This window comes from Flavobacterium pasteuri (assembly GCF_048286615.1).
Lineage (GTDB): Bacteria > Bacteroidota > Bacteroidia > Flavobacteriales > Flavobacteriaceae > Flavobacterium.
Map to the genome: position 1 here is coordinate 288,358 of NZ_JBLVPN010000004.1, position 57,671 is coordinate 346,028.

Here is a 57,671-nt window from a genome sequence, read left to right on the forward strand (position 1 = left end):
GTGAATAATCTTGGTTTTTCATTGGTTCAAGAAGCCAACACTATTTTTGTTCCCATCACAAAACGCATTGAGAATTATGATTTTTTTGTTTCCACAGAGATCAAAGCCACTGAACGATTTTCGATACGAACAGGGATTCGATTTTCAGATCAATCCATGTTCAAAAATCAATATGCTTCTTCTTTGGGACTTCGTTATCTCTTTGATAAAGGTGTCGAATTCCGTGGTTCTTTAGGGAAATCTTTTAGAACGCCCACTTTTCAAGAGTTGTATTCTAAGTTGATTTTTGATGGACACTTTTTTGTAGGGAATCAAAACCTTATTCCAGAAACCAGTACTTCGTATGAAATGAGTATAAAAAAACAAACTCTTTGTGCTTCTGGGGTGCAATTTTCGAATATGTTAACGGGGAGTTTATTAGATGTAAATGATAGAATAGATATGGCGCTTATTGGTTTTAATAAAGATACCGGAAGTCCAGAATACCAATACATTAATATCAGTAAGTATAAGATGTGGAATGTTTCTTCGGTTAATCAATTCAAGAAAAATAATTTGACTGTCAATTTAGGAGCTTCAATAATAGGAGTTTCACAAAAAATTGAAAATCAGATTTTCACTTCGGATGATAAATTTCTGTATTCTTTTAATTTGAATAGTAGTGTTTCGTATGTTATTCCAAGATGGGAAACCATTTTTTCGGCTTATTACAAATACAATGGAAAATCACAACAATTTATAGAAACGACATCAGCGTATGTTATTTCAGAAGTTGATGCTAGCAATTGGTTAGATGTTTCTGTCAGGAAAAATTTCTTCAATGATAAACTCGAAGCCACAATTGGCGCAAGAAACTTATTTGATATAAAAAATGTCAATCAAACAAGAACTAATGAAGGCGCTAGTCACGCAAGCTCTACTGAAGTATTGCTGGCTTATGGGCGTTCTTATTTCGTAAAATTAACATATAACCTCAATCTTTAATTTAAAATCAATTACAATGAAAAAAGCATTTTTATTTTTGTCTTTTACACTTTTTACACTTGCATCATGTTCAAATGATGATAATAATACCCCTGTTGAGATTCCTTCTGTTGGGGCAGTTTTACAGCCATCAGTTGGTGGAGCAAACCAACCTAATCAAGTGTATCTAGATTTAAGCACAGGGAAATCAGAGTCGGTCAACAGAGCATCTTGGGATTTTGGATTTTCTACTGGTTCAGATTTTAGGGTAGTAATCAATGGGTCTCTAAAAATGGCAGTAAAGAAATTAGCAACTTCGGATATTACTTTGGTTCAAACGAGTGATGCTACCGTTGCAGTTGGTGGCGGGACAAATATAGCAAGCAACGGATATGTTGATAATCCAAAAGGAGTTCTAGCAGGTACTGGAGCAGGAATCGGAACTGCAATTGCCGAGGTTTCGGCTATAGATGCGGACAATAAAGTTTATTTAGTAAATCTTGGGTTTGCTGTTTCTACAACTACGCCAAATGTAGGCTCGGTTAGTGTTGATGGAGATGCTAGAGGTTGGAAAAAAGTAAGGATTTTAAGAAGCGGAAGCGGATACAAAATTCAATATGCAGATTTGGCATCTGCAACATTTACAGAAAGAACGATCACTAAAGATGCTGAATTCAATTTTTCGTTTTTTAGTTTAGCAACTGGGAACACCGTTTCAGTAGAGCCTCAAAAAGCAAAATGGGACCTGAATTTCACCGCTTTTACAAATTATTTAGCAACTGGGTCAGGTGAAGTAACTTATGGATTTTCCGATTTTATTATCTCTAATATGAAAGGTGGAACGCAAGTATATCAAGTTTTGGTTGCAGATGGAGGGTCTTATGCAGACTTCACAAAGGCAAAAGTTGTTGAGTCTAATTTTTTAGTTTCGGCTACGGATCAAAGAATTATTGGTGCTAGCTGGAGAGCTGGTGGCGGACCTGGTACTTTGCCAAGTATTAAAACAGATCGTTTTTATGTAGTGAAAGATGCTGCTGGAAATTATTATAAAATAAAATTCCTTGCCATGACAAATGATGCAGGTGTCAGAGGATATCCAACTCTTGAATATGCTATTGTAAAATAAGAAAGTAAGTTTTATAATTAGTTAGTTTTTTTTTGGCAAAAGGAGGTTAGAATCATCTAGCCTCTTTTGTTATTTTTAAATTTATTTTAAAACAATTGTTTTTTATTTTCTAATACTATTTCAACTTCAATATCAAATCATTAAATTTGCATCTCAAAATAAATCAATACTATGTTCGATAATTTAAGCGATAAACTAGATAAAGCCTTTCATATACTTAAAGGTCACGGAAAAATCACCGAAGTAAATGTAGCCGAAACGCTAAAAGAAGTACGTAGAGCCTTGCTTGACGCCGATGTCAATTTTAAAATTGCCAAAGATTTTACCACCAAAGTAAAAGAAAAAGCAATAGGTCAGGATGTATTGACTACCCTTCAACCAGGACAATTATTGGTGAAGTTAGTGAAAGATGAATTGACAGAATTAATGGGTGGTGATGTTGCCGGAATCAATCTTTCTGGAAATCCATCAATTATTTTAATGTCAGGTTTGCAGGGTTCAGGAAAAACTACTTTCTCAGGAAAACTGGCAAATTATCTTTTAACAAAAAAGAATAAAAAACCATTATTAGTAGCCTGTGATATTTACCGTCCAGCGGCGATTCAACAATTATATGTTGTTGGAGATTCGATAGGAGTTGAGGTTTATTCAGAGCCAGAAAATAAAAATCCGGTAGAAATTGCTCAAAATGCAATCAAACACGCTAAAGCAAATGGATTCAATGTAGTGATTGTTGATACGGCGGGTCGTTTAGCAGTAGATGAGGAAATGATGAACGAAATTGAACGCGTTCATAAAGCGATTCAACCTAATGAGACCTTGTTTGTTGTGGATGCAATGACAGGTCAAGATGCTGTAAATACGGCAAAAGCCTTCAATGAAAGATTAAATTTTGATGGTGTTATTTTAACCAAATTAGATGGAGATACTCGTGGTGGAGCTGCAATTTCGATAAAATCGGTTGTTAATAAACCAATCAAGTTCGTAGGTACAGGAGAAAAGATGGATGCCATTGATGTGTTCTATCCAATTCGTATGGCCGAAAGAATTTTAGGGATGGGAGATGTTGTTTCTTTGGTAGAAAGAGCTCAAGAGCAGTTTGACGAAGAAGAAGCACGAAAAATCCAAAAGAAAATTGCCAAAAACGAATTCGGTTTTGATGATTTCCTTTCTCAAATTCAGCAAGTAAAGAAGATGGGTAATATGAAAGATTTGGTTGGGATGATACCAGGTGCTTCAAAAGCCATGAAAGATGTTGAGATTGAAGACGATGCTTTCAAACATATCGAAGCAATTATTCACTCGATGACTCCAATTGAAAGAAGCAAGCCGGCTTTAATTGACGTAAAAAGAAAAGCTAGAATTGCTAAAGGTTCGGGAACCAAAATCGAGCAAGTCAATCAATTGATGAAGCAGTTTGACCAAATGAGCAAGATGATGAAAATGATGCAGGGTCCAGGAGGAAAAAACCTAATGAAAATGATGGGCGGAATGAAAGGCGGAATGCCAGGAATGAAATAAAATGAGTCAAAAGTCGAAAGTCTTAAAGTTGTAATGGCTTTAAGACTTTCTGCTTTAATACATTAAACTAAATAACAATGCAACTACTAGACGGAAAAAAAACAGCAGAAGATATTAAGAGTGAAATCGCTGCAGAAGTACAAAAAATGAAAGACAATGGGGATAAAGTACCTCATTTAGCAGCCGTTATTGTTGGTACTAATGGAGCCAGCTTAACTTATGTTGGGAGTAAAGTGCGGTCTTGTCAACAAATTGGTTTTGAATCTACTTTAGTGGCATTGCCAGAAACGATTACTGAAACAGAGTTGCTTTCAAAAATCAAAGAACTAAATGAAGATAGTGATTTAGATGGTTATATCGTTCAATTGCCGTTGCCTAAACACATTGACGAGCAGAAAATTCTTATGGCTATTGATCCTGATAAAGATGTGGATGGATTTCATCCTGCCAATTTCGGAAAAATGGCTTTGGAAATGGAAACCTTTTTGCCCGCAACTCCTTATGGAATAATGGAATTGTTAGAGCGTTACAAAGTAGAAACTGCTGGAAAACATACCGTAGTTATTGGACGAAGTCATATTGTGGGTCGTCCTATGAGTATTTTGATGAGTCGCAAAGGATATCCGGGTGATTCAACGGTAACACTTACGCATAGTAGAACCAAAAATATTGAAGAATACACTAAAAATGCTGATATTATTATCACCGCTCTTGGTGTTCCGAATTATTTGAAAGCCGATATGGTAAAAGAGGGAGTGGTAGTAATTGACGTTGGTATTACCAGAGTAGAAGATGCCTCACACCCAAAAGGATATGTAATCACCGGTGATGTTGATTTTGAGCAGGTGAGTAAAAAATCATCGTTTATTACTCCTGTTCCAGGTGGAGTAGGACCTATGACCATTGCGATGTTGTTGAAAAATACGCTTTTGGCAAGGGAAATGAAAAGAAATAAATAAAGAGAAAAATTGTTTTGATTTAAAGCCTTAAACATACATTTAAGGCTTTTTTTTATCTTAAAAAACGCATAAAATTCTGATAATTGATTCTAAAACGGAATTTAAAGAATACTTTTGCATCACTAAAAAAATGGTAATGGACGATTATTATTCGGAAATGTTGAACTAATGTAGCACTTGGACAATTTTCAAGAGGCTATACATAAACCTATAGAATTTTGAAATGAGAGCTTTTTACAAAAACAATAACGGATTAATTGCCACTACAGAATGGACTCCAAACTGCTGGATAAATATTGAATGTCCTACCGAAGCAGAAAAAAAATATTTACTCGAAGAATTACAAATTCCCGAAGCATTTTATAACGACATTGAAGATATTGACGAAAGACCAAGGATAGAAATTGAAAATGGTTGGACTTTGATAATCATGCGAATTCCTGTAAAGAGTAACGATGTGAAGTTGCCTTTTCATACGATTCCTGTCGGAGTTGTTTTTAAAGGAGAAGTTTGCATCACCATCAGTTTTCATAAAACGGAAATGCTTACGGATTTCGTTACATATACAAAACGCAAGAATATCAACATTAAAGACAACTTCGATTTAGTTTTGAAGTTATTGCTTTCTTCCAGTGTTTGGTTTTTGAAATACTTAAAACAAGTCAACCAAAAAATAAAATTAGCCGAGGACAATCTAGAAAAGTCAATTAAAAATGAAGAATTGCAGGCGTTGCTTCAAATAGAAAAATGTTTGGTATTCTTTATGACTTCCTTGAAGGGAAATGATATTTTGTTGCATCGCATCAAGAATATAAAATCCCAAAAAGAACATTTTGACATGGATTTGTTGGAAGATGTTGAAATTGAATTGCGTCAGGCGCAAGAAACCACTAATATTTACAGCGACATCTTGACCGGAACCATGGATGCGTATGCTTCTGTGATTTCTAATAACATGAATACGATTATGAAGCAGATGACTTCAATCTCTATAATTCTGATGATTCCAACATTGATAGCCAGTTTGTATGGAATGAATGTCCCTAATGATTTAGAAGATAACCGCTATGGAATATGGATTGTTATTTCCGTATCTGTTTTGTTATCCGCTTTTGGGGTGTTTTTATTCAAAAGAAAAAGATGGTTTTGATTTATTAACGTTTATAATCTTACTTTTTTTGGTTTTTGATTCAATTAATTTTTTATATTTTAACAAATAATTAAATACTATAAAAATGAAAATTTCAAACAGAGACGTACTAATGTTTTTCTTAGGATTTGCTACTCTTTTTATCATACTGACAATTTACGACTGGGATTTTACTATTGGTGAGATTCAAAGAGGTTGGGAAGCAGGCTCAAAATAGATTTTAAGAAAACTAAATCTTTACAATAACTTTTCCTTTAAATAGAGGGTATTTCCATTGTATAAACATACATTTTATAAAATTTATTAAAATTAAATCGATTTCTATTTTGAAATCTAAAAATAATAAATAGCTTTGTAATTCAAAGTACTTTATTTATGAGTCAAAAGCTTCAAGAAGATTTATCACATATTCGTTCCATGATGGAGCGCTCTTCAAGATTTATTTCGTTAAGTGGCCTTTCAGGAGTATTTGCCGGTTTATTTGCATTGGCGGGGTCAATTTATGCCTATCAACTTTTTAAGTATAATGGCATTGAATATTTTGATGGTAAGCAAAAAAGCTACAGTTATGATTTTATAATCGAACTGGCATTTATTGCTTTGGCAATTTTGGTTTTAGCATTAGGATCGGGTATATTTTTTACTTTGAGAAAAAGTAAAAAGTTTGATTTACCGGTTTGGACTAATACTACTAAAAAAATGTTACTGAATTTAGCGATTCCTTTATTGGTTGGAGGCGTATTTTGCATGGCACTTTTGTACCACCAGTTATTTGCTCTTATTGCTCCTGTCACTTTATTGTTTTATGGTTTAGCACTTATTAATGCGGGTAAATATACTTTTTCAGACATTAGATATTTAGGTGCATGTGAGATTATTTTAGGTTGTATTTCCCTTTTTTATCTTGGATTCGGACTTGTTTTTTGGGCAATTGGATTTGGAATTTTGCATATCCTTTACGGAATAATTGTGTTCAAAAAATACAAATAGAAATGAGTATCATTGATAAATTAAATAAAGATTTCGAAAGTCGAGTCAGATTAGGCATTATGTCTGTTTTGATGGTTAACGATTGGATTGATTTTACTGAAATGAAATCTTTATTGAACATTACTGATGGTAATTTAGCAAGTCATTCCTCTGCATTGGAAAAATCAGGATACATAGAAGTGAAAAAGGAGTTTGTTGGTAAAAAACCAAAAACTTCGTATCGTGTTACTAATATGGGGAGAGCAGCTTTTGTTTCCCACTTGAATAGTCTTGAAAAATTAATCAAATCTAAATAACGCTTTTTTTTAACTAAATACTTTGAAAAGCAAAGTACTTTTAAATTTTTTATTATGAAAAAAATACACTTTATTTTAGCCAGCAGTTTGGTTTTTACACTGCTTTTTTACAACGAAGATTTGGGTCTTAATTGGGCCATTTTCGGGATGATGCAAACCGCCTTAATATGTTATTTCTTCCAAGAGAAATTTACCAGTAGGTTGCATTTGGTTTTAGTGGTTACATCGGTTCTGTCTTGTTTTGCGTTTGCCTGGTACGGAGATTTTCCATCATTTTTTGCCATGGCTTTGTCGATTATATTTTTACAATTTAAAACCCAGGAACCAAAACTTAAATTGTTGCAGGCTCTTCCTTTGGTGTTTATCAACGGAATCGCTTCGTTAGGGCGCATATTTATGTTCAGTCAATATCTCCCTAAACGAAAAGTCAATAACGGTTTTGTTAAAAAACTGATTGCTTATTTTGTTATTCCATTCCTATTTCTTGGATTGTTTTTAATTGTATATTCTTTTGGAAGTGATTATTTTTCTTCTTTGTTTACCGGTTATTATTTAGATATTGATGCTTGGCAAGCATTTGTACTTACCGCTTTAGGATTTTTTATTTCGTTCACTTTCTGGAATTATTGGATTCCTGAGGTTTGCTATGAAAAGAATGATTTATTGGACAATGATTTTAAGGAAGAAGCCAAAACGCAAAATCAAAATTCATTTTCATTTCTGGATATTGATTTTGAAAGAAGAAGTGGCGAGATTACTTTGTTTCTTTTAAATGTGCTTCTTTTGGTTTTCATTGCTACTTATAATTATGAGCAATTTTTTGAAGTGGTCAAAAAATCTAACTTAAGTTCTGATACACACGAAAGAGTAACTGCCGTTATTTTTTCAATCATAATGGCAGTTGGTGTTATTTTATTCTATTTTAAAGGAGGGTTTAATTTTGATGAAAAAGCTAAAAATCTTAAAAAATTAGCTAAGATTTGGATTCATTTAAATGGAATTTTAATACTATCTGCGATCATCAAAAACTCAGAATATGTTTCGTTTTTCGGATTGACTTATAAAAGGTTAGGTGTTTATGCTTTCTTGATTCTTGCTCTAATTGGATTGGTTATTTCTTTTATAAAAATCACCAAGCAAAAAACAAATACTTTTCTTTTCAATCAAATGATTTGGTATTTCTACGGAACAATACTACTATGCAGTTTTGTGAATTGGGGAAATCTGATTACTAATTATAATATTTCTGTAAATAAAGGAGTTGAATCTACCTTTTTATCCGGATTAAATTTCAATGATGAAGTGCGTAGAGACTATTTTTCACAAAATAAATTAGAAGGACAGTACATTGAAATTTCAAGAGAGAAGGACATCAGTCGATTACAATCAAGGACCTTTTTATCAAAAGCTTTGTATTATGAATTTTTACCGAGTAAATAAAAGCAAAATCCCATTCATTTTGTAATGGGATTTTTGTATTTTTAATAATCCCCTCGTCCTTTAAATCTTGGATCATCTCTCTTTATGAATTCAGTTCTTCTTTTTGGTGCTTCTGTTTTAGGTAAACTCGCTTCTTCTGTTTTGCTTGAAGGTTCAATCAACTCGTTTAATTCTTTGATTTCAGCATCGGTCAAATCACGGTAACGTCCCACAGGAACATCAAGTGAAATATTGATAATTCGGATGCGTTTTAGAGCCGTAACATCATATCCTAAATATTCGGTCATTCTACGAATTTGACGGTTTAAACCTTGTGTTAAGATAATTTTGAAAGTGAATTTACTAATTTGTTCCACTTTACATTTTCTGGTAACGGTGTCCAAAATAGGAACTCCATTTCCCATTCTTTCGATAAAACGATCGGTGATGGGTTTGTTTACAGTTACCGTATATTCTTTTTCGTGATTGTTTCTCGCGCGTAATATTTTATTAACGATATCACCGTCATTAGTCATGAAAATTAAGCCTTCACTGGCTTTGTCCAATCGTCCTATAGGAAAAATACGTTTCGGATAATTGATGTAATCTACAATATTATTGCGAACATCAAGGTTTGTGGTGCACTCGATTCCTACAGGTTTATAGAAAGCAAGATAAACGGGTTTCTCATTTTTCTCACGGATTAGTTTACCGTCTATACGCACTTCGTCATTCGGTGAAACTTTTGTGCCTAATTCCGGAACGACTCCATTGATGGTTACTCGACCTTCTTCAATGATTTTATCAGCTTCGCGACGGGAGCAATACCCAGTTTCTCCTATGAATTTATTGAGGCGTTTTAAATTTTCTTCCATACTGCAAAAGTAGTACTAAATTGTTTAATCGTTTATGTGGTAAATTGTTTATTTAAAAAAACAGGAAATCTGTAAAAAATTTCGCAGATGTTTTATTTAGTTATCCGATTCAAATAAAAAATCAGATACTTTTTGATACAAATCGGCGTCATGCATGCTGTGCCCTAAACCTTTGGTTTCAATAAAAACTGCATTTTCCCATGCTTCGGCAATTTTTTTTCCTTCTTCGAATAAAACTACCGTGTCGTCAACATCATGTGCGATTAGTCCTTTAATGTTCAGTTTTGAGGCAAATAATTTCCCTGAAAATTGTTCTAATTTGAGTTTAAAATGATTTAAATAATGATCTTCTAAGGATTTTGAAATTTTAGCATTTAAACTCAACAAGGTAATGTAATTGTTCAATATAATATTAAAATCACTTGGAGATCCTAGAATCACCATTTTTTTTAGGGAGTCATTTTGATAAACAGATTGGTAATACAAACAGGTTTTTCCACCAATAGAATGCCCTATTAAGTATTTAGGCTTGAATTTTTCGACAGCGATATGAATAAATTCTGCATACTTAGGAATGCTAAATTCTTTCCCGCTAGACAATCCATGTGCAGGTCCGTCAATGGCAATAATAGTGCTTCCTGATTTTTTTAAATACGGGAGTATCTTTTCCCAGCGAGATGCGTTACTTTCCCAACCATGAACCAAAAGAATAATGGTGTCATTTCCTTTCCAGGTATAAGTGTGAAAGGAATGTTCTTCATTTTGAAACGTTTCAGATTGTGCTTCTTGAAGAATTCCAGGGAGACAGGTTTTGGATAATTTACCTTCTCGAGGTTCACTAAAAAAAGCATACGCCAGTTGTGAAGCTTTTTTTGGAAATATTAAACTCAAAAGGTTAATGTATAGTCCAATGGATTTAGTGAATATAAAAAATACTGTTTTTTTCATAAAAAAAAGTCCCGATGTTTATCGGGACTTGAATGTAATTAGAATTTAGAAAACAACTGTTCCATTTTCTCTTTTTCTTCGTCAGCTAATACACTGTCGACTAATATTCTTCCTGAATGTTCATCAGTGATAATTTTCTTTCTTGAAGCGATTTCCACTTGTGTTTGCGGTGGAATTGTAAAGAATGAACCTGCGGATGCACCTCTTTCAATAGAGACTACTGCTAAACCATTACGAACGCTACTTCTAATTCTTGTGTAAGCTTTCAATAATCTTTCTTCGATTAATCCTTGGTATTCAGCTGATTTCTCAGATAGGAATGCTTCTTCTTTAGCGGTTTCAGCCATGATAGCATCTAACTCAGATTTTTTATGCTTCAAGTGATTTGATTTTGCTTCTAATCTTTCTTTAGAGCTTGAAATTATTTCTTTCTTGTGTTCGATAGAAGCTTTCATTTCTTTAATTTGTTTTTCAGACAATTGAATTTCTAATTCTTGAAATTCTACCTCTTTTGTCAACGAATTAAATTCTCTGTTGTTACGAACCGTTTCTTGTTGCTTCGTATATTTTTTGATAGCCTCCTTGTGCTCCTCAATTGCATTCTTTTTTGATTTGATTAGATCCTCGACAACTTCAAGCTCCCCTTTCAATTTTTCTGAACGTGTGCTTAATCCAGCCACTTCATCTTCTAAATCCTCCACTTCTAAAGGAAGTTCTCCTCTTACGTTTCTGATTTCGTCAATTCTAGAGTCAATAAGTTGTAAATCGTAAATTGCTCTTAACTTGTCCTCAACACTTAATTCTTTCGTATTCGCCATATTCTATAAGTACTTAACTGGATTTGAATTTTCTTCTGATAAAATAACTGCAAAATTAAGGATTTTTTTCCGAAGATACTCAACAATATAATTTTTTGTATAGCGTTCGCTTTCAAAATGCCCAATATCGGCTAAAAGCAACTTATTTTCGGCTTCATAAAACTGATGATATTTTAAATCAGCGGTCAAATACGCATCAGCTCCAGCTTGAATGGCATTTTTTATTGCAAAACTTCCTGCTCCGCCAAGAACGGCTACTTTTTTTATTTCTTTTCCTGTGAAGTTAGAATGTCGAATCCCGCCACATTCCATTTTTTCTTTTGCAAAAAGCAGAAACTCTTTTTCACTCATGGAATTTTTCAATTCGCCAATCATTCCCAAACCAATATTTTGATGTTGATTTTGCAACTCATAAACCTCATACGCTACTTCTTCGTATATGTGGCTTTTGAATAATGCTTTCAGGATTTTGTTTTCCAAATGTTTTTCGAAAGTGACTTCGATTTTGATTTCGTCACACTGTACAAACTCAAATCGCTCACCAACTTGTGGATTGCTGTGTTCGTTTCCCAAGTAGGATCCAATTCCTTTCGAATTGAAACTGCAATTATCATAATTTCCAATCGTTCCTGCTCCGGCATCAAATAATGCATTTCGCACCTCTTCTGCATTTTCAGGAATTGTATATGTTACTAATTTTCGTATGAAATTTTCCTTCGGAATCAGAATTTTAGTATTTATCAGTCCTAATGCGTCACTGAATATTTTATTCACGCCTTCTTGATGATTGTCTAAAGCGGTGTGAACAGCATAAATGGCAATATCATTTTTTATGGCTTTAATTACAGCTCGCTCCACATAATTTTTTCCTGTTATTTTTTTTAAACCAGAAAACAATATGGGATGAAAACAAACAACCATATTGCATTTTTTTACAATCGCTTCTTCAATTATATTTTCTAAAGCATCATGGCAAACCAAAATTCCAGTTGCTTCTGATTCTTGGTCTCCAACCAATAATCCCACATTGTCAAAATCTTCAGCATAGGCGAGTGGTGCCATTTCTTCAAGTACGGAAATTATTTCTTTGATTTTACTCATCGTTTAGTTTTTTTGATATTCGTGACCCGAGCTTAAAAAGCGAACGGATGCAATAATCTTTGATTTCATAACATCAGATTCTTGATTGTTTAATTCTGGATTTTCGTATAAACAAATTAACGAATAAACAAATCAACTTTAAAATAAAATATTCTACTTTCGTATAATGAATTTACTGCGAAAATTACTGTTTCCGTTTGCCATCTTATATGGTCTGATAACGAGTATTCGGAATTTTCTTTTCGATAAAGGGATTTTAAAATCTTACTCTTTTGATTTACCCATTATTGCTGTTGGTAACCTTAGTGTTGGCGGAACTGGAAAGACTCCACAAATTGAATATTTGATTCGGTTGCTTTCGGATAAATATAAGGTTGCCACGTTAAGCCGCGGCTATAAAAGACAATCTACAGGTTTTATTTTGGCGCAAGCCAGTTCAAATGCAAAAATTATTGGGGACGAACCTTTTCAGTTTTTTCAAAAATTTCCAAATATTCAAGTTGCAGTTGATGCCGACAGGAAAAATGGAATAGAACAATTGCTTTCACAACATGAAAAACCAGAAGTGATTCTGCTTGATGATGCTTTTCAACATCGAAAAGTAAAAGCAGGTTTTTATATTCTACTCACTTCTTACGGTGATTTGTATTCGGATGATTTTATGTTGCCAACCGGAAATTTACGAGAAAGCCGAAGCGGAGCAAAAAGAGCGAACGTGATTATTGTAACCAAATGTCCTCTTAATCTATCGCCTGAAGAACAGAATATGATTAAAAAGAGGTTAAAAGTTACTGAAGAGCAGGAATTGTACTTTACTTTTATAGCATACGAAGAATTTATTTATGGGGAAAACCAAAAGATGAATGTAAATGAAATTAAATCGGCGGCTAAACTACTGATAGCAGGAATTGCAAAACCGGAACCATTTTTTACCTATTTGCAAGATACTAATGATGTCTGTTTGTCTTTTCCGGATCATCATAATTTTACTGATAAAGACATTTTAGAAATTAAAAATTTAGCTCAAAACAATATTATTATCACTACCGAAAAAGATTATGTACGATTAAAAGGAAGTTTGCCAAGCGAACAACTTTTTTATTTACCAATACAAAGTTCTTTCGTTTCGGGTCCCGATTCCGAAGTGTCGGAACGGGGAGAAAATTTTAATAAAACAATTATAGATTATGTGGGAACAAGTACAAGAAACGGTTAGTCAGATTAAAGGAAAAATCAATTTTGCACCAGAGTATGGCGTGATTTTAGGTTCAGGATTAGGGAGTTTTACAGATGAAATGAAAGTAGAGTATACGTTGCCGTACCATGAAATTCTAAACTTTCCTGTTTCGACAGTGCAAGGCCATAAAGGGGCATTGGTTTTTGGAACAATAGGAGATAAAAAAGTGGTTGCAATGCAAGGACGATTTCATTTCTACGAAGGATATTCAATGACTGAAGTTACTTTTCCAGTGCGAGTGATGAAGTTTTTAGGAGTGGAAAAATTAATAGTTTCAAATGCTTCCGGCGGTGTAAATCCAGGGTATAAAGTGGGCTCTATTGTTCTGATTACAGATCATATCAATATGACACCGGAACATCCTTTACGTGGAAAAAATGATGAACGTTTTGGACCTCGTTTTGTAAATATGAGCGAACCGTATTCGAGAAAAATGATTGCTAAAGCTACTGAACTGGCTAAAGATTTGAACATCGAGGTTCATGAAGGAATTTATCTGGGTTTACAAGGACCCACTTTTGAAACCTTAGCTGAATATAAAATGGTAAAAATTTTGGGTGCAGATTGTGTAGGAATGTCTACTGTTCCCGAAGTAATCGTGGCACGTCATATGGATTTGGAAACATTTGGTATTTCAGTAATTACCGATATGGGAAATGAGGAAAGCATAGGAACGATTTCACATGACGAAGTATTGGAAGCAGCAAAAAATGCAGAGCCAAAAGTAAGAAGTCTTATTAAAGAATTGATTTTAAACTATTAGAAATCTAAATATATTCAGCGATTACACTGTAAAATTCCTCTGGCACAAATGGTTTAGTGATTACTTCATTCATTCCGAACGATAAAAGCATTTCGCGGTTTTCGTGTAATGAGATTGCAGTAAGAGCAATGATAGGAGTAACCTTGTCAAATGTTCGTATTGTTTCCGTTGCAATTGTTCCGTTTATGCCAGGTAAGTGAACATCCATAAGGACTAAGTCGAATGTATTAGTTTTTAATAAATCGATGGCTTCCTCACGATTATCAATTATTTCGCAGATAATTCCTTTATTATCCAGCATTTTCTTGGTAATCATTTGTTGATTTTATTATCCTCAATCAATAGTACTTTCTTGTTTATTAATTTAGTATCATCGTATTTTATCAGTGGTTTTTTCTCCATTTGAGATTTTTGTAGCTGACTTATTTAGAATTCTAAATTAAATGAAAATCAAGAGCCTTTGCCTACCACACTTTTAAGCTTGATATGTCCGCCAAGGATTTTGATTAATTTTTTACGATAGTCAGTCCTAAACCGGTTCCTTCATATTAGCGATTTACCTCTGTGGAGCCATACGAAAAACTATCAAAAACGGTTACTAATTTGTCTTCTGGTATTCCTATTCCTGTATCTGTTATTTCAAAATACAAAGTGGCTTTTTTATCCTCCAATGTTTCTAGATTGGTGATAACGGTAACATTTCCATTTTTTGTAAACTTTAGGGCATTGTTGATCAAGTTCATTATTATCTGTGATAATTTTGTGGGATCACCAATTAAATAATCGGGAATAGCAGCATCAACCTCAAGATTAAAATTATTGTTATTCACCACAGCCAATTCTTTCAAAGAATGTTTGATGTCCTCTAATAATTTTTTCAGATTAAAACTTGTGTATTCGATTTCTGACTTGTTAGAATCAATTTTATTAATTTCTAAAATTTCATTGATGAATTTTGTTAAATAGTCCCCTGAAAATTTTAAGGAAGACAAATAGTCCATTTGATTTTTCTTTGGGTCTTCTTCCATAATAAATGATTGATTAAATGATTGATATCATTGATAGTATTCAATGGAGTTCTAAGTTTATGGATTACAGTTGATAGAAATTCAGATCTCGCTTTTGATGCTTTTTCTGCTTTGTCTTTAGCAATTTCTAATTCTTTATTTTTTTCTTGCAACACTAAATTAGACTGATTTCTAATGATATTGTTTTTGTATGAGGATAGACTTAATAACGATAAAATTGAAATTAAAACAATGGAGAATATACTGATAGTTTAGAAAATTTATTGGCTTTTTCTGGCTCCTTATTTTCTTAATTGGCCAGTGCAATTTCTTTTAATTTTTCAGTTTCTTTGAACTTTTGATAATCATCTATGCCAACTTTTACATTGTTCAAAATTGTAATATTTTCTTTTAGATTTAGATACTATTTTAAATAGAAATACACGTTATTTTTATCTAATGTTTTTTCATAAACATCACTTAAGGTAAGTAAAACATTTGATTTTTGTTCTAGATTTTCGGATTTACGGTTTAATTCTATTGCTTTATTTAGGTAGTTTAAAGCTAAATTATTTCTATTTTTGCTGGCTTCAATTTTTCCTATTTGATAAGTGGTTTCTGCTTTAGTGTTTGTCAAAGCAGCATTGTCAGGGTTTGTAATTATAATTTTACAGAAGATAATGCTAAATCTAATTTATTCTTTGATTTGTAAATGAGTCCTTTTTGAAGGCTAAGTAATTCAGCAGTATCGGGAAATCGTAATTTGTTATTAATAGATCTTGCTCTTTCAAAATATATTGAAACTCTGTCATAATTTTGCTTTTGCATGTAGGACAAACCAATATGATAGTAGGTTGCAGAACACTCTGAACTGGGTTCAAAATTCGAAAATAGTGTAGCACTTTTTAGCAACGTTTCTATCGCATCATCGTATTTTTTAATCAAAACAAATTTTTCCAAGATTAAAAGTTTACTGCGATTGGTCTTTAATTTTCTTGTTTTTTTGTAGCGTATTCTATTGCTTTTTAAATATACAATAATGCTTCTTTATAGTTATTTATCTTAATTTTAGAATTGCTCAAACTGTTGTAATATGCTGTGCTGTCTTTTTTCTTGGGCCTATTTTATTTTTTTGTAAAAAGAATTAAATCTATTATTCTCGACGAATAGCCTATTTCATTATCATACCATCCTACTACTTTGACCATTTTATCAATAACAGAAGTAAGTTGGGCATCAAATATGCATGAATTTTTATTGCCAATAACATCAACTGAAACAATTGGATCTTCAGTATAATCCAAAATACCTTTTAAATTTGTTTGTGCGGCAATTTTAAAAGCTGCGTTAATCTCATCTATAGTTACAGCGCGTTTTACATTGAAAGTAATATCAGTCAAAGAACCATCGGGAACGGGTACTCGTATACCACAACCACCAATTTTACCTTCAAACTCCGGAAATATTTTTGTCAATGCTTTTGCCGCTCCAGTTGTTGTGGGTACAATGGACTGACTCGCCCCGCGAGCGCGACGTAAATCTTTATGAGGTTGATCGTGTAAACTTTGGTCTGTAGTGTAGGAATGAATGGTAGTGATGTATGCTTGTTCTATACCGCAAAGCTCATTGATCACTTTAATCATCGGTGCTGCATTATTCGTGGTACAACTAGCATTCGAAATTATGGTTTCAGTACCGTCAAGAATAATATTATTTACACCCAAAACTACCGTTTTTATAGTGTCAACTTCCGAAGGTGCAGAAAGAATTACTTTTTTGGCACCAGCAATAATATGAGAATTCAATTCTTCAAAAGTCTTGTACTTACCCGTCGATTCGACTACGTAATCAATGTCTAAACTTTTCCAATCGAGATTTGAAATACTTTTTTCATGAAAAAATAAAAAATGATTTCCATCTACCAGAATTCCTTTTTCATCTGCGCTGACTGTTAATGGTAACACACCGTGAATACTATCGTATTTCACTAAATGTGCCATTGTTTTTTTGTCAGCAATATCGTTTATGGCAACAACTTCTATAGAGGGATGGTTCAAAAGTAATCGGAATAAATTCCTGCCAATTCTTCCAAAACCATTTATGGCAATTCTTATCATAAGTCTTAAATTCTTAAGTCTTAAATTCTTAAAGTCAGGTCTTTCGACTTTCTGACTTTACGATATTCGACTATAATATATGCTTTTGTGCTTTGTAAGAGGAACGAACTAACGGTCCGCTTTCTACATGACGGAAACCTAATTCTAAACCAAATTGCTCGTATTTTGCAAATTGTTCCGGCGTTATAAATTCCTTCACTGGCAAGTGTTTTTTACTCGGCTGTAAGTATTGACCTATCGTAACAATATCAACATTAGCTTCACGTAAATCTCGCATCGTTTGATAGACTTCCTCTTCTTGTTCGCCAAGACCCAACATAATTCCCGACTTTGTTCTGTTGATTCCTTTTTCTTTCAAGTAACGCAGCACTTCCAGACTTCGATCGTATTTGGCTTGAATGCGTACTTCACGAGTCAATCTGCGTACCGTTTCGACATTATGTGAAACCACTTCAGGATTCGCGTCCACGATTCTATCTATGTTTCTTTCGATACCTTGAAAATCTGGAATCAAAGTTTCCAGCGTTGTGTTTGGGTTCATTCTGCGAATGGCTTTTACGGTTTCTATCCAAATGATAGAACCGCCATCTTTCAAATCATCTCTGTCAACGCTTGTGATTACGGCATGTTTGATGTTCATGATTTTGATAGAACGCGCCACTTTTTCTGGTTCATCCCAGTCCACCGTTTCTGGTCTTCCGGTTTTTACACCGCAAAAACCACAAGAGCGCGTACATACATTTCCTAAAATCATAAATGTTGCCGTTCCTTCGCCCCAACATTCACCCATATTTGGACAACTTCCTGAGGTGCAAATGGTATTCAGACTATATTTATCAACTAAACCACGAAGTTCTGTGTATTTTTGGCCAATTGGGAGTTTCACCTTCAACCATTTCGGTTTTCCAATTGGTAAAGTATTTTCTAAGACAGTTTCCATATATCAATTTTCAAAGTGCAAAGATAAGGAATGTTGTTTATTTGTGGATTCGTTTATTTGTTTATTTGAAGAAAGAGAAACGGATGCTTTAGGAGCACACTATTTTCTTGTTTATTGAGAATAGTCGTCCTGCTTTCCATTATATTCATGCAAAAAAATGAATAGGATATCACTGCAAATGTAATTCACTGGACTACTAAATTAAAAAAAGGTTTTGTGCAGTAATCAGGGCCACATTAGGACTTTTTGTTGTTTTAGGAAAATGCAAAAAATATAAAGATATTTAAAAGAAAAGCTTCAAAATTATTTGAAGCTTTTCTTTTATACTTAATTCATCTGTACCGTAATGGGAAGGTTGTAGGCAGTTCGCACTGCTTTTCCATCAATCATTCCAGGAGACCATTTTGTTTTTAAGGATTTCAACACACGAACGGCTTCCTTTCCCAAGCCATAACCAGGATCTTTTTTTACCTGAATGTCTGTCATGCTTCCGTCTCTTTCAATTACAAAAGAAACATATACGCGAATCGAACCGTTGCCGTCTATTTCTTGTTTTTCAAAATTATTACCCACATAATTATAAAACTTATTAATTCCACCTGGGAACTCAGGAAGTTTATCCAGAGCAATGCTGTTTACAATAGTATTTCCCAGATCAACGGGCGTTACGGTTTCAGTTCCAGTTCCTGAAGAATAAGTTGGGTTTATACCAATAGTTCCTGTTCCTTCAGAGCTTGTATTTGTTACACTAGTATTATCAGTGTTTTTTGCAATGTCCTGATTTGCTTGTGAAGCTTGTACAACCTCAGGATTAACAAGTCTGTCGCTTGTAACTGGCACTTCAACAGCTTTTGTTCTTATCTCAGGAAGAGTCTTTTTTTCTTCAATCTGATTGGGATTTATGTCAATAAGTTGGACGACAGTATTTGTAAGTTCAGGAATACCTATCGTGATTCCTTTATTGGGATTCAAATAGGATGTAATTATCGGAATACTCAAAGCCCCCGATAATAATAATACACCCATAAAAAGTGCCATTAATGATGTTTTAGTACTTTCCTGACGCAATTGATACGCTCCATATTCTTTGTTTCGGTCTTGGAAAACAAGGTTAATCCAGCCGGTCTCGTAAATGCTTAGTTTTGACATAATTTATGGATTTAATGGTTAAGTAGTAATTAAATCATAAGCAGAGGTGTTTTTTATATTACAACGTGTAAAATAAGAATTTTAGTATATAAAGTATGGATTATTTCTTAGTTTAATTGTTTAACCGTTTACTCGATTAACCTAATAAACCCCAATAAAAAAAAGCTACCTTTTATTTTGAATGATTTCTGCCAGAAGTTTTTTGGCGCGAAGCAATTTAATTTTCACATTACTCAAAGGTTCATCAATTTTATTGGCAATTTCCTGGTAACTCATCTCCTGAAAATAGCGCAAATGAATCACTTCTTGATAATGTGGTTTCAATTCTTTGATGAATTGCAATAATTGAGAAAGATTTTGCTCGGTAATCAATTCATCTTCTGCAGATGGAGTAGTATCAGCAATATTGTAGGCTTGCTGGTCTTGTTCATCGGTAATTTCAACAAAAAGACTTGATTTCTTTTTTCGTAATAAATCGATGTGTACGTTTTTAGCAATAGCAATAAGCCAAGTATTAAATTGAAATTCCGAGTTGTAAGTGGCTATTTTGTCAAAAGCTTTCGAGAACGTTTCGATGGTAATATCTTCTGCATTGGTTTCGTTTTCGGTACGTTTCAGCATAAAACCATACACTTCATTCCAATAATAATCCAATAGAAAAGTAAAGGCAACTTGGTCACCTTGTTTTGCTTTTTCTATTTGTTTGTTTATTTCCAATGTACTGGTTTTGAGAATATATTAGTTATAAAGATATTGATTTGTGTTAAGATAAGTACTAGCTCAACGATAGGGAACCAGAATTTAATATCTTGTTCTTTAAGTTTACCTGCTGAAAATCCTACCACAATCCATGCCACAAGATAGCGCAATGCAATTAAACTTAAAACTAATATCCATTGAAACTGGAATGCTAATAATATAATGGGTAATAAAATAAATAGTAATTGCGAACAATAGAATGCTCCTAACTGCAATTTATCAAGAGATTTGTAATAATTTGCAGTTGCTATATGTCTTCTTTTTTGGGTCAACCAGTCTTTGTATGTGGTTTTTGGTTTAGAGAGCGTAAAACTTTCAGGTGTGTAGGCAATAGTTGTATTTTTAGCTTTTGCAGCTTGGTTTATAAATAAATCATCATCGCCAGAACGAATCTGCATGTGTTCGATGAATCCATTTACATTGAAAAACTCTTCTTTTTTATACGCTAAATTTCTACCGACGCCCATATATGGATACCCAATTTTGGCCCATGAAAAATATTGAATAGCTGTCAATAAAGTTTCAAAACGTATTATTTTATTCAGGAACGAATTAGGGATTTTTTCATATTTACCATAACCCAAAACAATTGTTTTTTGCATGGTAAATTGAGAACTCATAGCCGTAATCCATTCTTTTGAAGTTGGGTAGCAATCTGCATCAGTGAATAATAAATATTCTTTTTTAGCAGCTTTTATTCCTAAAGTCAGTGCGTATTTTTTGTTTCCCCAAAAGGCTTCGTTGTTCTCTACTTTTACCAGGCGAACATTAGGATATTGCTTTTCAAAACCTTCAAAAATATCCAAAGTAGCGTCACTTGATGCATCATCAATCAGAACTATTTCAAAATCTGGATAGTTTTGTTCCGCAAGCAGAGGAATAAAATTAGTAATATTTTCCTCTTCGTTTTTGGCACAAACAATCACTGAAATTGGGATTCTTTTTGGGGTTGTTTTCTGCGCTTTGGCGAAAGCAAACTTTCCAAAAATACCTAAATAATACGAAATTTGAACAACGACAATAAAAATAAAAAAGTAAAGAATTAGTATAAGCATCTGAGTTTAATGAGTTTTTAAATCGAGTGCAAAGGTATGAATAGAATTGGGAATTGTTAAATACAATCTGTGAATTTCAAAAGAATTTATATTGGGCATTTCTTCATCTCATTCGCAATAGCGACGGACTGATTTGTATTGGTTTTTTCTAACTCAGAAATGATGTTTTGATAATTTTTTTCGTCCCTGTTTTGAGATAGTTTTTTCGTAGCTTGGATCTCAGTGATTTCAATTTCAAATGCTACAATGCCACGAGTTTGCATCATGGTTTTCTTAGATAAATCTTCTACGCGAACCGGATTTTCAGAACTGTGTTCGTACTTATCGACTAGCTTTTTTAAGGATTGAATGACGGCTTCTCCTTCGATAATTTTGATTTTTCCATACACATGAACGGCAATGTAATTCCATGTTGGTACATTTTCATGATCGTACCAAGAGGAAGAAATATAACTGTGAGGTCCTGAAAATACTGCTAAAATTTGGTCATTGTCTATGAAACCATTCCATTGTGGGTTTTCTTTAGAAATGTGCCCGTATAAAATATCCTTGCCTTCTTTATTAGTGTCCAGTTCCAAAGGAATATGTGTGGCGCATAATTTCCCATTAGTTTGATTGATTAGAATACCAAAGCTGTTCTCTTGCAGAATTTTTTTGATTTCTTCTTGATTCTCGTTTTTGTAGATTTCTGGAGTGTACATTTTATGAATAGGTTTTAGGTGTTGGGTTTTGGAAAATTAGTGTTTAGGGAGTAGTAAAATGGGTTTTAGAATTTATTTGTCTAATGCCCAACACCTAATACCTAGAAACTAAATCACATTTACTTCGGCCTCAATATGAATGCCAAACATTTTAAAAATAGTCTCTTGAATATCTTTTGAAATATTCAAAATTTCCTGTCCTGTCGCATCACCATAATTCACTAAAACCAAAGCTTGGTTTTTATGGATTCCGGCATCACCAAAACGTTTTCCTTTAAAACCAGCCTGTTCAATTAACCAGCCAGCGGGAATTTTTACTTCGGTTTCAGAAATATCGAAATATTTCATATCAGGAAATTGCTGATGTATTTTTTCGAAATCTGATTTCAATAGAATTGGATTTTTAAAAAAACTACCACTGTTTCCTAATTCTTTTGGATCTGGTAATTTACTTTGTCGAATGGCAATTACAGCATTACTGACGTCCTTCAAAGTAGGATTTGTGATGTTGTTCTTTTCTAATTCAGACGAAATATCTCCGTAAGAAGTGTTGATTTTATGATTGGTTTTTGTCAATTTAAAAACAACCGATGTAATGATATATTGATTTTTAACTTCGTTTTTGAAAACACTTTCTCGGTATCCAAAATGACATTCATCCTTTGTGAACGTTTTCATTTTCTGACTTTCTATAGTTATTGCTTCACAGGAAACAAAAGTGTCTTTAATTTCCGTACCATACGCTCCAATGTTTTGGACTGGCGTAGTTCCAACGTTTCCAGGAATTAGTGACATGTTTTCCAAGCCACCAAAATTTTGATTGATGGTCCAAAGTACAAATTCATGCCAACTTTCACCAGCTTGGCTTTCAACCCAGACAAAATTATCATTTTCTTGAATGATTTTTTTGCCTTTCAAATCGATGTGAATGACAAGTGCATCAATATCTTTTGTCAAAAGCATATTGCTTCCGCCACCTAAAATAAATTTTTGCTGCGTTTTATTTTCTTGTAAAATAGTTTTCAAATCTTGTACAGAATGAACGGCAACGAACTGTTTTGCTTTGGCTTCAATGCCAAAAGTATTGTGTTTTTTTAAAGAGAAATTAGGTACTATTTCCATAAAAGAAAGTGCTTTTTGAATTGTTTTATCCCGCACCAAAAGTAAGGATTAAAATTTAGTTGCATACGTTTTCATCCAGATATGCATCATAAACAATGGCATTATATATGGAGTCATCGTAACGTCACCCTTTTGTAAATTTTGAACAAGTTTCTGGATGTTTATGTGTTCAAAATAAGGTATTTGAAATAAATCACTTTTTGTGAAAGATTCTAATTCGTCTTTAAAAGCGGGACTTTTTGTGATGTAATCGCCCCAAGGCGCACTCAAACCAACTTTTTTGAATTTTAGAATTTCATCTGGCAAACGCTCTTCCATTGCTTTTTTTAGAATGAATTTCCATTTTTTTCCTGTAAAAAGCCATTTGTCTTCTAATGATCCTAATCCAACAATTAATCTAGGGTCCAGAAATGGTTCTCTGCATTCAATAGATGCGCCCATGGTACAACGGTCATTCCTGTCCAGAAGCGAACATAAATAGGTATGTTGATCAAAATAAAGTGCTTGACGGCGCAGATTACCAGGATATAATGACTTAGCTTCTTTGTAAATTTTTTTTCTGTATTCGTTATTTGGAGATGAATTAATTCCAAAAGTCTCCGCAATATCATTAGGATAAATATTGGAACCGTTGAAGATAACTAAATCAGATTTTTTAATTATTTGGGCATAACGGGTTAGTTTCTCGTATCGTGGCTGTTTTGTAAAAACATCCAAATTTCCTATAGTGGCAATAGAATTCAATAGGGATGGATATTGTAGGGCTTTGTAGCGCACATAACCACCCATCAACTCATCGGCGCCTTCACCTGAAAGTAACACTTTTACTGATGGTTTAGCCATTTGTGAAACTGCAAGAAGATGTGGTTCGCTTAAATGCATAATCGGTTCGTCCTGAAAATAAGTAGAACTGATTAACTGATCGTAAAGATTTTTATCCTCTAATTGCATGGTTTGAAATCCATAATCGAACTTCTCTGCCATCATTTTAGCTAGATGTGCTTCGTTGTGTTCTTTCTCTTTAAAACCAATATTAAAAGTTTGTATGTCCCTGTATTTTTGATGATGCAGTGAAGCTAAAATAGAAGAGGAGTCCAGTCCGCCACTTAGCATGACTCCCACAGGAACGTCGCTTACCATTCGCATTTTTATAGAATCATCAAACGTTTCTTGAAACCATTCTACCGGATTCTTTATTTCAGGTTGGTTTTGAATTTCTTTTTTTAAATTCCACCACTTGTAATTAGTGGTTCTTCCACCTTCATGAATGGTCATAATATGTCCAGGCAGTACTTTTTTTATGTTTTGATATAGCGTGTTTTCACCGGCAACAAATCGGTTAAAAATATATTCTTCTAGTCCGTCCTGTGCCATTTTGAGTGGAACTCCAGCGGTGAAAAGTGCCTTTTGTTCAGAAGCAAAATATAAAGTTTCGTTATAAAAAGAATAATATAAAGGCTTAACACCCATTCTATCCCGAACAAGAGTTAGCTTTTTTTCTAATTTATCCCAAATAGCAAATGCAAACATACCGTTGAGGCGGTTGAGCATTTTTAAACCATGCAATTGAAATAATTTCATCAAGACCTCTGTATCCGAAGTGGTTTTGATATCAAACCCATTGCTTTTTAACTCTGGATAAAATTCTTTGAAATTGTAGATTTCGCCATTGTAAACGAGCACATATCTTCCGTCTTCTGATAGGTAAGGCTGATGTCCAGCTAGTGAAATATCTAGAATGGAAAGTCTTCTGTGTCCAAAACCTATATTGTTTTCTATAAACAATCCTTTATCATCAGGACCGCGATGTTCAAGCGAATCGCGCATTTTTGTAAGAATGCGTTCGTCAATTTTTTTTTGTGATTGTAGATGCAAGATTCCATTAATTCCACACATAGTTAATTGGGGCTATTTGTGTTAATTAATTCGTGGTATTTATTGGCAATGATTTTCATATTTATGTTGTAATCTGCATTTTTTTCTAAAAATATTCTATTTTTTAAAACGGCTTCGTTTCTGTATTTATTGTTTTTAAATGCCCAAGTTAATTCTTCGGCCAACATTTTGTAATCATCAACTGTAACTAATTGTCCGTTTTTGCGGTGTTTGATCCAACTCTGATTTCCTTCGATATCAGTTACTATTGGATAACAATTCGTAGCCATAGCTTCAAATAATGAGGCCGAAACACCTTCAGTTATTGGCATACTAATGTAAATATTAGATTGCTGTAATAATTTTGGTAAATCGGTATTTGGGATTCTTCCCGTAAAGTTGACTTTGTTTTCAATACCTAAATCTTTTGTTAAATCTTTTAATTTAGAAAGAAGTGTTCCGTCTCCTATAATGGTAAGTACGAAGTCTATTCCTTTTTGGTTTAAAATTGCAAACGATTTTAAAATAATATCATGACGATATTCAGGTAATAAAGAACGAGTCACTATGGCACAAATTTTTTCTGGATTGGCGTTGTTTTGATTTCTAAATTTAGTCAGATCAATTCCTTTTGGTAAAACCAAAACTTTATTCATATCTACATTGGCTTCCAGCATAGAAATAGTCATCACGGGTCCCCAAGCATGAATTAAATCTGCTTTTTTGAAAGCGTAATTCTGAATGAGTTTTTTTAACGGTAATGTTATCGATTTTTTAGGCCATAAATCGGTTCTGCCTTGTTGTGCAATTGCAACAGGTTTTACGCCGGATAATGCAGCAAGAAAACCATAACTTGTAGTTCTCTCTGCAATTACCATATCCGGTCTTTGTGCTTTTATTATTTTCCTGATTTTAAAAATGGCTAGTTCAAATTCGAATACCCTTAAAATTCGGTTATGAATGCCATTGTTGGGTGTTTTTAATTCCCAAGTAATAATTTCAAAATCACCAAATTCCTTTAAACCATTCATCCAGGTTATGGCATCGGCTCTGTAGGATTCTCCCAGAAAAAGTATTTTCTTTTTTTTCATCAGTGAAAATTATAATTACTCAGAAGTTAAAGCTCGATTTATAAAATCGTTCAATGGTTTAAGCGTAATCAGTTTTTTACTCATTGTAGCAACAAAATCTTTTTTTGACACTTCGGAGATATCAATTCTTTGAGAACATTCGAAACTTTTCAATTTTAAAAATTCAATAGCAGGATGTTCTTTTTCGTATCCTCGTGGCGGATTTTTCAGTGTATCTTTTTCATTTCGATCAAAATCTTTAAACTCTTTTTTGAAATCTTTTTCGTTGAGAATAGCTTCTAAATCATCATAAAAATAAGCAATTTCCTTACGCATTTTTTTCAAATCTACCGCTTCGGGACAATACAATCCACCGGCAATAAAACTGGCTCCTTTTTCTAAATGAATGTAATAACCTGAGCGATTCATACCTTTTGCTCCCGAAGAAAGCCAAACGCCTAAATGCGATTTGTAAGGAGTTTTGTCTTTAGAAAACCGAATATCACGATTGATTCTAAAAGTACAATTTTTCACTTCAAGCATTTCTAGCGATGGATCAAGCGGTTTCATGGTGTCAAGAAAATCACCAACTAATTGCTGGTATTCTTTTTTGACTGCTTCGTAGCGTTTTTTATTTTCCAAAAACCAGTCCCTATTGTTGTTGGCTTTTAAATCATCTAGAAATTGGAGTGTGTTTTTTGAAAGCATCTTGAAGCTATTGTAGTTGTTTTTTTAAATCATTTTCACTTATAAAACCAGAATGTTTCCATTTTACGGTTTCATTTTCATACAGTAAAAGTGTAGGAAGTTCGCTGATTTTCATTTCAGAAATTAAGGTTTTATTTTTATCGGCATCCAATCGAATGATAACTACTTTATCTGCTAAATCTTTTTGCATTTGCAAAACATAAGGAGCCATTTTTTTACAGGGCGCACACCATTCAGCGTAAAAATTAATCAATACTTTTTTATCTGAATTTAATAGTTTGTTGTATTCCGCAGCGGACAATCCTATGATTTTATCACTTGGTTTAGAGTATCCTGCAGCATCCCATTTTAATATTCCTCCGTCTAATTGATAAATAGTTTTAAAACCTAATTCATTTAGTTTTTCAGCCGCTTTCTGACTTCTTCCGCCACTTTTGCAATACACAAAAACGGGTTGAGATTTGTCTAGTTTTTCTACATCGGAAACAAAAGTAGTTCCAAGCCAATTTATATTTTTAGCATTATCTATATGATCAGATGTAAATTCTTCAGGAGTTCGTACATCCAGAATTTGTGGATTCGGAGTTGCGGTCATCTTTTCAGCAAAGGCTTTTGAATCAATAGTTTTGATTTCTTTAGAGTTTTGCCCGTTGCAAGACGCAAAAACTAAAACTAAAAGCAGGTACAAAAGAGATCTGTATTTCATGATAGGTATTTTTTGGATAGGCTAAAGTAAGCAATTAAATAGTGTTATGAATCATTATTTTAATATGTTGTGTGCTACGTTTTACAGGCGATTATAGAAATTATGATGAATTTTAATTCCAAATCTATTTGGGTCTTATTGTCTGCCAAAGTTTTTGTTTTATAAAAGTGAACTTTAGGATTTCTTATTGATTCAATACCGTGTAAATCTTAAAAAAAAGTTCTTCTTTGTTAATTGGTTTTATTAGGATTTCATCTATTTGTAATTCTTCTAGGTTAGCTGTATTCATATACGAATCTCCTGTTATTACAATAATTGGGATTTTTGCATTGTTGTTTTTAATTTCTTTGATATCCTCAATAAAATCAAAACCAGAATAATCACAAATTTGAAGATCGGTTATAATTAAATCCACTTCATTTGTACTGAGGTATTCTTTTGCAGCATCAACTTCTTGATAAGTTGTTACTTTAAAATTGATTTTGGACATTAATTTTTTTAGAAGTAATAATGTCATTGGATCATCATCTACAACCAAAAGCTCATTGTTAGTGTCCTTAAATTGATTGATTAATTTTGTTTGATTTGTTTCTTGTTCCGGCTTTAATGTCTCTAATATCAAGAAAAAGGAAATTTCAGTTCCTATATTTAGCTTGCTTTTTACTGTAATTTTACCGTTAAATAATTCAATTATATTTTTACATAAGTTCAGTCCTAATCCAGCCCCAAAACTGATTTGTTCATGATGTGTTTTACTTTGATAAAATTTATCAAAAATTTTATCAAGTTCTTCTGAAGGGATTCCAGCTCCTGTATCTGTTATTTTTACATCAAAACGGTGTTTTTCGCCTTCTGCGGTTAGATTTGTTTCAACAGTTATCGATCCTGTTTTTGTAAATTTTATGGCATTACCAATTATATTGTAAAACAGTTGGTGAATTTTAACATTATCAGCCCACACATCTTGATCAAGGTCGGGGGAGATGTTGTATTTAATTTGGAGTTGTTTTAATTCTGCTAATGCCTTTAAAGACTCTAATATAGAACCAACTTCTGTTTTTAGATTAATTTTTGTATTGTACAGCAGTAGTGTATTGTTTTCATTTTTGAAAAAATCGAGAATTTGGCTTACAGTGATTTGCAAGGAATTTGCAGTAAAGTACAACGAGTCTATATTTGAGTTTAATGCTGGATTTGTATTGAGGCCCTTTAATTTTTTTGAAAAATTGGAAATAATATTTAGGGGCGCTCTCATCTCATGGCTAATCATTCCTATAAGTTGATTCTTTTTATCTAGGCTTATTTCAGCATTAATTTTTGCTTGCTGTAGATTTTTTTCCAGTAAGTATGAGTATACAGTGTATAGGAGTAGTAAGATAGTTATAATGCTTATTGTGATTAGCAAAATAAAGATGAACTTCTTTTTGTCTTTTAAACTTGCATTATATTTTTTTATGGAATTCAAGTAATCAATCCTATTCAATTCCTGTGCGGAACTAGAGTATAGTAAAACAATCTCTTGACTTTTAGACAATATGCTTTTATTGATAAGTAGTAAATCTTTGTCTTTTGCTTTTAAAGCAGAATGAACTTTTTTTAATTTTGTAACTTCCGTCTTATAATAATTTTCAGTTAACTTAAAAATGTTGCGTAGCTGGTCTTCAAAGGAACCTGACTTTTCTTGGTTGTTAAAAACCATTTTGATAACTGACTTTACTTCCTCTTTGTCTACTTGTGTTTTGCCTGAAAGTGCATTTCCAATACGACCAAATAGACCTTTCTTTTTAGTAACAACAGCCGTTTTAGTCGTGTCGTATGTAATGGAGCTTAAAACGGTTTCGTAATTATAGGCTTTTACTTTAAAGTCAATATCTTCCAGTTTTGCCGCTGCTTTAAAATTGGTATTGATTATTAAATTTAGTTCCGCTTGAAGTTCACTAACATTTTTTTCAGTACTTAGTTTTGATGCAATGATTTGCTTGAATATATTGTTCTTAGTGCTAAGGGAACTTAGTTGATCTAAATCAGCAGCCATTTTTTTTATAGCAGTTCTGTAGGTCGTATAGTCTTGTGCCGAATTACTATTTAGATATGCGGTGAATGCATTATTAGCTGTAAAATAGCTTTTAATAGCTTGGTTGGATAAGGATACAGCTTCATTTGGTTTAGCAATTTTGTCAATTGAAGTGTAAAGATTGTTTTGAATTTTTATTTCTGAATACCAAAAAGAAAAGGCTATCGCTTGCAATATAATTATTGAAATAAAAAGAAGGAGATGGATTATTTTTCTGTTTTTTAAATTCATGGTAGTGAGTCATTAGTATCTAAAGATTGACATGTTTTTGGTTTTAATAAATTTTGTTTCAAATTTTCGTAAAGATACTTATAAGTTGAAAATTTTATACGTCTGATGTGTCGATTTTACAATGGCTTCAGTACGTTCCGGATGTGTATCAGAAATAAAAAGTTGACCAAAAGTATCGCTGTTGACCATTTCGATGATTTTGGCTACGCGACTTTCGTCCAATTTATCAAAGATGTCATCAAAAAGTAAAATGGGTTTTACACCGCTTTGCTTTTTTAGAAATTCAAATTGAGCTAATTTTAAAGCAATCAGAAACGATTTTTGTTGGCCTTGAGAACCAAATTTTTTAATTGGATGTTGGTCAATTTCAAATGCTAAATCGTCTTTGTGAATTCCTACACTTGTGTAATGTAAAGCCCGGTCTTTATTGATGTTTTCTTGTAATAAAGTCAATAAATCTTTTTCGAATAAATGACTTTCATACACTAGACGGACAGTTTCCTGCGAACCCGTAATGACTTGATGGTGTGTGTTAAAAATAGGAATAAACTGGTCAATAAATTCTTTTCTTTTTTCGAAAATATAATCTCCAAAACCATTAAGTTGCTCATTATATATAGATAGGGTATCGGTATCAAAAACATGATTCAATGCAAAATATTTCAACAATGCATTGCGCTGGCTCATTACTTTTTGATATTGAATGAGTTGCTGTAAATAATGGGAATCCAGTTGTGAAATCACACTGTCCATGAATTTTCTTCTGGTTTCGCTGCCTTCCACAATTAAATCCCTGTCGGCCGGAGAAATGATGACCAAAGGAATAAAACCAATGTGATCTGAGAATTTGTCGTAGGCTTTTCCGTTGCGTTTCAATATCTTTTTTTGCCCTTTTTTAAGACTGCAAAGAATTTGTTCATTTCTTTTGTTTTTTTCAAATTCAGCATCAATCACAAAGAATTCTTCTCCGTGTTTAATATTCTGAACCGCTAAGGGATTGAAATAGCTTTTTCCGTACGATAAATGGTAGATTGCATCCAGCACATTTGTCTTTCCAATACCATTCTTACCTACAAAACAATTTATTTTGCTGTCAAAATCGAAATTTGCTTCCGAAAAATTCTTATAATTGAATAATGAAATCTTTTTTAAATACATCTGTAAGGCTTGCTGGTATTGAGAACTTTGATGTTTTTAAACTGGTTTTTCAAAGTGGGTGCAAATTATTGAAAAATATCGATAAAAATGGCTTTTAGATTTGAATAAAAATTTTATTTTTGCGACTCACTAAATTAAAAATAAATGGCTACTTACAATAAAAGAGGATATAAAGCACCAAAAGAAAAAGAAGTAAATGACGCGGTTGAAGCAGTACAAATTGATGAAAAAGACAGCACAACAGCTGGTGTTTTTTCAACATTAGACGAAACAGCTTCTAAAACTGAGGATTGGGTAGCTAAAAATCAGAAAGTTATTATTGGTTTAGTTGCCGCTGCTGCTATTTTTACAATTGGTTATTTAGGATACCAAAGATTCGTTGCTGCACCACAACAAGAGGAAGCAGCAAATGAAATGTTTGTAGCACAACAAAATTTCCAAAAAGCAACTGATGGAGTAGCAAGTGACTCATTATATAAACTATCTTTGAATGGTTCAGAAGGTAAATTTGGATTCTTAAAAATTGCTGATGAATATTCAGGAACTGATGCAGGAAATTTAGCTAATTATTATGCTGGAATTGCTTATTTGAATACAGGAAAATATACGGAAGCGATTGATTATTTAAGTAAATTTAAATCAGATGATATTGTTTTAGGAGCTTTGGCAAAAGGAGCAATTGGAGATGCTTATTCTCAAAAAAATCAACCGAAAGAAGCTTTAGAAAATTACGTGAAAGCTGCTGAATCAAATAAAAATGATTTCACTACGCCACGTTTCTTGTTAAAAGCTGGAAAAACAGCTTTGGCATTAGGAAATAAAGCAGATGCTTTGAAATATTTTACAGATATTAAAGACAATTTTGAAGGAACTCCAGAGGCTGCTTCAGTTGACGTTTTGATAGGATTAGCACAATAATAAAAAATGATAGTAAGATTTGGTGGTTTAAGATTGTAGATTTTTGATTTCAAAAAGCTACCTTTAATATCTGTAATCAAAAATCTAAAATCAAAATTTTAAAATAAAATGGCTACCGTAAATAAAAACTTATCCGATTACGATAAAAATTCAATCCCAAACGCGAAAGATTTTCGCTTTGGGATTGTTGTTTCAGAATGGAATGATTCCATAACTGAAGGACTTTATAGAGGCGCTATTGAAGCTCTTTTAGAAAACCAAGTTCCAGCTCAGCATATTATTCGCTGGAATGTTCCTGGAAGCTTTGAACTTATATATGGTTCAAAGAAAATGCTGCAAACACAAAACGTTGATGCTGTGATTGCTATTGGATGTGTAATTCAAGGGCAAACCAAACATTTTGATTTTGTGTGTGAAGGAGTAACGCAAGGCATAAAAGACCTGAATGTTCAAACGGATATTCCGGTTATTTTTTGTGTTTTGACTGATAATACTATGCAACAATCTATTGATAGAAGTGGAGGGATTCACGGTAACAAAGGTACTGAAGCAGCTATTGCGGCTATCAAAATGGCTTATATTCGCCAACAGGCTTCGTTCTCACATCAAATCGATAGCCAACATTTATTGTCAGCCGGATCTATTCAATTAGAAGAAGGGACACCTTTAGAGTTAAAGGAATAAATAATAAAAACACTAATTATTAAACCTATACTGTCTCATAAATAGTATAGGTTTTTTGTTTTTTTTATGATTAAATAAGCTACCATTCCCAATAGAAATTCATTAAATTTGTATTTCTTGGTTTTTTAATAAACTATTGTCACCCTGAGCGCAGTCGAAGGGCTAAACTTTAAACAACATTTTTTTAATGTCGAGTATAATTCAATTACTTCCTGATCATGTTGCCAATCAAATTGCTGCTGGAGAAGTCGTTCAAAGACCAGCTTCAGTTGTCAAAGAGTTGCTTGAAAACGCAGTTGACGCCAGGGCAACTGATATAAAATTAATTCTTAAAGATGCAGGTAAGGCATTAGTACAAGTGATTGATAATGGTTTAGGAATGAGCGTTACCGATGCACGTTTGTGTTTTGAACGTCACGCGACTTCCAAAATTCGTCAGGCAGAAGATTTATTTTCTTTGCACACTAAAGGGTTTCGTGGGGAAGCATTAGCATCTATTGCGGCGATTGCCCATATGGAAATGAAAACCAAGCAGGATCAAGAAGAACTTGGAACGCACATTGTTATTGAAGGCAGTAAGTTTGTGTCACAAGATGTTGCTGTTTTGTCAAAAGGGACTTCATTTGCTGTCAAAAATTTATTTTTTAATATTCCGGCGCGACGCAATTTCCTGAAATCGGATACGGTAGAATACCGCCATATTATTGATGAATTTCAGCGTGTTGCTTTGGCTCACCCAAAAATACATTTTACCTTTTATCACAACGGCAGCGAAATGTTTAATTTGCCACCATCTACTTTGCGACAACGAATTGTGAATGTTTTTTCAGGTAAAACCAATGAAAAATTAGTTCCGGTTCAGGAAGAAACTGAAATTGTGACGATACAAGGATTTGTGAGTAAACCTGAGTTTGCCAAAAAAAATCGTGGAGAACAGTTTTTCTTTGTCAATGATCGTTTTATAAAAAGCGGTTATTTGCATCATGCGGTTATGGCTGCCTATGACGGAATCTTGAAAGATGGTGCGCAACCCAGTTATTTTTTATATTTATCGGTGCCGCCAAATACTATTGATATCAACATTCATCCCACTAAAACGGAAATTAAGTTTGATGACGAACATGCATTATATGCTATTTTAAGAGCTTCCATAAAGCATAGTTTGGGACAATTTAATGTAGCTCCAGTTTTGGATTTTGATAGGGATTCTAATTTAGATACGCCCTATCATTATAAAGATTTAACGGGGGAAACGCCTACAATTCAAGTTGATGGAAACTTCAATCCGTTTTCCGAAGAAAAACCCAGCAAGCAATTTTCCAGTTACAGAAAACCGGAACTAAACGCTAATTGGGAAAGTTTATACGTAGGTTTAAAACAAGATACGGATGAAATAGGACAGATGACTTTCGAAAATGAAGAAGTGACTTCCTCTTTATTTAATGACGAAGAAGTAGAGCATTCTGTTCATAAAACCTATCAAATTCATAAAAAATATATTGTTTCGTCAATCAAATCAGGGATGGTAATTGTCGATCAGCAACGCGCGCATCAACGTGTTTTGTATGAGCAGTTTTTAGTAAATATGACAGTAAATCAGGCTTCTAGCCAGCAGTTATTATTTCCTTTGAACTTGTTTTTTTCGTCAAGCGAAATGAATCTTATCGCTGAGTTACAACTTTCGTTGATGAATACGGGATTTGTTTTCGAAGAAAATAACACCGATCATATTGTTATTTCGGGAATACCGGTAAATGTAACGGAGAGTGAAGTTTCACTGGTTTTAGAACAATTATTAAGTGATTTACAGGACGGAATTCCTGAAAGTAGTTTCAGTCAGAACGATACGATTGCCAAATCAATGGCCAAAAGTTTAGCGGTAAAAACCGGAACGCACCTTACAGAAAAAGAGCAGGAAAATTTGGTCAACGGGCTTTTTGCTTGTAAAGATCCTAATGTTTCCCCATTTAATAAACCCACTTTCATCACAATGCGTGTGGAAGATTTAGATAAAAAATTTGCATTATGAGAAACGTAACTGAGACAGTAAAACAATTAATAATTATAAATGTATTGTTTTTTGTAGGTACTCTGGTAATAGGTGATGCTGCCTATAAAATATTAGCTTTGTATTTTCCTGAAAATCCGAGTTTTCAATTGTGGCAACCGCTGACGCACATGTTCATGCATGGAGGTTTTATGCATATTTTTTTCAATATGTTCGCGTTGTATTCTTTTGGATCTGCTTTAGAGCAAATGTGGGGAAGTAAGAAATTCTTATTTTTCTATATTTCTTGTGGACTAGGCGCTGCTTTGTTGCATACCGGAGTTAATTATTACTATTTTCAAGAGAGTTTGAATACGCTTATAGCTAACGGATTTCCTAAACAAGAAATTTTGCAACTTTTAAATGAGGGTAAAATAGATACAAGATGGCAACAATTTATATCCGTTTCTGATTTTCAAAATTTCACAGGTGCTTATGTTGGTACTGCAGTTGGAGCTTCTGGGGCTATTTACGGAACGATAGTGGCGTTTGCTTTTATGTTTCCTAACGCTGAATTGGCTTTGATGTTTATTCCTGTGCCAATAAAGGCCAAATACTTTGTTCCTGGTTTAGTCTTAGTCGATTTGTATTTAGGTATTTCTGGAAAATCAATTTTTGGTGGCGGTGGAATTGCCCATTTTGCACACGTAGGAGGTGCTTTATTTGGTTTTATTATTATGTGGTATTGGAAGAAAAATCAGTTCAATAAAAATCGTTGGAATTAAAAATCTAATCCCTTTTAAAGTAGTACGGCCTAAATATCAGCTCTTAAATTCCAATTAAATTATGAATATTATTGACGACCTGAAATTACAATACAAGATGGGAGGAATAGTGACTCAGCTAATCTTTTGGAATGTAGCTTTGTTTGTTCTACCATGGTTGTTTTTTGCTCTTTTATCCTTGTTGGGTGTCAATATTGATTACATCCATTATGTGAGTTTGTCCTCTAATCCGGCAGATTTGCTTTGGAAACCCTGGTCGTTACTTTCGTATGCTTTTTTTCACAGTGGAATCATGCATATTATTTTTAATATGATTGTTATGAACTTCTCGGGCAGATTATTTATGACGTATTTTACGTCTAAGCAATTGTTGGGCTTGTACATATTGAGCGCCATTTTTGCAGGAATTAGTTATATTTTGGTATTTTACGTTTTAAGTATTAACGCTCCAATTGTAGGTGCTTCTGCCGCTATTATGGCTATTTTAGTAGCAACTACTACTTATCATCCTTTGATGGATCTCCGTTTATTGATTATTGGAAATGTCAAGTTGTGGCATATAACTGCCGTAATTATTATTGTTGATTTAATGCAACTGCGTTCAGAAAATATGGGTGGGCATATTTCTCATCTTTCTGGAGCTTTTTTTGGTTTTATTTTTATTAAATTGCTTCAAAATGGAACCGATTTAAGTACTGTTGTTACTCGTATTATAGATTTTTTTGCAAATTTGTTCAAAAAAAATACGTCAACACCATTCAAGAAAGTACATAAAAATTACAGTAAGCCTTTGGTAAAAAGCGTTTCAAAAATAGTTACAAAAGATAAATCTCAGCAGCAGATAGATGAAATTTTAGACAAAATCAGTCAGTCAGGTTATGATAGTCTGACAAAAGAAGAAAAAGAATTCTTATTCAAAGTTGGGAAATAAGTATCAATGAGATTTTAGCTATTGTTTTAATAAAAAATATAGAAAATGAAAAATCTTTCATGGTTTAATAAAGGAATGTTTTTTTTGAATATAGTCCTTACTATTGTGACTTTTATTGCCTATGTTCTACCTTTTTTGGCACCGAAATCTTTTCCTCTTTTATCCGTTTTGACACTTTTTATGCCGCTTTTTTTTATCTTAAATGGCTTGTTTTTTGTGTATTGGGCTTTGCAATTCAAAAAGCAATTGATAGTTTCGGGTTTGGTTTTATTGATAGGAATTACTTTTATAAATAAGTTTTATAAATTTTCTTCACCAGAGTTTCCTGTAGAAGAAAAAGATTTTACCGTAATGAGTTATAATGTTCGTCTGTTTAATGTTTTTAAATGGATTGACAGAGACGATGTTCCTTCGGATATTCTCACGTTTATTAATGATAAAAACCCTGATATATTGTGTATTCAGGAATACTCTTCCTCAGCTGATATTGATTTGAAAGTGTATCCACACCGATATATTTTTACTGATGGAAACCAAATTAAAACGGGACAGGCAATTTTCTCTAAATTTCCGATTATTGACCAAGGAAATATTATTTTTCCAAATTCAAGTAATAACGTTGTTTTTGCGGATGTAAAAAAAGGAAAAGACATTATAAGAGTGTATAATATGCACATTCAATCCATCAAAATTTCTCCTGATGTCAATGAAATTGATGAAAATATCGATGCGATTAATCAGCAGAAATCACAAATGTTATTTATTAGAATAAGTAAAGCCTTCAAGCAACAACAACAGCAAGCGGAGATATTTAAGGAACATAAAATGAAATGCACGTATCCAATTATCATTTGTGGCGACATGAACAATAGCGCGTTTTCTTATGTGTACCGAAGCATTAAAGGAAAGTTGAAAGATAGCTTTGAAGAAGCAGGGAATGGTTTTGGAGAGACCTATAAATTCAGGTACTATCCAGCCAGAATTGATTATATTTTTGCTGACGAAAAAATGAAAGTTAAGAAATTTGAAAATTTTCCAAAATTTATTAACTCAGATCACTTTCCTATTATGGCAAGATTGTCTTTGGAATAAAATTTAATTAGTAATTTTATTTTAGAATTAGATCTTGTTTTTTTAAATAATCCATTGCATATTTTTTCCGTCATTAAACAGCAAATCCAGAACACTAAGATTGTTGATAAAATCATGTTTATCATCAAAAACTTGCGTTTAGTTTTTATTAATTTAAACTAGATTAGATGCTGCTTTTACTATTGTGTTTTTTATTTCATTCCAATTAACCTTTTCAAACATAATTGGCATTTCTTCATTTTCAGCATCGTCGAAATAAGTTAAACTTTTTAAAACCATAAATTCAGAACCATCTGCATATTTTTTATTGTAAAATGAAAACAGTTCTTTTAGGGAGTATTTTTTCAGAAGAAAATACAAATCAATGAAATCCTTCCGACTTCCCCTTCCTGCTATAGCATTGAGTTTCATAGCTGCAACATCCTTGTCTGAAACCATTCGTATGTTTTTGATAGTATTTAGGCTTTCGATCAAAGGGTATTTATAGTTTACAAAATCAACTTTAATGCCATCTACGGAGAAAATAATGATACTTTTGCTCTTTTTTAGAGTAATAACTTTTCCAAAATTAGATAGTTCTTCGGTGAATTCGACTTCGTTTATTTCGGAATTCCCAAACATATCGATATCTATCGAAAAGCGATGCCCAATTTGTAATGCTAACGAAGTTCCACCAACGAGATTAAATTCTTCAAATAGTTCCGAAGTCATTATCTTGTTTAATAATTCCAGGAGTTTTGGTTCGATTGTTTGAGTTTGTAACATCTGAAATTGGATTTTTCTATTTGAAATAGGTTAGCTAAAAAAGAAAGTGTAACAGCATCCAAGCTCCTGAATTGAAGAGAAATGTTTTTTATTACTTCTAAACCGTAAACTTTTTTGATGATATTCCAATCGTTCATAACTCCAAATTCGAGTACCTTATAGATAATTTGCTCCTTTGATTTTTCGAAATCCAAAGACATTGTATTAACATCCCAAAAAATATGAGGAGATAATTCTGATATGGTGTAGTTGGTTTTCATTTAAACAAAGATATAAAATTGTTTTCAGTCTCATTATATTTTCTGTTGCTTCAAATAATCCAAAGCATATTTCCCTTCATTAAACAGCAAATCCAGAACACTAAGATTGTTGATAAAACCATGTTTGTCATCAAAAACCTGTGTGTAACTTTCGAATACAGAAAGGTCTTTTTTTCCGTTTACCAAACTCCTGAAATCTGTAATAACAGCAGTGTCTGCTTCATGAAAGTATTCCGTTGTGGTCGTATAATCCTGTTTTATACGGAAACATTTTGATAGGATATCAAAAACATCAAAATTTAAATCCAATAAAAAAGTATATTTTTTTTCGAAAATTGGTCTGATGTCATCTTCGAAAAACTCAAAAAAAGGAGAACTTCGGTATCCTGCTTCTAATGATTTGAAATGTTGTTTTTGCCAATCAAAATCAGTTTCAATTTTGATATCTTTTGTTTTTTGATGACTTTCTTTCGAATGTTTTACAGGGATGTTTAATAACTGAATTCCGTTTGGACTATAAATATATGTGCGGTTGCGGTTGGTTTGTTTCTGGAAATTATCTTCTATTTCAAAAGTAATGTTTTCCGATTGTAGCATCGCTGCAAAATGGCTAATCGACGGGAAATAGGTAGGATGGATAAGAATGTTCATATTTGTCTAAAGTTTTTAAAGTTATAAAGTCAAAAGTCATAAAGCTAGATTAAATAGAAACTTTATGACTTTTGACTTTGAAACTTTTGACTAATTTTTTGTCTCTTTTCTTTTTTTCCAAAAATATTCTCCAATGAAAAATGCTGCTAAAGCGAATAGGAAATATTTTAAATAAGATTGAGGTTGGCCTTCACCGCTAACAGTTGTAAAAACTCTGTCCCAACGAATTTTATTCAAACCTTTACCATTTGTATCCCAACTTAACCAGATAAAAATAGGTTTCCCTACAATATGATTTTCAGGAACAAATCCCCAATAACGGCTGTCTTCAGAGTTATGGCGGTTGTCACCCATCATCCAGTAATAATTTTGTTGGAAAGTGTAATCTTTAACTACTTTTCCGTTTAGTCTTATTTCGTTTCCTGTTACTTTAAGGTCGTTTTTATCTCCATTTTCATTTGTTTCATAATCATTAATTATGGTTTTATAAAATGGTAATGATTCTGTTGTTAAAGCGACAGTTTTTCCTTTTTCTGGAATATAGACAGGACCGTAGTTGTCACTATTCCACTTATTGATGTGTGGGAAGATACTGTTGTCAATATCTTTTGATATTTGTCTTGTAACGGCAGTAACACCGGGTATGTTTTTCAATCTTTCCGCTCCTTCAGCTGTCAAAGCCCTAAAGAGTAATGTATCTCTTCGAGTTTCATTAGTAAAGTAAACTGGATCAGTTATGTCCATCTCTTTAAGTAAATGCTCAAAGTCAATTGACGTTTTTCCGTCTAATGCTACTTTATAAGAGAATTGTGGTTTTGCTCTATCAGGTAATTCCAATAATTTACCATCAATATAAATCATACCGTCTTTTATAGATAAGTTGTCGCCAGGGATTCCAACACATCTTTTTACATAATTTGATTTCTTGTCTACCGGTTTAAAAGCACGTCTTTTTGAAGTGTCAAAAAACCTATAAACAGTATCAACCGGCCAGTTAAATACAACGATATCCGTTCTGTTTATGTTTTGAATTCCTGGTAATCTTAAATAAGGTAATTGCGGCCAAGTTAAGTATGATTTTTTTTGAAGTAAAGGTATCGAATCGTGAACCATAGGCAATGCAACAGTAGTCATAGGAATTCTAGCGCCATAATTCATCTTGCTTACAAATAAAAAGTCACCTACCAATAAGGATTTTTCCAAGGAAGAGGTAGGAATTGTGTACGGTTGAATTAAATAGGTGTGAACCAAAGTAGCTACTATAACTGCAAAAAGCAATGAGCTAACGGTATCAGCAGCTTTGTTTTCGGGGCTTAAGCTTCTGTCAGCTATGTAATTTAATTTTTGGGTATAATTGACATAATAGATGTAAAATCCAAGAGTTACAATTCCTAAAAAAGTATCTAATCCAGATCGTTTTCCAAAACTTCTCAATGTTTCTACCCAGATTACCGGAAACATTATCAAATTGATAATTGGGATAAAAAGTAAAATGGTCCACCAAGTAGGGCGGCCTATTATTTTCATCAAAACAATAGCATTGTATACTGGAATAGCGGCTTCCCAACTTTTCCTTCCTGCGCTTTCATATAATTTCCATGTTCCTAAAAAGTGAACTATTTGTACAAGCAGAAAAAATATAAACCATTGATATACTGACATAGTTTTTTGTTTAAAGTTTAAAGTTTAAAGTTTAAGGTTGTTTCGTAAGCGATTTTCCTAAAACCGAGTATAATTTTATTTTAAGTCTAAAACATCTTTCATTGTAAAAACACCTTGCTTTCCTATAATCCATTCTGCTGCAATTACAGCACCTAGAGCAAAACCTTCACGATTGTGTGCTGTGTGTTTTATTTCGATAGCATCAACAACAGAATTGTATGTTACGGTGTGTGTTCCGGGAACAGTTCCTATTCTTTTTGCTTCGATATGAATTTGCTTCGCTTCAGGTTTTTCTAATGTCCAGTTGGTGTATGAACTGTTTTCAATTACTCCTTTGGCTAATGATATCGCTGTGCCACTTGGTGCATCTAGTTTTTGAGTATGATGAATTTCTTCCATTTCTACTTTATAACTGTCAAATTTTGACATGATTTTTGCCAAATATTCATTGAGTTCAAAGAAAATATTCACACCTAAACTAAAGTTAGAACTGGAGATAAAACCACCGTTTTTAGCTGTACAAAGTGCCACCATTTCATCATAATGTTCTAACCAGCCTGTTGTTCCTGAAATCACAGGGACATTAGCATGGAAACAACTGGAGATATTAGGGACTGCAGCTGTTGGAACACTGAAATCAATAGCTACATCAGCAGTTGAAAGACCATCAAAAGTATTGTTTTCATCTTTTTTCAAAACGATTTCATGTCCTCTTTCCAGTGCAATTCTTTCAATTACCTGACCCATTTTTCCGTATCCTAAAAGCGCAATTTTCATTTGTTTTTTATATTTATAAATTAAAATTTTAAAGATGAATGGAGTATTCTGTTTTCAATCTAAAAATTATAATTAAATGTTAGTCCTACATTAGTCTTGAATGTTACATCATTTGGATAAAGAACTGGTCTTACTGATAAGTTTTCATCCACATTGAATTGTATTAAAGCAGCATCGACATTAGCATCTATGATATTTAATGCATAAAAAGCTAAAGTTACCAAAGCTGATAAATCTCGATTTCTTTGATAAAATTTTTGTCCGGCAATCAATCGATTATTATCTAAGAAAGCCAAATCATCGGTAGTGTACCCTTCAAGTCTGCTTTTGTAAGCATCTCTGTATTTATGGTATTTCCTGTTGTTGTCAATATAAAAGTAAACACTGGTTCCTAAAGCTCCGTAAACGAGCGGTATTTTCCAGTATTTTTTATTGTAAGCCTGACCTAAGCCAGGCAAAATTGCTGAAAAGAAAGCTGCTTTTGCAGGAGTCAATGGATCAATGTCATTTGATTTCAAAGTATCTTTTGCGACAAGTACTGCTTCTGTTTCCGTTTGGGCAAAAACAGTAGTGTTTCCTGCAATAAAAAGGAATAGACCTATGAAAATGATTTTATGCACTACTCGTTTATTAATTTAATAATTCTGTTGAAGTCTTCTTCAGAATGAAATGGAATAGTGATTTTTCCTTTGCCGTTTCCGGCTACTTTCACATCGACTTTGGTTCCGAAATAATTTGTAAAAGTACTTTTATGGGAATCTGCAATTTCAAATGAAGCTGCTTTTGGTTTACCGGCAGGTTTTGGTTTTAAACTTTCCTGATAGTTTTTTACTAAAGCTTCGGTATCACGAACGGATAGATTTTGACTGACGATTTTTTGATAAATATCAGTTTGAATGTCTTGATCTTCGATGTTGATAATTGCACGACCATGACCCATACTGATGAAACCATCACGAATTCCGGTTTGGATGATTGGGTCTAGTTTTAAAAGTCTCAAATAATTAGCGATAGTAGAACGTTTTTTTCCTACACGCTCACTCATTTGTTCCTGAGTCAATTGAATTTCATCAATCAAACGTTGGTACGAAAGTGCAATCTCAATTGGATCTAAATCATGGCGTTGGATGTTTTCCACCAAAGCCATAACCAATGATTCGTTGTCATTTGCAATACGAATGTAAGCAGGAACTGTTTTCAATCCCACAAGTGTCGACGCACGAAGACGACGCTCACCCGAAATCAATTGGTATTTATTGAAGTCTAATTTACGTACGGTAATAGGCTGAATAACGCCTAATTCTTTGATAGAAGTCGCTAATTCTCTCAACGATTCCTCATTGAAATTACTTCTTGGCTGAAACGGATTTATTTCAATTGCTTCAATTTCAAGCTCAATGATATTTCCTACAACTTTATCGGCATTTTTATCGTCAACGGATTTTATATCGTTTTCCGGATCTTTCAATAGTGCAGATAATCCTCTTCCTAAGGCTTGTTTTTTTATTGCTTTTGCCATAAAACTATTTACTGTTTTTCTTTATAACTTCTTGAGCAAGATGCAAGTAATTAGTAGCTCCTTTGCTTGTTGCATCGTAGTTTATTATACTTTCTCCAAAGCTTGGCGCTTCGCTCAGTTTTACATTTCTTTGAATAATAGTGTCAAAAACCATATCGTTGAAATGTTTTTGAACCTCTTCAACTACTTGGTTTGATAAACGCAATCTCGAATCAAACATGGTTAATAATAACCCTTCGATGTCTAAATCCGGATTGTGAATTTTTTGGATGCTTTTTATCGTATTCAATAATTTTCCTAAACCTTCTAGTGCAAAATACTCACATTGAATAGGAATAATCACAGAGTCAGCAGCAGTCAAAGCATTCAACGTAAGCAAACCAAGAGATGGCGCACAATCGATAATGATATAATCGTACTCGTCTTTGATACTTTCCAATGCTTTTTTAAGCATATATTCCCTGTTTTCTTTATCGACTAATTCGATTTCAATTGCAACAAGGTCAATATGTGATGGAATTACGTCCACATTTGGAGCAGAACATTTTATGATGGCCTCTTTTGGCGTATGACTATGTTCCAGAATTTGATACGTACCTATCTCTACAGATTCAACATCAATTCCTAATCCTGAAGAGGCATTTGCCTGTGGATCAGCATCAATAAGTAATACTTTTTTTTCTAAAACACCCAGTGAAGCAGCTAGATTAACTGACGTTGTCGTCTTTCCAACTCCACCTTTTTGATTAGCAATCGCGATGATTTTGCCCATTTATTTTTCTAAATTTTGAACCGTAAAAATACAATTATTTATGGTTTCTAAAAATCTATTTTGTTAACATTTGTTAAAGCTTGATTAGTCGCTATTTGACAATTCCTATTCTTAAAATGGATTTCATTTTTTAGGAGCTATTCCTGCTGTGCGTTACAAGTTCTTGAGTTGTTCCCAGTTTTTTCTAAAGCCATAAAAGGAGCTTCCTTTGGTCGCTCTTTTCTGCCAAGAAAAAATCGGGAGAAGCTCTTCGAAGCTTTTCACTGCCATCTGGGCTAGGGCAGTTGTAGCTGAATTATGCTGTGGAAAAACAAATTTATTTTAGATTTTCAGACTAATTTTCGAACCAAATAAATTTAGTCCTTATTTCTGAAATAGTTTTGCATAAGCCAAAAATAGTACTATATTTGCACCCGCTTTCGGGGTGTAGCGTAGCTCGGTTATCGCGTCACGCAGTGCGTGAAGACCACAGTCACGAATCAAAAACTTACACCAAGATATGTACACCGTATATATTATATTTAGTAAAAGTTATTTAAAATATTATACTGGTCAAACTGATGATCTTGAAAACAGATTAAATAGACATAACTCTGGATTGAGTTTATCTACAAAATCAGGAAAGCCATGGGAGTTGATTTATCAAATACAACTTTCAACACGTTCAGAAGCTATGATTTTAGAACAAAAAATTAAAAAAAGAGGAGCCAAAAGATATCTTGAAGATATTAGTTTCTTTTAATATTCGGGGTGTAGCGTAGCTCGGTTATCGCGCCTGCTTTGGGAGCAGGAGGCCGCAGGTTCGAATCCTGCCACCCCGACAAATTGATCCTTTCTGTTCTCACAGAAGGGATTTTTTTATTCCAGCATAATTAAAACTGATACTTCTAGTTCAGTATTCCAGCAATAATATCCTATTTTTGCACTGTTAAATTCAAAAGAAACATCAATATGTCAGATACAATCGAAAAAATTAAATGTCTTATTATAGGTTCTGGTCCAGCAGGTTATACTGCAGCAATATATGCCGCCAGAGCAAACATGAATCCTGTTTTATACCAAGGAATGCAGCCAGGTGGACAGCTAACAACTACTAATGAAGTAGAAAATTGGCCTGGTAATCCTGAAGGAATTACGGGTCCGGAAATGATGGTAGGATTACAAGCACAAGCACAACGTTTTGGAACTGATGTGCGTGATGGTTGGGCTACAAGAGTTGATTTCTCGGGCGATATTCATAAAGTATGGATCAATGATACTATAGAATTACATTGCGAAACAGTAATTATTTCTACTGGAGCATCAGCTAAATATTTAGGGATGCCATCAGAACAACACTATTTAAAAATGGGTGGCGGAGTTTCTGCATGTGCTGTTTGTGACGGTTTTTTCTATAGAAACCAAGAAGTAGTAATTGTTGGGGCTGGAGATTCAGCTTGTGAAGAAGCACACTATTTGTCTAAACTTTGTAAAAAAGTAACCATGTTAGTGCGTAGCGAAAAATTTAGAGCTTCTAAAATAATGGAAGAACGCGTTCGCAAAACCGAGAACATTACCATATTAATGAATCACGATACTGTTGAAGTATTAGGAGATGAGCAAGTTGTTACTGGGGTAAAGGCTTTGAATAAAACAACAAATGAAGTTTTTGATATTCCTGCAACTGGTTTCTTCGTAGCTATTGGTCACAAACCAAATACTGATATTTTCAAAGATTATATCACATTAGACGAAACGGGATATATTATCAATACTCCTGGAACTTCAAAAACTAATGTTGAAGGCGTTTTCGTAGCGGGTGATGCAGCAGATCATGTATATCGTCAAGCGATAACTGCAGCTGGAACTGGTTGTATGGCTGCTCTTGATGCCGAAAGATATTTGGCTTCTAAAGAATAATCAGAGTTTTTTTTAGGTAAAAGATAATTAATACCATTGATTAGTTCATTAAAGTCCAAATTTTTTTTGTCAGTTCGAGCGCAGTCGAGATGTCATAACGGTTCTCGACTGCGCTCGAACTGACAATTGGACTATTTTATAATAACAAATGGTATAACGGATAGATATTAGATTTGTTAAGAAATTTTCTGTCCCTTTAACTTTTCAAATTAAAAAAGTCCCATTTGCCTTAGCAAGTGGGACTTTTTGTTGGTTAGGATATATGTTAATCAATTCTGTTCTTTCTCCCTCTCCTTTGGAGAGGGCGGGGAGAGGATTATTTCAACTTTTTTATCAATTTTGCTTCGTCGGCAAATTTCCGTATTTCAATTTTTGGAGCACCTACAAGTTGGATTTCTGATTTATTTGCGGCATCAATAACCACGGCTGTTTCAGTAAATAAACTGCAGCTGGAATAGCTTTCGGTGGTGATATCCGCATTTTTTGTGGTAAACTTGTTTCCGGTAAATGAGGCATTGTTGTCTAATCGAATGACAGTATTTGTAGCGGTTCCTTCAAGCGTTGCATCTGCTTTTTGATACATATCTACTTTCAAATCTGTAGTGTTGACTAAGGCTTTTAGAGAGGCGTTTTTACTTAATTCTATTGTGGTATTTTCTGATTTTAAATTGAGTTCTGTTTTTGATTTATCATCAGATTGTAACACGAATTTTTTGGCATTCACATTCAAAAACAGTTTGGATGCATCGTGTGCTTTTAGTGTAAAATCATTTAATAAAATTTCCTGAATCGCATTTACAGTTGTTTCATTTTTAGACGTTACCATATTCAAATCATTTGTATAGGTTACTCTAACAATCATTTTTTTATAAGTAGAGGCTTGTTTTGTAGTGTAAATATGAAGCATATTGTCTCTCAAATCTAGCGAAATAATATCGTGTAAGTTGTCGTCGGCTTCAATTTTTAGTTCGGTTTTTTCACCTCTTTCTAGATATACTTCGAGATTGTCTTCAACAGTAAGCGATGTGAAATTCCCTACTTCCCTTTGTTCTATAGTTACTGTTTTTGAGCCCTTTATTTTTTCCTTTTTCTGTGCAAATAAAAATGTAGTTGATAAAAGAAGTAGAAGTATAGCTGTATTTTTTTTCATATTCATTTGGGTTAGTGTCTACACAAATATAAAAAAATCATCCACTTATGATGGATGATTTTTTGATTTTTAGTAAAATGATTTGTTATTCTTGATGAATACTCCCTCCGGAATTGGTTTCTTTTCGAATTGATTTTGGAACTTTGTTATAATTTACGTTTCCTCCGCTAGAAGCTTCTGCATCTAAACTTACAATGGGATGCGTGTTGATGGTGGCTCCACTTGAAGCTTCGGCATTAACTTCATTTGCTAATAAGTTTTTGGCGTCAATTTCGCTTCCACTTGATGCATTTGCTTTCATTTTTAATCCCATTCCATCAATGGTGATACTGCTTCCGCTACTAGAATCACAAGTAATATCATCTGCTTCGATATTCAGGTCAATAGTGCCCGCACTAGAGGTGTTTAGTGTAATATTTTCTCCTTTGATAGTATTTGTACTTGTGATTGATGCGCTGCTATTGGCTTCTAATTGTTCGATAACAGGCATTTTTACAATTACTTTTTTAGATTTCGTATTGATAAAAGAATTTTTATCGCAATAAATAACGAGTGTGCCATTTTCAACTTTTGTAAAAATGTGTTTCTGCAAATTATCATCAGCCTCAACTACTATTTCAGTTACGTCTGATTGTTCAATGACAAGATCGATAGCATTACTGACTTCTATGTTTTTAAAATCACCCTCCACATTTCTTCTTTCAGTGGTGACATTTCCGCTTCCTTTAATTGATTGTAAGTTTATGGAATGGTTACACGATGCAAATAGTAAGGCAGTTAACGCAACCAGAATAAATTTTGTAATTAATGTGATGATTTTTAACATAGCTTTAATTTTTAATGATTATACCATTTTTGCTTACTGACAAACCTTTTTTGGTTCCAGCTTCATTCACTGTTACCGTTTCTCCGTTTACTTTTACAGTAGTAGTTGTAATACTGTCATTTTCGGTTACTTTTCCAGTAATGTTTACTTCTACATTATCACCGTTTTCATTTACATCAACATCGTTATACTCATTTTCATCAGTAGGACAATTTAAACATTTTATTTGAGAATTCTCTACTTTGTAAATGTAATTGTCTGAACTGTAGTGTAAGTTAAAAAATGAATCGTCAGATCTGTCGTAATTTTGTACTGAAGTATCTGGTTTCAGCAGGATTCCTTCTGGTAGGTATAAAAATATTTCCACTTCCTGGTCACGAAATTTATTAGCTACTTCTGTCAATAAATAATTGTCTAAAATCAACTGATTTCCTTCAATTTTGATAGCGTATTTTATTTTTTCGGCTCTTCGTTTTGCATCTTGAAATGATTTACCTCTAGCTATTTTTTCAATTTGAATGAAAGGTAATTTCTCGTCTGTGCGTAAGATTTCTAGACTTACATTATTGGAATAAATCAATTGAGTGTTAGCTGAATCCTGAACAAACTTGAAGCTTTCTCTGTCATCAATGTCTTTAGTGTAATACTCATTGTATCTGAATTTTACAAACAAAGTGTCATTTGGCAATACATTAATTGTTTCTTTCTGAACTGTTTTTCCTTCGTAAGCCACTTCTGATGCTTGTTTTATTCCTATTGAAATTAGTATCGCTATGGCAATTATCCAAAGTGCTAGTAATGTATATTTAGCAATATTTCCAATTGATTTCATGGCTGGAGATAGTAATTTGAAACCTAAAAGTGTCAAGAAAAAGAACGGAATTCCAACAGCAAAGAACATTAACAATCCAAAAGACCATATTGGGTAATCCGTGAAATTTCCTGCTTCAATGAAACTCTGCCATGGCACATCAATAAAATCTGAAGAACCTAAAGTGAAAACAGCAATTAGTAAAGAAATTAATGTTGCAATTCCTGTGATGATTAAAATTACTCCTAAAAACTTTGCAAAAATCTTGAAAACTGTCATGATAAAATCACCAAAAGAATTTCCTATTTTCCCAGCACCCGTTTTTATTTGATTGCCATATTTGTCGTAATCTACATTTTTTATTTTACCAGAAACGCTTTCAAACTCTTCACGTACTTTTTTTTCGATATTCGAAATATTTACCGGTTCTCCAGTCATTTCCAGTTTTTCGGATGTGGTAACGGCCTCAGGAGTTACAATCCATAGAATGATATAGGCCAAAATTCCAGTTCCAAATCCAGCAAAAACTAATAGTATTAGAACGATTCTGATCCATACGGCATCAATTCCAAAATAATGACCTAATCCAGCTGAAACACCGCCAATCATACCTTTTTCTTTATCACGGTATAATTTTTTTGTTCTTCTGTTTGAACTATCACTAAAGGTTTGAGAGCCTTTCAACTCATCTTCAATAATGTAATCTTCCGGTTGTCCCATTACGGCAATAACCTCATCTACATCTTTTAAACCCACAACATGTTTGTCGCTTATTTGTTTCTCATTCAATAATTCTGAAACACGCATTTCGATATCTTTTATGATTTCATCATGTCCAGATGAATTAGATAAAGAACGTTTTATGGCATCAAAATAGCGAGTTAATTTTTGGTATGCATCTTCATCTATATGAAAGAACATTCCGCCTAGATTTATATTTACAGTTTTGTTCATGACTATTGTTTTTGGTTGGTTATAAGGTTTACGGCATCAGATAATTCAGTCCAAGTGCCACTAAGTTCTTTTAAAAATGTTTGTCCTATTTCTGTTAGACCATAATATTTTCTTGGTGGTCCTGATGTGGATTCTTCCCAACGATAGTTGAGCAATCCATCATTTTTCAATCGGGTTAGCAGCGGGTAAATAGTTCCCTCTACAACTAATAATTTTGCGTTTTTTAATGTGTCTAATATTTCCGATGTGTATGCATCTTTTTCTTTTAATACGGATAAGATGCAAAACTCGAGAACACCTTTACGCATCTGGGCTTTTGTGTTTTCAATGTTCATAATTTCTTTTTTTTGATTTTGTGTTGATTAAACGGTTCATTTTTTGATTGATGATTGATTTGTTTTTGCGAGGAACGAAGCAATTGTTTCTTGCTGTTTGGTTCGCTTTATTTATTACGTTTGTTCGCTTTTAATCCATTTTATATCTCCTACTTAATAAAAGGAATCGTTATTGGATATTTGTATTTTTCTCCATTTGATGTTTTGATTGAAGCATAAATGATTAAAAAGAATTCAGCCACTTTCAAAAGACCAAAAATTAAAACAGCAACTAATCCTACTGTTAACATTCCGATGTTTCCTTCAAAGTTAAAATTTCTAAAAACAAAATCGTGATCATTTACTACAGCTTCGAAAGGAACATTTTTAAACAGTGTGATTAAAAATGTTGGAACTGCAATTAGTATTAACACTAAAGAATACAATAATAAACTTAACTGAAAATTAAGTACTTGTTTTCCGTGGTGATCCACAAATTCAGAACTTTCCTTTTTTGAAGTCCAAAGTAGTATTGGAAAAATATAATTTCCAAAAGGAATAAAATATTGAGTCAATGTACTCAAGTGTGTAAATGTTGCGATGTTTTTTTCGGTTGTTGTTTCCATGATTAAAAGTATATAGTAATTTCTTATGCAAATATATATCTAAAAGACAGTATCTTGTTTCGCATAGTACCAAATATTAACATAATATTAACAAATTAATTTATTATGTACGCATAGTATTTTTTTGTATTTTAGCAAAAAACCTAGCTATATATGAAACTTACAGCATCAAAACTTAATAAATTTCTCTTATTTAAATTACCGTCGGCATTTATCTGTGGTGTACGTGTAAAAGAGATAGATGAAAACAAATGTGTGGTATCAGTAAAACACCGTTGGATTAATCAAAACCCGTTTAATTCTATGTATTTTGCTGTACAAGCGATGGCTGCCGAGCTTTCTACAGGAGCTTTAGTAATGTTCCAAATTCAAAAAAGCGGTAGGAAAATATCGATGCTTGTTGCTAACAATAAAGGGAACTTTACAAAAAAAGCAACGGGTAGAATCACTTTTACCTGTACAGATGGTTATTTAATTGAACAAGCAATTGAAAGAACAATTGCTACCGGAGAAGGACAAACTTTCTGGATGAAGTCTATTGGAACAGATGAAAAAGGAGTTCAAGTTTCTGAAATGGACTTTGAATGGAGTGTAAGAATCAAATAAGAAACACTTAGTTATTTATAAAAAATAGAAAACGCCTCTAAATCTAGAGGCGTTTTTTATAGAAAAAAGAAATTTATTGGTGTCAAATTTAGTTTAAAACTATGGGCTTTTAGTATATTTTCCTTTCAGATTCTAAAAACTTTACCACGAAATCCACAAATTAATTCGTGCTAATTTGTGGAATTCTTGACAAAAAATAAGTTTTGTAACCGTGGATACTTTTAGTCTGCCAACCAAATCTATGGACTTTCAGTCCATAGTAGTGTAGTTTTTTAGATTAACACTTTTTTCCGCTTGCTTTTGCTGATGATGCATTACACTTTTTTCCTTCAGCCTTACATTTTGCTTGACATTTTTCTATTTCATCTGCATTCATTGCTTTTGATTTTGAATTTTTTTTAGCACAACAAGATTCTTTTTTAGCTTTTTCTCTTGTGGTAGTTTTACTTTCTTGCGCACTAAGATTAAGAGTCAAAAATGCTATTGCTATACATGCTATTATCTTTTTCATTTTTATAAATTTAAATGGTTTTTCTTTTTTATTTGGATGTAAATCCAAAATTATTAATTCAAATATAAATAATAATATAATAAAAACACTTATAAAAATTAAAACGCTCATAACGGATCTTTAAAATCTTGTTATAAGCGTTTTTATATTGTCTAAAAAACGACTTTAATTAAAATAAGTGAAGTTTTTTAGTTCCCTCCGGTAGTGAGAAATCTTTTTTTAAGTTGGATTATTTTAAATTATTTGATACTAATTTTTTTATTGATATTTCCTTTAGTGGTTTTTAATTTTACGATATAAATTCCTGATGTTTTGTTTTGAATTGGGATTTTAATGCTGGTTTGTTCCTTGTCAGCAACATCCCATGTAGACAGTAATTTTCCTTGAATGTTGAAAAGTGACACGTTAACTACTGTATTGTCATTTGATCTATTTGTAATATTCAAAACATTATTAGAACGAGTAAAGACTACTTGAATACTATTCTCATAAATTATATCCTTTACATCAAGAGTTTTATCCTTAAAGCGTAATGAGAAACGTTCCGTGAAATACCCTTGAGGAAGTTCTACTTCATACATTTTGTTTTTTATGCTATTATAGGTATCCGTTTCTTTATCGTAAATAAAAACATTTTGGCTCTCGTCGAAGTTTTCTAGAGCATCAATACCAAACGATACTTTTCCATTAGCCTCTGTTCGAACACCAATAGGGAAGGAGGCATTTTCATCAAAATAGCCTTCTCCTTGTATGGCTAATTCATTCTCCCCATTTAATAAATACATATCACTTGGAGAATCATCTATATTGAAAGCATCGTAACCATCATTCATCTCGCTATTTGCTTTCTCATCCATAAAGGCTAATAGCGCTTGTCTGTGGAATGTTTTGTCAATAACATTAAATCCTAGACGTATTTTTTTATGGGTGTCTTTCTCAATAGGAGCATTGCTGTTGTCTGTCCAATGACTGGAAGTTTTTGGACTAGCGGGAATTCGATATATTTCTTGTGAAACTCCAGTTTCGTCTTCCTTATGAAAACCTCTTTGGCTGTTATTAAAAGTTACTGCGCCGCCTGTTGTAAGGTTACCAATCACAAAGAAACCTTGACCTACTGGAATGAATTCGTTGGGGATTAACTTACTTGCTGTACCCGCTCCACTTATGAAATCTACACCAGTAGCACTTGGAGCGAGTCCACCAGATAGATTTCTGATGGCATAACCTCCTTGATAGGCTGCTAAATTATGCGAGTTATTAGTGGCATAGTGTTCCCAGAAATACAAAGTACCGTCTATTGATGGGGTATTAGTTGTGTTTGCGATAACGTTAATATTATCATTAATAAATTTAGTTGCATCTAGTGCTGATGGATATGGATTACCCACTAGTAGCAATTGATCAATCCCCACAGTATTTGTTATAGTTCCATTGTTAGGTTTTCCTAAAAAGGTTAGGTTTTGTGTTCCTGTAGTTCCTGATCCTTTTAAAGTAAATCCCTTACTGGCTGATAAAGTTCCTGTTTCACCTATTTGAGTCCAATTGGCGTAGTCATTTCCTAAATTATCAAATTTATAAATCCAAAAACGAGCTAAACTAAATGGAGATGTTGCTCCATCATACCCATTAATCCAGTTTATGGTTCCTGGTGCGGCAGGATTTGTTCCATCTCTTAAAACTCCTGCTACGGTAAAGCTATTGTTATTTGTAGTATTGTTTATAGTTCCTACAGGTGAACTCCAATAATTATAATTGAATATATTGCCCTGTCCTTTTTGGTCTCTTTCTAATGAACCGGAACTGGTAGGGTCTAAATCACTACCTAGTTTTTGTATTAATTGTGACCGTCCTTCTAAATCTATTTTACCATTTATCTTTAAGTAATGTGAAACTTCAATTTGTGTGTCATTTGTAGCGCTCAAAGTATTGCTATCAACAAATAATCCTAAAACGGTTTTATTTCCTGGTGAAGTAATATTGTGGGTAGTTTTCACGATATTCCAGCCAATAGGAGTTATGTTATCAACAATAGATAAGCTATAGGGTAAATCTTGTACGGTACTGTTAGTCCAAGTTCCTACAGTTTCCCAGTTTCCATTTGTGGCGGACTCATAAGGCAATGGAGCAGTTTGTGAATCTACTGTTGTTAGATTGCGGAGTGCAGCTGTATAATTATTGCTTGAAATATCTTTTGCATTCGTATAAGTATAGGTAGACATCGGATAGTATGCATTCAAATTTGACCATGGAACACTGCTAATATCATTCAGTGTGATAGTATTAGGTACTACTGCACCATTAGTAAAAGTAGTGTTGTTTCGTATTTCCTGATTCATTACATAACGAAATTGTGCTTCGGTAAGGGCTACATTCCAGACACGAACTTCATCAATTGAGCCATTAAAGAGTGAAGTAGGTGTTACATCATCTGCTGCTGCAATCAAGAATGATTGAGTAGTAGCAGGAACGTTAGGCATAGTGGTATTGCTTACACTTGTTACACCATCAATATACATTTTTGCAGTTGTTGTTGTACCATCATAGATTACACCTATATGATGCCAAATTCCTAATGGAATAACTACATTTGAAGTTATGGTATGTTTTGTACCCCCTACCATCCAGCTCATTTCTGCTCTTCCGGCTGTATTGATGCTTAAATCATACCCTTCAGTAAACGAACTGTTTCTTTTTGAGAGTATGGTTTTATCAGTACTGTTTCTATTTACCCATGCCGAAACAGTAAACGAACTATTTAAGTTCAATACTTTTCCTGCATCTAGATAGTCATTTACACCATCAAATTTTATACAACGTACAAAGGTTCTATCTGGAGCATATCCAAAAGTGATGTACTTAGTTCCATTAAAGTCATAGGTAGTTTCTAAATTACTTCCATTTGCAGTCATGATACGATGTTCAGCAGTAGGATTAAAAACAGGAGTATCTGATATAAACATTAGATAATCTCCGGGAGGTGTTATAGTTGCTGAAAGCATCGTAGTCGGTATAGATACTTTAGCAGTAGGAACATTTCCGCCAGTTTCTACTACTTTCCAGGTTCTTCCTATGGATATAAAATCTACATTTGTTGTTAATGCTGGTGTAATACCTGAACTAATATTTACAATAACGGGTGCTTGTGCAGTTAGGGTTCCATTATTGTTACCCCAAATAAGGAAATTTTTATCGTTACAAGTAGCTGTGTTCAGTTTATTTGTTGGTAATATATCAGTTAAACCAATTGTTATATCGTCTATACTATTTACTGTTTTAGATTGTTTCTGATATAATTGAGAATCTTCATCTCTTCCAACTCCTGCGATGTCATAATTAAAACCTGAATTTGCACTAGTGTTCCAAATGATGTTTCCAGCTGAATCGATATAGTCTACATCATTGAGTCTGGTAGTCATGCTTACTCCAGATGCATTACTGCTACTGGTAGCATGTAGCGTTATTCCGTACTTTAGTCCTAGATAACTTTGTATTTTTTGTTGGTTTAGGACACTATTGGGAGCAGTATAAGCAACTACTTCTGAAAGTCTCCCATTTAAGGCTGAAAAAGCTCTACCGCTGATTCCACTTCGTCCAGTTCCTAAATAGAAAGGTAAATTTCTGTATTCATAAAAGTTTAAAAGTTGTTGATCGCCATTATTACCTGTTTTAGCGGTAGTATTGTCTATTTTTATACCATTTTTATATATTTCTGTTTGAGTACCGCTTGCATTTGTTTTTACGTTTATGATAAGTGGTTCGTTGTAGGTTACGGTTGATGAGCTAAACGCTATGCCGTATGAATCAACACCTGGTGCGGGAGAGCCAGTTCCATTTATAAAGCTACCAACACTGTGTGAAATAACTTCGTCTGGGTTGTAGCGGGCAGTTGTGTTTCCTAATCCTAGCCCAGTTGGGTCTTCATGGAATCCCTCATCAGAAAGTTTTCCTCCCAAGGGAATTTGTCGCCCGTTAGTTCCCATCGTATTTTGTATTATATCATTGCTAAATACCACTATAAAATAATCTTGTGAGTACAAGCCTCCTTTACCATTCATGTAATCCTTGTTTGCAGCGTTGAAATCAACAACAGGATTAAAGTTGATGTTTCGAGTACTATTATCACGAAAAGTAGGAGCGTCACTTATTAATGCTTTTACACTTTCTTTGTTCACTAAATCGGCTCTTGTAGTATCATAGGCTTGGTCTTCCCATGCTGTCAATGCTGTACCATCTGTAACGGCTATTCCTGCATTACTTTTAAACCAGAGACTAAGATTTTGTTTTACTTGGGCAGGGGCAATAGGAGATAGTGCTAATGCTGCGATAGGATTTCCTTCTACGGATATATTGTCAAAAGCTACTCCAACATTATTAGTAGTACCGTCTGATTTAAACTGCACTCTGAAACGTACATTGGCTTGATTTCTAAATGTAGCATCTGCTAATGTTGTGGTGGCTCTTGTAAATCGAGCAGCGCCTATTCCTATTGGTGTAAAAGCTAAAGACCCTGCGGCATTATTATTACTCCATCCATTACTTCCTAATGCGCTTACTGTTGGAGAGTTATACCAATTTATTCCACTACCATTAGTTCCTAATTGTACAAAGGCACCTCCGTTAATAGAATATAAAATACGCATACCATCTCTATCAGCTTCGGTATTATAGCGTACATCAATATTGAACAATAAATTTTCATAACCAGTAAAATTATAAACGGGACTATCTATTTCTACAATTGAATTGCTATTATAAGTATTATAATTATTAAGTCTCCAAAAAGAGTTTTCGCCAATCTCTGCAATTGTTGCTGGAAATGAAGAGGTCCAAAGCCAAGAGCCATTTGTAGAAGTGCTATTTGTCCATCCACCATTTGTTGCGTCAAAATCTTCATAAAACAAGGTGTAATTTCTATTAGTGTTAGCATCTAAATAAGTTACAGTAATGTCTGCTGTACTGGTACCACAACTACTTGTTACAGTCCATCTAAAAACATAAGTTCCTATTGCAGGTACAGTCGCTGTCGAAGAACCATTAGTACTGTTACTAAAAGTTATAGTTCCTGATGGACCTGAAATTTTAGTCCATGCTCCTGATCCAGGACTAGGAGTGTTTCCTCCTAATGAGGTTGAAGTCAGTGACCCGTTAACAGTTATAGCGTTACTACTTACCGTAGCAAATGAACCTACAGCTACTACTTGTGTTTTAGAAGCCATTGCAATTCCGCATGAACCTCCAGCACTAGTAAGAGTTAGAGTTGCTGTTCCTGTATAAGCAGCTGGTGGTGTCCAAATAGTTGTGTTCGGTGTGTTTCCGGTATTATTAGAAAATGTTCCGCCAACTCCTCCGTCAGACCAAATGGCACTTGTTGCACCTCCTCCAAATGATCCACCTAATGCAACCGTTGTAGCGCCTTGACAAATGGTTGCTAATGCACTTCCAGCGTTTGCGGTTGGAGTATTTGAAGTTACTGTCAAAGTTTGAGCCGTACCATTACCGCAAGCATTAGAAGGAGTTACACTTACAGTTCCTGAGGTTCCGTTTGTAGTAACCGTAATAGCATTTGTTGTTCCGCCAGCAGTTTGAGACCATCCAGCCGGAAAAGACCAATTATAAGTAACTCCAGCAACATTGGTTACACTATAGCTTTGTGATGTACCACCACAAAAAGCAGTACTTCCTGTTATGGTACTAGGTTGTGTGGGAACTGTTATTACTGTAACGCTGGCTGTATTACCACTACTTATACCATTTGTACAGTTGTCTGGTGATACACCACTTGAAAGATTGGTGATTTGAATATTTGTTAGTCCTACGTTAGCTAATGCTGTTGTAGTGAAACTTCCTGTTCCTGCTGTATTTACAGTCATTGAAGCAGTGCTTGATCCTGTATTAGTACCCGTAATTGTATATGAAACAGTATAAATTCCAGTAGGTAATCCTGTTGCTGAGGAAGTAAGCGTAACTGATGCTCCATTTGTAGTACACAATGGTGAGGCTATTGAAGTACCTGTTAAACTATATCCTGCTACTGGACAAGTCCAAGTAAGAATTACTTGCCCGTTTGCTCCAAAACCTCCAATTCCATTACCAGCAGTTCTCAAAGCACCACCACCACCACCACCAGGAATAACTCCAGGTAAACCATTTCCGCTGACCCCGCTTATAAGTATTCTACCATTACCTCCATTACCTCCTCCTACAGGTGCTACTCCTCCTGTAGATGTAACTCCTGTATTACCCGCTGATCCAGTACCCGCTGATGAACCACCGCCACCTCCATAAGTACCCGCGAGTCCAGTAACTCCAGCTCCTCCACTGAATTTTATTGTT

General features: G+C 33.6%; 57 protein-coding genes, 1 tRNA gene and 1 pseudogene (2 of these 59 only partly in view). 21 read left to right on the forward strand and 38 right to left on the reverse strand.

What is annotated here, in order from left to right; translation table 11 throughout:
• From ACNQF6_RS08315 to ACNQF6_RS08355, 9 genes are all read left to right on the forward strand, one after another.
• Positions 1-984: the 3' end of a TonB-dependent receptor plug domain-containing protein gene (locus ACNQF6_RS08315; RefSeq protein ID WP_417964929.1), read on the forward strand. It extends 1,128 nt beyond the left edge of the window; only the last 984 of its 2,112 coding nucleotides appear in the window; its start codon lies beyond the left edge, outside the window; its stop codon occupies positions 982-984.
• Positions 985-1,000: 16 nt separating this feature from the next.
• On the forward strand, positions 1,001-2,089 hold the full coding sequence (locus ACNQF6_RS08320; protein WP_417964931.1) for an HmuY family protein: 1,089 nt from the start codon (positions 1,001-1,003) through the stop codon (positions 2,087-2,089).
• Between the two features lie 171 nt (positions 2,090-2,260).
• On the forward strand, positions 2,261-3,610 hold the full coding sequence (gene ffh, locus ACNQF6_RS08325) for a signal recognition particle protein (protein ID WP_282711548.1): 1,350 nt from the start codon (positions 2,261-2,263) through the stop codon (positions 3,608-3,610).
• A gap of 77 nt (positions 3,611-3,687) precedes the next feature.
• Positions 3,688-4,569: a bifunctional 5,10-methylenetetrahydrofolate dehydrogenase/5,10-methenyltetrahydrofolate cyclohydrolase gene (locus ACNQF6_RS08330; protein WP_417964934.1), complete on the forward strand. Its 882-nt coding sequence runs from the start codon at positions 3,688-3,690 to the stop codon at positions 4,567-4,569.
• 223 nt (positions 4,570-4,792) lie between these two features.
• Positions 4,793-5,719 (forward strand): magnesium transporter CorA family protein, encoded by a 927-nt coding sequence (locus ACNQF6_RS08335; protein ID WP_417964936.1) that lies wholly within the window; start codon positions 4,793-4,795, stop codon positions 5,717-5,719.
• An 85-nt stretch (positions 5,720-5,804) separates the two neighbouring features.
• The gene (locus tag ACNQF6_RS08340; RefSeq protein WP_417964938.1) at positions 5,805-5,936 is read left to right on the forward strand and encodes a hypothetical protein; all 132 of its coding nucleotides are present in this window, start codon (positions 5,805-5,807) and stop codon (positions 5,934-5,936) included.
• A 158-nt stretch (positions 5,937-6,094) separates the two neighbouring features.
• Positions 6,095-6,709 (forward strand): hypothetical protein, encoded by a 615-nt coding sequence (locus tag ACNQF6_RS08345; protein WP_417964939.1) that lies wholly within the window; start codon positions 6,095-6,097, stop codon positions 6,707-6,709.
• Positions 6,710-6,711: 2 nt separating this feature from the next.
• Positions 6,712-7,005 carry a winged helix-turn-helix domain-containing protein gene (locus ACNQF6_RS08350; protein ID WP_099713301.1) on the forward strand — a complete coding sequence of 98 codons (294 nt, stop codon included), beginning with the start codon at positions 6,712-6,714 and terminating at the stop codon, positions 7,003-7,005.
• A gap of 54 nt (positions 7,006-7,059) precedes the next feature.
• Positions 7,060-8,445, forward strand: a complete 1,386-nt coding sequence (locus tag ACNQF6_RS08355) for a DUF4153 domain-containing protein (protein ID WP_417964942.1) — start codon at positions 7,060-7,062, stop codon at positions 8,443-8,445.
• A gap of 41 nt (positions 8,446-8,486) precedes the next feature.
• Here ACNQF6_RS08355 and rluF read toward each other — a convergent pair whose 3' ends face one another.
• The 4 genes from rluF to ACNQF6_RS08375 form a co-directional block, all read right to left on the reverse strand.
• The gene (rluF, locus tag ACNQF6_RS08360; protein WP_315208988.1) at positions 8,487-9,299 is read right to left on the reverse strand and encodes a 23S rRNA pseudouridine(2604) synthase RluF; all 813 of its coding nucleotides are present in this window, start codon (positions 9,297-9,299) and stop codon (positions 8,487-8,489) included.
• A gap of 96 nt (positions 9,300-9,395) precedes the next feature.
• Positions 9,396-10,190, reverse strand: coding sequence for an alpha/beta hydrolase (locus ACNQF6_RS08365; protein WP_417964944.1), 795 nt, complete (start codon positions 10,188-10,190; stop codon positions 9,396-9,398).
• A 95-nt stretch (positions 10,191-10,285) separates the two neighbouring features.
• Positions 10,286-11,065 (reverse strand): zinc ribbon domain-containing protein, encoded by a 780-nt coding sequence (locus tag ACNQF6_RS08370; protein ID WP_417964946.1) that lies wholly within the window; start codon positions 11,063-11,065, stop codon positions 10,286-10,288.
• A gap of 3 nt (positions 11,066-11,068) precedes the next feature.
• Complete coding sequence (locus ACNQF6_RS08375; protein ID WP_417964948.1) at positions 11,069-12,166, reverse strand: Nif3-like dinuclear metal center hexameric protein; 1,098 nt, start codon at positions 12,164-12,166, stop codon at positions 11,069-11,071.
• 166 nt (positions 12,167-12,332) lie between these two features.
• Here ACNQF6_RS08375 and lpxK point away from each other — a divergent pair, with 166 nt between their 5' ends.
• On the forward strand, positions 12,333-13,382 hold the full coding sequence (gene lpxK / locus ACNQF6_RS08380; RefSeq protein ID WP_417964950.1) for a tetraacyldisaccharide 4'-kinase: 1,050 nt from the start codon (positions 12,333-12,335) through the stop codon (positions 13,380-13,382).
• Complete coding sequence (locus ACNQF6_RS08385; RefSeq protein WP_417964952.1) at positions 13,354-14,166, forward strand: purine-nucleoside phosphorylase; 813 nt, start codon at positions 13,354-13,356, stop codon at positions 14,164-14,166. The genes lpxK and ACNQF6_RS08385 overlap by 29 nt, the downstream gene beginning before the upstream one ends.
• Positions 14,167-14,170: 4 nt before the next feature.
• Here ACNQF6_RS08385 and ACNQF6_RS08390 read toward each other — a convergent pair whose 3' ends face one another.
• From ACNQF6_RS08390 to recF, 18 genes are all read right to left on the reverse strand, one after another.
• On the reverse strand, positions 14,171-14,482 hold the full coding sequence (locus tag ACNQF6_RS08390) for a response regulator (protein WP_417964954.1): 312 nt from the start codon (positions 14,480-14,482) through the stop codon (positions 14,171-14,173).
• Positions 14,483-14,714: 232 nt separating this feature from the next.
• A complete protein-coding gene (locus ACNQF6_RS08395; RefSeq protein WP_417964956.1) occupies positions 14,715-15,194 on the reverse strand; it encodes a sensor histidine kinase in 480 nt (159 codons plus the stop codon).
• Positions 15,146-15,346, reverse strand: coding sequence for a hypothetical protein (locus ACNQF6_RS08400; RefSeq protein WP_417964958.1), 201 nt, complete (start codon positions 15,344-15,346; stop codon positions 15,146-15,148). Before ACNQF6_RS08400 ends, ACNQF6_RS08395 begins: the two co-directional genes overlap by 49 nt.
• Before the next feature lie 251 nt (positions 15,347-15,597).
• Positions 15,598-15,810: a hypothetical protein gene (locus ACNQF6_RS08405; protein ID WP_417964960.1), complete on the reverse strand. Its 213-nt coding sequence runs from the start codon at positions 15,808-15,810 to the stop codon at positions 15,598-15,600.
• A 23-nt stretch (positions 15,811-15,833) separates the two neighbouring features.
• Positions 15,834-16,133: a hypothetical protein gene (locus tag ACNQF6_RS08410; protein WP_417964962.1), complete on the reverse strand. Its 300-nt coding sequence runs from the start codon at positions 16,131-16,133 to the stop codon at positions 15,834-15,836.
• Between the two features lie 164 nt (positions 16,134-16,297).
• Positions 16,298-17,290 (reverse strand): type I glyceraldehyde-3-phosphate dehydrogenase, encoded by a 993-nt coding sequence (gap, locus tag ACNQF6_RS08415; RefSeq protein WP_417964963.1) that lies wholly within the window; start codon positions 17,288-17,290, stop codon positions 16,298-16,300.
• A gap of 70 nt (positions 17,291-17,360) precedes the next feature.
• On the reverse strand, positions 17,361-18,230 hold the full coding sequence (gene lipA / locus ACNQF6_RS08420) for a lipoyl synthase (protein ID WP_282711535.1): 870 nt from the start codon (positions 18,228-18,230) through the stop codon (positions 17,361-17,363).
• Positions 18,231-18,557: 327 nt separating this feature from the next.
• Positions 18,558-19,379 (reverse strand): energy transducer TonB, encoded by an 822-nt coding sequence (locus ACNQF6_RS08425; protein WP_417964966.1) that lies wholly within the window; start codon positions 19,377-19,379, stop codon positions 18,558-18,560.
• A gap of 165 nt (positions 19,380-19,544) precedes the next feature.
• Positions 19,545-20,096 (reverse strand): RNA polymerase sigma factor, encoded by a 552-nt coding sequence (locus tag ACNQF6_RS08430; protein ID WP_417964968.1) that lies wholly within the window; start codon positions 20,094-20,096, stop codon positions 19,545-19,547.
• On the reverse strand, positions 20,087-21,193 hold the full coding sequence (locus ACNQF6_RS08435; RefSeq protein ID WP_417964970.1) for a glycosyltransferase: 1,107 nt from the start codon (positions 21,191-21,193) through the stop codon (positions 20,087-20,089). Before ACNQF6_RS08435 ends, ACNQF6_RS08430 begins: the two co-directional genes overlap by 10 nt.
• Before the next feature lie 86 nt (positions 21,194-21,279).
• On the reverse strand, positions 21,280-21,894 hold the full coding sequence (locus ACNQF6_RS08440; RefSeq protein WP_417964972.1) for an FMN-binding negative transcriptional regulator: 615 nt from the start codon (positions 21,892-21,894) through the stop codon (positions 21,280-21,282).
• Between the two features lie 108 nt (positions 21,895-22,002).
• On the reverse strand, positions 22,003-23,016 hold the full coding sequence (murB, locus tag ACNQF6_RS08445) for a UDP-N-acetylmuramate dehydrogenase (RefSeq protein ID WP_417964974.1): 1,014 nt from the start codon (positions 23,014-23,016) through the stop codon (positions 22,003-22,005).
• A 48-nt stretch (positions 23,017-23,064) separates the two neighbouring features.
• Positions 23,065-24,912, reverse strand: a complete 1,848-nt coding sequence (gene asnB, locus ACNQF6_RS08450) for an asparagine synthase (glutamine-hydrolyzing) (RefSeq protein WP_417964976.1) — start codon at positions 24,910-24,912, stop codon at positions 23,065-23,067.
• A gap of 2 nt (positions 24,913-24,914) precedes the next feature.
• Positions 24,915-25,982 (reverse strand): glycosyltransferase, encoded by a 1,068-nt coding sequence (locus ACNQF6_RS08455; protein ID WP_417964978.1) that lies wholly within the window; start codon positions 25,980-25,982, stop codon positions 24,915-24,917.
• Positions 25,983-25,997: 15 nt separating this feature from the next.
• Positions 25,998-26,669 (reverse strand): DUF2461 domain-containing protein, encoded by a 672-nt coding sequence (locus tag ACNQF6_RS08460; RefSeq protein WP_417964980.1) that lies wholly within the window; start codon positions 26,667-26,669, stop codon positions 25,998-26,000.
• A gap of 7 nt (positions 26,670-26,676) precedes the next feature.
• Complete coding sequence (locus ACNQF6_RS08465) at positions 26,677-27,375, reverse strand: thioredoxin domain-containing protein (protein WP_417964982.1); 699 nt, start codon at positions 27,373-27,375, stop codon at positions 26,677-26,679.
• A gap of 184 nt (positions 27,376-27,559) precedes the next feature.
• On the reverse strand, positions 27,560-29,680 hold the full coding sequence (locus ACNQF6_RS08470; RefSeq protein WP_417964984.1) for an ATP-binding response regulator: 2,121 nt from the start codon (positions 29,678-29,680) through the stop codon (positions 27,560-27,562).
• Positions 29,681-29,758: 78 nt separating this feature from the next.
• A complete protein-coding gene (recF, locus tag ACNQF6_RS08475) occupies positions 29,759-30,838 on the reverse strand; it encodes a DNA replication/repair protein RecF (RefSeq protein ID WP_417964986.1) in 1,080 nt (359 codons plus the stop codon).
• Positions 30,839-30,982: 144 nt separating this feature from the next.
• On the opposite strand from recF, the gene ACNQF6_RS08480 reads away from it, so the two are divergent.
• From ACNQF6_RS08480 to ACNQF6_RS08505, 6 genes are all read left to right on the forward strand, one after another.
• Positions 30,983-31,756: a tetratricopeptide repeat protein gene (locus ACNQF6_RS08480; protein ID WP_417951781.1), complete on the forward strand. Its 774-nt coding sequence runs from the start codon at positions 30,983-30,985 to the stop codon at positions 31,754-31,756.
• A 108-nt stretch (positions 31,757-31,864) separates the two neighbouring features.
• Positions 31,865-32,440: a 6,7-dimethyl-8-ribityllumazine synthase gene (ribH, locus tag ACNQF6_RS08485; protein WP_417964988.1), complete on the forward strand. Its 576-nt coding sequence runs from the start codon at positions 31,865-31,867 to the stop codon at positions 32,438-32,440.
• 187 nt (positions 32,441-32,627) lie between these two features.
• Complete coding sequence (gene mutL / locus ACNQF6_RS08490) at positions 32,628-34,469, forward strand: DNA mismatch repair endonuclease MutL (protein ID WP_417964990.1); 1,842 nt, start codon at positions 32,628-32,630, stop codon at positions 34,467-34,469.
• Complete coding sequence (locus tag ACNQF6_RS08495) at positions 34,466-35,212, forward strand: rhomboid family intramembrane serine protease (RefSeq protein ID WP_417964992.1); 747 nt, start codon at positions 34,466-34,468, stop codon at positions 35,210-35,212. Before mutL ends, ACNQF6_RS08495 begins: the two co-directional genes overlap by 4 nt.
• 61 nt (positions 35,213-35,273) lie before the next feature.
• Positions 35,274-36,143 carry a rhomboid family intramembrane serine protease gene (locus tag ACNQF6_RS08500; RefSeq protein WP_417964994.1) on the forward strand — a complete coding sequence of 290 codons (870 nt, stop codon included), beginning with the start codon at positions 35,274-35,276 and terminating at the stop codon, positions 36,141-36,143.
• A gap of 45 nt (positions 36,144-36,188) precedes the next feature.
• A complete protein-coding gene (locus ACNQF6_RS08505) occupies positions 36,189-37,235 on the forward strand; it encodes an endonuclease/exonuclease/phosphatase family protein (protein WP_417964996.1) in 1,047 nt (348 codons plus the stop codon).
• Between the two features lie 16 nt (positions 37,236-37,251).
• Here the strand turns inward: ACNQF6_RS08505 and ACNQF6_RS15725 are convergent.
• The 9 genes and pseudogenes from ACNQF6_RS15725 to ACNQF6_RS08545 all read right to left on the reverse strand — a co-directional run.
• Positions 37,252-37,373, reverse strand: a pseudogene (locus tag ACNQF6_RS15725) (WbqC family protein); the annotation flags it as partial.
• 15 nt (positions 37,374-37,388) lie between these two features.
• A complete protein-coding gene (locus ACNQF6_RS08510; RefSeq protein WP_417964998.1) occupies positions 37,389-38,000 on the reverse strand; it encodes a nucleotidyl transferase AbiEii/AbiGii toxin family protein in 612 nt (203 codons plus the stop codon).
• Positions 37,955-38,260, reverse strand: a complete 306-nt coding sequence (locus tag ACNQF6_RS08515) for a DUF6922 domain-containing protein (protein WP_417965000.1) — start codon at positions 38,258-38,260, stop codon at positions 37,955-37,957. Before ACNQF6_RS08515 ends, ACNQF6_RS08510 begins: the two co-directional genes overlap by 46 nt.
• A gap of 33 nt (positions 38,261-38,293) precedes the next feature.
• Positions 38,294-38,911: a WbqC family protein gene (locus ACNQF6_RS08520; protein ID WP_417965002.1), complete on the reverse strand. Its 618-nt coding sequence runs from the start codon at positions 38,909-38,911 to the stop codon at positions 38,294-38,296.
• Positions 38,912-39,001: 90 nt separating this feature from the next.
• Positions 39,002-40,573: a signal peptidase I gene (lepB, locus tag ACNQF6_RS08525; RefSeq protein ID WP_417965004.1), complete on the reverse strand. Its 1,572-nt coding sequence runs from the start codon at positions 40,571-40,573 to the stop codon at positions 39,002-39,004.
• A 75-nt stretch (positions 40,574-40,648) separates the two neighbouring features.
• Positions 40,649-41,350, reverse strand: a complete 702-nt coding sequence (gene dapB, locus ACNQF6_RS08530) for a 4-hydroxy-tetrahydrodipicolinate reductase (RefSeq protein ID WP_417965006.1) — start codon at positions 41,348-41,350, stop codon at positions 40,649-40,651.
• A 59-nt stretch (positions 41,351-41,409) separates the two neighbouring features.
• Positions 41,410-41,970 (reverse strand): DUF5683 domain-containing protein, encoded by a 561-nt coding sequence (locus ACNQF6_RS08535; RefSeq protein WP_417965008.1) that lies wholly within the window; start codon positions 41,968-41,970, stop codon positions 41,410-41,412.
• Positions 41,970-42,869, reverse strand: coding sequence for a ParB/RepB/Spo0J family partition protein (locus tag ACNQF6_RS08540; RefSeq protein ID WP_417965010.1), 900 nt, complete (start codon positions 42,867-42,869; stop codon positions 41,970-41,972). Before ACNQF6_RS08540 ends, ACNQF6_RS08535 begins: the two co-directional genes overlap by 1 nt.
• 4 nt (positions 42,870-42,873) lie before the next feature.
• A complete protein-coding gene (locus ACNQF6_RS08545; RefSeq protein ID WP_035667779.1) occupies positions 42,874-43,641 on the reverse strand; it encodes a ParA family protein in 768 nt (255 codons plus the stop codon).
• A gap of 499 nt (positions 43,642-44,140) precedes the next feature.
• Here ACNQF6_RS08545 and ACNQF6_RS08550 point away from each other — a divergent pair, with 499 nt between their 5' ends.
• From ACNQF6_RS08550 to trxB, 3 genes are all read left to right on the forward strand, one after another.
• Positions 44,141-44,383, forward strand: a complete 243-nt coding sequence (locus ACNQF6_RS08550; RefSeq protein WP_282717723.1) for a GIY-YIG nuclease family protein — start codon at positions 44,141-44,143, stop codon at positions 44,381-44,383.
• Positions 44,384-44,387: 4 nt separating this feature from the next.
• A tRNA-Pro gene (locus ACNQF6_RS08555) sits at positions 44,388-44,462 on the forward strand.
• Between the two features lie 130 nt (positions 44,463-44,592).
• Positions 44,593-45,540, forward strand: a complete 948-nt coding sequence (gene trxB / locus ACNQF6_RS08560) for a thioredoxin-disulfide reductase (RefSeq protein WP_282717721.1) — start codon at positions 44,593-44,595, stop codon at positions 45,538-45,540.
• A gap of 316 nt (positions 45,541-45,856) precedes the next feature.
• Here the strand turns inward: trxB and ACNQF6_RS08565 are convergent, their stop codons facing one another.
• The 5 genes from ACNQF6_RS08565 to ACNQF6_RS08585 all read right to left on the reverse strand — a co-directional run bounded on the left by ACNQF6_RS08565 (position 45,857) and on the right by ACNQF6_RS08585 (position 50,221).
• Entirely contained in the window at positions 45,857-46,690 is an 834-nt protein-coding gene (locus ACNQF6_RS08565; RefSeq protein ID WP_417965013.1) for a GIN domain-containing protein, read from the reverse strand.
• 85 nt (positions 46,691-46,775) lie between these two features.
• The gene (locus ACNQF6_RS08570; protein ID WP_417965014.1) at positions 46,776-47,516 is read right to left on the reverse strand and encodes a head GIN domain-containing protein; all 741 of its coding nucleotides are present in this window, start codon (positions 47,514-47,516) and stop codon (positions 46,776-46,778) included.
• A gap of 4 nt (positions 47,517-47,520) precedes the next feature.
• Positions 47,521-49,281, reverse strand: a complete 1,761-nt coding sequence (locus ACNQF6_RS08575) for a PspC domain-containing protein (protein WP_417965016.1) — start codon at positions 49,279-49,281, stop codon at positions 47,521-47,523.
• Between the two features lie 2 nt (positions 49,282-49,283).
• Positions 49,284-49,616, reverse strand: coding sequence for a PadR family transcriptional regulator (locus tag ACNQF6_RS08580; protein ID WP_099713267.1), 333 nt, complete (start codon positions 49,614-49,616; stop codon positions 49,284-49,286).
• Between the two features lie 149 nt (positions 49,617-49,765).
• Positions 49,766-50,221 (reverse strand): DUF4870 domain-containing protein, encoded by a 456-nt coding sequence (locus tag ACNQF6_RS08585; protein WP_417965018.1) that lies wholly within the window; start codon positions 50,219-50,221, stop codon positions 49,766-49,768.
• A gap of 153 nt (positions 50,222-50,374) precedes the next feature.
• On the opposite strand from ACNQF6_RS08585, the gene ACNQF6_RS08590 reads away from it, so the two are divergent.
• Positions 50,375-50,827: a DUF4442 domain-containing protein gene (locus ACNQF6_RS08590; protein WP_417965019.1), complete on the forward strand. Its 453-nt coding sequence runs from the start codon at positions 50,375-50,377 to the stop codon at positions 50,825-50,827.
• A gap of 277 nt (positions 50,828-51,104) precedes the next feature.
• On the opposite strand, the gene ACNQF6_RS08595 is transcribed toward ACNQF6_RS08590, so the two are convergent.
• Together ACNQF6_RS08595 and ACNQF6_RS08600 are read right to left on the reverse strand one after the other, a co-directional pair.
• On the reverse strand, positions 51,105-51,449 hold the full coding sequence (locus ACNQF6_RS08595; protein ID WP_417965021.1) for a hypothetical protein: 345 nt from the start codon (positions 51,447-51,449) through the stop codon (positions 51,105-51,107).
• Between the two features lie 128 nt (positions 51,450-51,577).
• A protein-coding gene (locus ACNQF6_RS08600; RefSeq protein WP_417965023.1) for a DUF8202 domain-containing protein crosses the window boundary here: on the reverse strand, positions 51,578-57,671 show its 3' portion. 422 nt of this gene lie beyond the right edge of the window; only the last 6,094 of its 6,516 coding nucleotides appear in the window; its start codon lies beyond the right edge, outside the window; its stop codon occupies positions 51,578-51,580.

What these genes read in the sequence shown, in the direction of transcription:
- ACNQF6_RS08565 (WP_417965013.1), bottom strand. Translation starts at nt 46,690, where the DNA reads ATGAAAAAAAATACAGCTATACTTCTACTTCTTTTATCAACTACATTT.
- ACNQF6_RS08350 (WP_099713301.1), top strand. Translation starts at nt 6,712, where the DNA reads ATGAGTATCATTGATAAATTAAATAAAGATTTCGAAAGTCGAGTCAGA.
- ACNQF6_RS08355 (WP_417964942.1), top strand. Translation starts at nt 7,060, where the DNA reads ATGAAAAAAATACACTTTATTTTAGCCAGCAGTTTGGTTTTTACACTG.
- ACNQF6_RS08585 (WP_417965018.1), bottom strand. Translation starts at nt 50,221, where the DNA reads ATGGAAACAACAACCGAAAAAAACATCGCAACATTTACACACTTGAGT.
- dapB (WP_417965006.1), bottom strand. Translation starts at nt 41,350, where the DNA reads ATGAAAATTGCGCTTTTAGGATACGGAAAAATGGGTCAGGTAATTGAA.
- ACNQF6_RS08335 (WP_417964936.1), top strand. Translation starts at nt 4,793, where the DNA reads ATGAGAGCTTTTTACAAAAACAATAACGGATTAATTGCCACTACAGAA.
- ACNQF6_RS08580 (WP_099713267.1), bottom strand. Translation starts at nt 49,616, where the DNA reads ATGAACATTGAAAACACAAAAGCCCAGATGCGTAAAGGTGTTCTCGAG.
- ACNQF6_RS08345 (WP_417964939.1), top strand. Translation starts at nt 6,095, where the DNA reads ATGAGTCAAAAGCTTCAAGAAGATTTATCACATATTCGTTCCATGATG.
- lepB (WP_417965004.1), bottom strand. Translation starts at nt 40,573, where the DNA reads ATGTCAGTATATCAATGGTTTATATTTTTTCTGCTTGTACAAATAGTT.
- murB (WP_417964974.1), bottom strand. Translation starts at nt 23,016, where the DNA reads ATGGAAATAGTACCTAATTTCTCTTTAAAAAAACACAATACTTTTGGC.
- ACNQF6_RS08385 (WP_417964952.1), top strand. Translation starts at nt 13,354, where the DNA reads ATGTGGGAACAAGTACAAGAAACGGTTAGTCAGATTAAAGGAAAAATC.
- ACNQF6_RS08455 (WP_417964978.1), bottom strand. Translation starts at nt 25,982, where the DNA reads ATGAAAAAAAAGAAAATACTTTTTCTGGGAGAATCCTACAGAGCCGAT.
- gap (WP_417964963.1), bottom strand. Translation starts at nt 17,290, where the DNA reads ATGATAAGAATTGCCATAAATGGTTTTGGAAGAATTGGCAGGAATTTA.
- ACNQF6_RS08330 (WP_417964934.1), top strand. Translation starts at nt 3,688, where the DNA reads ATGCAACTACTAGACGGAAAAAAAACAGCAGAAGATATTAAGAGTGAA.
- trxB (WP_282717721.1), top strand. Translation starts at nt 44,593, where the DNA reads ATGTCAGATACAATCGAAAAAATTAAATGTCTTATTATAGGTTCTGGT.
- ACNQF6_RS08510 (WP_417964998.1), bottom strand. Translation starts at nt 38,000, where the DNA reads ATGTTACAAACTCAAACAATCGAACCAAAACTCCTGGAATTATTAAAC.
- ACNQF6_RS08520 (WP_417965002.1), bottom strand. Translation starts at nt 38,911, where the DNA reads ATGAACATTCTTATCCATCCTACCTATTTCCCGTCGATTAGCCATTTT.
- recF (WP_417964986.1), bottom strand. Translation starts at nt 30,838, where the DNA reads ATGTATTTAAAAAAGATTTCATTATTCAATTATAAGAATTTTTCGGAA.
- ACNQF6_RS08395 (WP_417964956.1), bottom strand. Translation starts at nt 15,194, where the DNA reads ATGGAAGAAGACCCAAAGAAAAATCAAATGGACTATTTGTCTTCCTTA.
- mutL (WP_417964990.1), top strand. Translation starts at nt 32,628, where the DNA reads ATGTCGAGTATAATTCAATTACTTCCTGATCATGTTGCCAATCAAATT.
- ACNQF6_RS08470 (WP_417964984.1), bottom strand. Translation starts at nt 29,680, where the DNA reads ATGAATTTAAAAAACAGAAAAATAATCCATCTCCTTCTTTTTATTTCA.
- ACNQF6_RS08320 (WP_417964931.1), top strand. Translation starts at nt 1,001, where the DNA reads ATGAAAAAAGCATTTTTATTTTTGTCTTTTACACTTTTTACACTTGCA.
- ACNQF6_RS08575 (WP_417965016.1), bottom strand. Translation starts at nt 49,281, where the DNA reads ATGAACAAAACTGTAAATATAAATCTAGGCGGAATGTTCTTTCATATA.
- ACNQF6_RS08390 (WP_417964954.1), bottom strand. Translation starts at nt 14,482, where the DNA reads ATGATTACCAAGAAAATGCTGGATAATAAAGGAATTATCTGCGAAATA.
- ACNQF6_RS08495 (WP_417964992.1), top strand. Translation starts at nt 34,466, where the DNA reads ATGAGAAACGTAACTGAGACAGTAAAACAATTAATAATTATAAATGTA.
- ACNQF6_RS08465 (WP_417964982.1), bottom strand. Translation starts at nt 27,375, where the DNA reads ATGAAATACAGATCTCTTTTGTACCTGCTTTTAGTTTTAGTTTTTGCG.
- ACNQF6_RS08545 (WP_035667779.1), bottom strand. Translation starts at nt 43,641, where the DNA reads ATGGGCAAAATCATCGCGATTGCTAATCAAAAAGGTGGAGTTGGAAAG.
- ACNQF6_RS08370 (WP_417964946.1), bottom strand. Translation starts at nt 11,065, where the DNA reads ATGGCGAATACGAAAGAATTAAGTGTTGAGGACAAGTTAAGAGCAATT.
- ACNQF6_RS08435 (WP_417964970.1), bottom strand. Translation starts at nt 21,193, where the DNA reads ATGCTTATACTAATTCTTTACTTTTTTATTTTTATTGTCGTTGTTCAA.
- ACNQF6_RS08440 (WP_417964972.1), bottom strand. Translation starts at nt 21,894, where the DNA reads ATGTACACTCCAGAAATCTACAAAAACGAGAATCAAGAAGAAATCAAA.
- ACNQF6_RS08500 (WP_417964994.1), top strand. Translation starts at nt 35,274, where the DNA reads ATGAATATTATTGACGACCTGAAATTACAATACAAGATGGGAGGAATA.
- ACNQF6_RS08460 (WP_417964980.1), bottom strand. Translation starts at nt 26,669, where the DNA reads ATGCTTTCAAAAAACACACTCCAATTTCTAGATGATTTAAAAGCCAAC.
- ACNQF6_RS08375 (WP_417964948.1), bottom strand. Translation starts at nt 12,166, where the DNA reads ATGAGTAAAATCAAAGAAATAATTTCCGTACTTGAAGAAATGGCACCA.
- ribH (WP_417964988.1), top strand. Translation starts at nt 31,865, where the DNA reads ATGGCTACCGTAAATAAAAACTTATCCGATTACGATAAAAATTCAATC.
- ACNQF6_RS08480 (WP_417951781.1), top strand. Translation starts at nt 30,983, where the DNA reads ATGGCTACTTACAATAAAAGAGGATATAAAGCACCAAAAGAAAAAGAA.
- lipA (WP_282711535.1), bottom strand. Translation starts at nt 18,230, where the DNA reads ATGGAAACTGTCTTAGAAAATACTTTACCAATTGGAAAACCGAAATGG.
- asnB (WP_417964976.1), bottom strand. Translation starts at nt 24,912, where the DNA reads ATGTGTGGAATTAATGGAATCTTGCATCTACAATCACAAAAAAAAATT.
- ACNQF6_RS08590 (WP_417965019.1), top strand. Translation starts at nt 50,375, where the DNA reads ATGAAACTTACAGCATCAAAACTTAATAAATTTCTCTTATTTAAATTA.
- ACNQF6_RS08425 (WP_417964966.1), bottom strand. Translation starts at nt 19,379, where the DNA reads ATGTCAAAACTAAGCATTTACGAGACCGGCTGGATTAACCTTGTTTTC.
- ACNQF6_RS08340 (WP_417964938.1), top strand. Translation starts at nt 5,805, where the DNA reads ATGAAAATTTCAAACAGAGACGTACTAATGTTTTTCTTAGGATTTGCT.
- rluF (WP_315208988.1), bottom strand. Translation starts at nt 9,299, where the DNA reads ATGGAAGAAAATTTAAAACGCCTCAATAAATTCATAGGAGAAACTGGG.
- ACNQF6_RS08595 (WP_417965021.1), bottom strand. Translation starts at nt 51,449, where the DNA reads ATGAGCGTTTTAATTTTTATAAGTGTTTTTATTATATTATTATTTATA.
- ACNQF6_RS08505 (WP_417964996.1), top strand. Translation starts at nt 36,189, where the DNA reads ATGAAAAATCTTTCATGGTTTAATAAAGGAATGTTTTTTTTGAATATA.
- ACNQF6_RS08550 (WP_282717723.1), top strand. Translation starts at nt 44,141, where the DNA reads ATGTACACCGTATATATTATATTTAGTAAAAGTTATTTAAAATATTAT.
- ACNQF6_RS08570 (WP_417965014.1), bottom strand. Translation starts at nt 47,516, where the DNA reads ATGTTAAAAATCATCACATTAATTACAAAATTTATTCTGGTTGCGTTA.
- ffh (WP_282711548.1), top strand. Translation starts at nt 2,261, where the DNA reads ATGTTCGATAATTTAAGCGATAAACTAGATAAAGCCTTTCATATACTT.
- ACNQF6_RS08540 (WP_417965010.1), bottom strand. Translation starts at nt 42,869, where the DNA reads ATGGCAAAAGCAATAAAAAAACAAGCCTTAGGAAGAGGATTATCTGCA.
- lpxK (WP_417964950.1), top strand. Translation starts at nt 12,333, where the DNA reads ATGAATTTACTGCGAAAATTACTGTTTCCGTTTGCCATCTTATATGGT.
- ACNQF6_RS08515 (WP_417965000.1), bottom strand. Translation starts at nt 38,260, where the DNA reads ATGAAAACCAACTACACCATATCAGAATTATCTCCTCATATTTTTTGG.